The sequence below is a fragment of the Streptomyces sp. NPDC048197 genome, assembly GCF_043202395.1.
Classification (GTDB): Bacteria; Actinomycetota; Actinomycetes; order Streptomycetales; family Streptomycetaceae; genus Streptomyces; species Streptomyces siderophoricus.
Map to the genome: position 1 here is coordinate 1 of NZ_JBIDAJ010000002.1, position 57428 is coordinate 57428.

44 protein-coding genes, 1 tRNA gene, 1 rRNA gene and 1 pseudogene are annotated in these 57428 nt (G+C 72.2%); 32 read left to right on the forward strand and 15 right to left on the reverse strand.

Annotation, left to right across the window (positions count from 1 at the left end; all coding sequences use genetic code 11):
* The first annotated feature begins 151 nt into the window (after positions 1–151).
* From rrf to ACGF4C_RS03245, 3 genes are all read left to right on the forward strand, one after another.
* Positions 152–268 (forward strand): 5S ribosomal RNA (gene rrf / locus ACGF4C_RS03235).
* Positions 269–384: 116 nt separating this feature from the next.
* On the forward strand, positions 385–1062 hold the full coding sequence (locus tag ACGF4C_RS03240; protein WP_393562862.1) for a DegT/DnrJ/EryC1/StrS family aminotransferase: 678 nt from the start codon (positions 385–387) through the stop codon (positions 1060–1062).
* Between the two features lie 59 nt (positions 1063–1121).
* A tRNA-Thr gene (locus tag ACGF4C_RS03245) sits at positions 1122–1194 on the forward strand.
* A gap of 169 nt (positions 1195–1363) precedes the next feature.
* On the opposite strand, the gene ACGF4C_RS03250 is transcribed toward ACGF4C_RS03245, so the two are convergent.
* On the reverse strand, positions 1364–4021 hold the full coding sequence (locus ACGF4C_RS03250) for a SpoIIE family protein phosphatase (RefSeq protein ID WP_393562863.1): 2658 nt from the start codon (positions 4019–4021) through the stop codon (positions 1364–1366).
* 293 nt (positions 4022–4314) lie between these two features.
* Here ACGF4C_RS03250 and ACGF4C_RS03255 point away from each other — a divergent pair, with 293 nt between their 5' ends.
* The 10 genes from ACGF4C_RS03255 (at position 4315) to ACGF4C_RS03300 (ending at position 19163) form a co-directional block, all read left to right on the forward strand.
* Positions 4315–9819 (forward strand): HAMP domain-containing protein, encoded by a 5505-nt coding sequence (locus ACGF4C_RS03255; RefSeq protein WP_393562865.1) that lies wholly within the window; start codon positions 4315–4317, stop codon positions 9817–9819.
* A gap of 256 nt (positions 9820–10075) precedes the next feature.
* Entirely contained in the window at positions 10076–10735 is a 660-nt protein-coding gene (locus ACGF4C_RS03260) for a two-component system response regulator (protein ID WP_201809813.1), read from the forward strand.
* 114 nt (positions 10736–10849) lie between these two features.
* Complete coding sequence (locus tag ACGF4C_RS03265) at positions 10850–13648, forward strand: DNA translocase FtsK (protein WP_393562867.1); 2799 nt, start codon at positions 10850–10852, stop codon at positions 13646–13648.
* Positions 13649–13874: 226 nt separating this feature from the next.
* Positions 13875–14678 (forward strand): helix-turn-helix domain-containing protein, encoded by an 804-nt coding sequence (locus ACGF4C_RS03270; protein ID WP_393562868.1) that lies wholly within the window; start codon positions 13875–13877, stop codon positions 14676–14678.
* Positions 14679–14783: 105 nt separating this feature from the next.
* Positions 14784–16295 (forward strand): 30S ribosomal protein S12 methylthiotransferase RimO, encoded by a 1512-nt coding sequence (rimO, locus tag ACGF4C_RS03275; protein ID WP_393562870.1) that lies wholly within the window; start codon positions 14784–14786, stop codon positions 16293–16295.
* A complete protein-coding gene (pgsA, locus tag ACGF4C_RS03280) occupies positions 16292–16942 on the forward strand; it encodes a CDP-diacylglycerol--glycerol-3-phosphate 3-phosphatidyltransferase (RefSeq protein ID WP_393562871.1) in 651 nt (216 codons plus the stop codon). The genes rimO and pgsA overlap by 4 nt, the downstream gene beginning before the upstream one ends.
* A complete protein-coding gene (locus ACGF4C_RS03285) occupies positions 16939–17475 on the forward strand; it encodes a CinA family protein (protein ID WP_030415588.1) in 537 nt (178 codons plus the stop codon). Before pgsA ends, ACGF4C_RS03285 begins: the two co-directional genes overlap by 4 nt.
* Positions 17476–17569: 94 nt before the next feature.
* Entirely contained in the window at positions 17570–17953 is a 384-nt protein-coding gene (locus ACGF4C_RS03290; RefSeq protein ID WP_030415589.1) for a helix-turn-helix domain-containing protein, read from the forward strand.
* Between the two features lie 295 nt (positions 17954–18248).
* Positions 18249–18719, forward strand: coding sequence for a Dps family protein (locus tag ACGF4C_RS03295; protein WP_393562873.1), 471 nt, complete (start codon positions 18249–18251; stop codon positions 18717–18719).
* Between the two features lie 93 nt (positions 18720–18812).
* Entirely contained in the window at positions 18813–19163 is a 351-nt protein-coding gene (locus ACGF4C_RS03300) for a hypothetical protein (RefSeq protein WP_393562874.1), read from the forward strand.
* Here ACGF4C_RS03300 and ACGF4C_RS03305 read toward each other — a convergent pair.
* The 3 genes from ACGF4C_RS03305 to ACGF4C_RS03315 are packed head-to-tail and all read right to left on the reverse strand — an operon-like array spanning position 19111 to position 25515.
* The gene (locus ACGF4C_RS03305) at positions 19111–19887 is read right to left on the reverse strand and encodes an SDR family NAD(P)-dependent oxidoreductase (protein WP_393562876.1); all 777 of its coding nucleotides are present in this window, start codon (positions 19885–19887) and stop codon (positions 19111–19113) included. The two genes, ACGF4C_RS03300 and ACGF4C_RS03305, sit on opposite strands and share 53 nt — an antisense overlap.
* Positions 19888–19918: 31 nt before the next feature.
* The gene (locus tag ACGF4C_RS03310; protein ID WP_393562878.1) at positions 19919–20713 is read right to left on the reverse strand and encodes an Fpg/Nei family DNA glycosylase; all 795 of its coding nucleotides are present in this window, start codon (positions 20711–20713) and stop codon (positions 19919–19921) included.
* 29 nt (positions 20714–20742) lie between these two features.
* A complete protein-coding gene (locus ACGF4C_RS03315) occupies positions 20743–25515 on the reverse strand; it encodes a DEAD/DEAH box helicase (protein ID WP_393562880.1) in 4773 nt (1590 codons plus the stop codon).
* Between the two features lie 125 nt (positions 25516–25640).
* Here ACGF4C_RS03315 and ACGF4C_RS03320 point away from each other — a divergent pair, with 125 nt between their 5' ends.
* From ACGF4C_RS03320 to ACGF4C_RS03330, 3 genes are all read left to right on the forward strand, one after another.
* Positions 25641–26525 (forward strand): AraC family ligand binding domain-containing protein, encoded by an 885-nt coding sequence (locus ACGF4C_RS03320; protein ID WP_393562882.1) that lies wholly within the window; start codon positions 25641–25643, stop codon positions 26523–26525.
* A gap of 72 nt (positions 26526–26597) precedes the next feature.
* Complete coding sequence (locus ACGF4C_RS03325) at positions 26598–27404, forward strand: AzlC family ABC transporter permease (RefSeq protein WP_393562884.1); 807 nt, start codon at positions 26598–26600, stop codon at positions 27402–27404.
* Positions 27401–27709 carry an AzlD domain-containing protein gene (locus ACGF4C_RS03330; RefSeq protein WP_030809438.1) on the forward strand — a complete coding sequence of 103 codons (309 nt, stop codon included), beginning with the start codon at positions 27401–27403 and terminating at the stop codon, positions 27707–27709. The genes ACGF4C_RS03325 and ACGF4C_RS03330 overlap by 4 nt, the downstream gene beginning before the upstream one ends.
* A 135-nt stretch (positions 27710–27844) precedes the next feature.
* Here ACGF4C_RS03330 and ACGF4C_RS03335 read toward each other — a convergent pair whose 3' ends face one another.
* On the reverse strand, positions 27845–28768 hold the full coding sequence (locus tag ACGF4C_RS03335) for a hypothetical protein (RefSeq protein WP_393562885.1): 924 nt from the start codon (positions 28766–28768) through the stop codon (positions 27845–27847).
* A gap of 78 nt (positions 28769–28846) precedes the next feature.
* Between ACGF4C_RS03335 and ACGF4C_RS03340 the strand changes: the two genes are divergently transcribed.
* The 4 genes from ACGF4C_RS03340 (at position 28847) to recX (ending at position 32392) form a co-directional block, all read left to right on the forward strand.
* Positions 28847–29041: a DUF3046 domain-containing protein gene (locus ACGF4C_RS03340; RefSeq protein WP_362137134.1), complete on the forward strand. Its 195-nt coding sequence runs from the start codon at positions 28847–28849 to the stop codon at positions 29039–29041.
* Between the two features lie 135 nt (positions 29042–29176).
* Complete coding sequence (locus ACGF4C_RS03345) at positions 29177–30382, forward strand: AI-2E family transporter (protein ID WP_393563429.1); 1206 nt, start codon at positions 29177–29179, stop codon at positions 30380–30382.
* A gap of 201 nt (positions 30383–30583) precedes the next feature.
* Positions 30584–31705 carry a recombinase RecA gene (gene recA / locus ACGF4C_RS03350; protein ID WP_030809425.1) on the forward strand — a complete coding sequence of 374 codons (1122 nt, stop codon included), beginning with the start codon at positions 30584–30586 and terminating at the stop codon, positions 31703–31705.
* A 6-nt stretch (positions 31706–31711) separates the two neighbouring features.
* The gene (gene recX, locus ACGF4C_RS03355) at positions 31712–32392 is read left to right on the forward strand and encodes a recombination regulator RecX (RefSeq protein WP_393562887.1); all 681 of its coding nucleotides are present in this window, start codon (positions 31712–31714) and stop codon (positions 32390–32392) included.
* Positions 32393–32919: 527 nt separating this feature from the next.
* On the opposite strand, the gene ACGF4C_RS03360 is transcribed toward recX, so the two are convergent.
* From ACGF4C_RS03360 to ACGF4C_RS03395, 8 genes and pseudogenes are all read right to left on the reverse strand, one after another.
* Positions 32920–33348 (reverse strand): rhodanese-like domain-containing protein, encoded by a 429-nt coding sequence (locus tag ACGF4C_RS03360; protein ID WP_393562889.1) that lies wholly within the window; start codon positions 33346–33348, stop codon positions 32920–32922.
* On the reverse strand, positions 33345–33917 hold the full coding sequence (locus ACGF4C_RS03365) for a cysteine dioxygenase (RefSeq protein ID WP_393562891.1): 573 nt from the start codon (positions 33915–33917) through the stop codon (positions 33345–33347). The genes ACGF4C_RS03360 and ACGF4C_RS03365 overlap by 4 nt, the downstream gene beginning before the upstream one ends.
* A gap of 78 nt (positions 33918–33995) precedes the next feature.
* Entirely contained in the window at positions 33996–34262 is a 267-nt protein-coding gene (locus ACGF4C_RS03370) for a putative leader peptide (RefSeq protein WP_393562893.1), read from the reverse strand.
* Positions 34263–35015: 753 nt separating this feature from the next.
* A pseudogene (locus ACGF4C_RS03375) lies at positions 35016–36689 on the reverse strand (FAD-dependent monooxygenase); the annotation flags it as partial.
* A gap of 182 nt (positions 36690–36871) precedes the next feature.
* Entirely contained in the window at positions 36872–37804 is a 933-nt protein-coding gene (locus ACGF4C_RS03380) for an amino acid ABC transporter permease (RefSeq protein ID WP_393562895.1), read from the reverse strand.
* Positions 37805–37931: 127 nt separating this feature from the next.
* Positions 37932–38579 (reverse strand): amino acid ABC transporter permease, encoded by a 648-nt coding sequence (locus ACGF4C_RS03385; RefSeq protein WP_030416928.1) that lies wholly within the window; start codon positions 38577–38579, stop codon positions 37932–37934.
* 130 nt (positions 38580–38709) lie between these two features.
* On the reverse strand, positions 38710–39621 hold the full coding sequence (locus ACGF4C_RS03390; RefSeq protein ID WP_393562897.1) for a glutamate ABC transporter substrate-binding protein: 912 nt from the start codon (positions 39619–39621) through the stop codon (positions 38710–38712).
* Between the two features lie 56 nt (positions 39622–39677).
* A complete protein-coding gene (locus ACGF4C_RS03395) occupies positions 39678–40463 on the reverse strand; it encodes an amino acid ABC transporter ATP-binding protein (RefSeq protein ID WP_030416926.1) in 786 nt (261 codons plus the stop codon).
* Between the two features lie 288 nt (positions 40464–40751).
* Between ACGF4C_RS03395 and ACGF4C_RS03400 the strand changes: the two genes are divergently transcribed.
* The 3 genes from ACGF4C_RS03400 (at position 40752) to ACGF4C_RS03410 (ending at position 43325) form a co-directional block, all read left to right on the forward strand.
* Positions 40752–41483 carry a response regulator transcription factor gene (locus ACGF4C_RS03400; protein ID WP_393562899.1) on the forward strand — a complete coding sequence of 244 codons (732 nt, stop codon included), beginning with the start codon at positions 40752–40754 and terminating at the stop codon, positions 41481–41483.
* A gap of 16 nt (positions 41484–41499) precedes the next feature.
* Positions 41500–42915 carry an ATP-binding protein gene (locus ACGF4C_RS03405; protein ID WP_393562901.1) on the forward strand — a complete coding sequence of 472 codons (1416 nt, stop codon included), beginning with the start codon at positions 41500–41502 and terminating at the stop codon, positions 42913–42915.
* 206 nt (positions 42916–43121) lie between these two features.
* On the forward strand, positions 43122–43325 hold the full coding sequence (locus tag ACGF4C_RS03410) for a cold-shock protein (protein ID WP_030288153.1): 204 nt from the start codon (positions 43122–43124) through the stop codon (positions 43323–43325).
* Positions 43326–43428: 103 nt separating this feature from the next.
* Here the strand turns inward: ACGF4C_RS03410 and ACGF4C_RS03415 are convergent, their stop codons facing one another.
* A complete protein-coding gene (locus ACGF4C_RS03415) occupies positions 43429–44424 on the reverse strand; it encodes a TAXI family TRAP transporter solute-binding subunit (RefSeq protein ID WP_393562903.1) in 996 nt (331 codons plus the stop codon).
* Between the two features lie 136 nt (positions 44425–44560).
* On the opposite strand from ACGF4C_RS03415, the gene ACGF4C_RS03420 reads away from it, so the two are divergent.
* The 3 genes from ACGF4C_RS03420 (at position 44561) to ACGF4C_RS03430 (ending at position 47709) form a co-directional block, all read left to right on the forward strand.
* Positions 44561–45328 carry an ankyrin repeat domain-containing protein gene (locus tag ACGF4C_RS03420; RefSeq protein WP_393562905.1) on the forward strand — a complete coding sequence of 256 codons (768 nt, stop codon included), beginning with the start codon at positions 44561–44563 and terminating at the stop codon, positions 45326–45328.
* 113 nt (positions 45329–45441) lie between these two features.
* Positions 45442–46959, forward strand: a complete 1518-nt coding sequence (miaB, locus tag ACGF4C_RS03425; protein WP_201809774.1) for a tRNA (N6-isopentenyl adenosine(37)-C2)-methylthiotransferase MiaB — start codon at positions 45442–45444, stop codon at positions 46957–46959.
* Positions 46960–46998: 39 nt separating this feature from the next.
* On the forward strand, positions 46999–47709 hold the full coding sequence (locus ACGF4C_RS03430; protein ID WP_393562907.1) for a class III extradiol dioxygenase subunit B-like domain-containing protein: 711 nt from the start codon (positions 46999–47001) through the stop codon (positions 47707–47709).
* Positions 47710–47888: 179 nt separating this feature from the next.
* Here ACGF4C_RS03430 and ACGF4C_RS03435 read toward each other — a convergent pair whose 3' ends face one another.
* Positions 47889–48377 carry a hypothetical protein gene (locus ACGF4C_RS03435; protein WP_393562909.1) on the reverse strand — a complete coding sequence of 163 codons (489 nt, stop codon included), beginning with the start codon at positions 48375–48377 and terminating at the stop codon, positions 47889–47891.
* 182 nt (positions 48378–48559) lie between these two features.
* Here ACGF4C_RS03435 and miaA point away from each other — a divergent pair, with 182 nt between their 5' ends.
* The 6 genes from miaA to hflX all read left to right on the forward strand — a co-directional run bounded on the left by miaA (position 48560) and on the right by hflX (position 57428).
* A complete protein-coding gene (miaA, locus tag ACGF4C_RS03440; RefSeq protein ID WP_393562910.1) occupies positions 48560–49498 on the forward strand; it encodes a tRNA (adenosine(37)-N6)-dimethylallyltransferase MiaA in 939 nt (312 codons plus the stop codon).
* Positions 49499–50035: 537 nt separating this feature from the next.
* Complete coding sequence (locus ACGF4C_RS03445; protein ID WP_393563431.1) at positions 50036–50479, forward strand: hypothetical protein; 444 nt, start codon at positions 50036–50038, stop codon at positions 50477–50479.
* Positions 50480–50695: 216 nt separating this feature from the next.
* Complete coding sequence (gene dapF, locus ACGF4C_RS03450) at positions 50696–51571, forward strand: diaminopimelate epimerase (RefSeq protein ID WP_393562912.1); 876 nt, start codon at positions 50696–50698, stop codon at positions 51569–51571.
* Between the two features lie 209 nt (positions 51572–51780).
* Positions 51781–53985, forward strand: a complete 2205-nt coding sequence (locus ACGF4C_RS03455) for a RelA/SpoT family protein (RefSeq protein WP_393562914.1) — start codon at positions 51781–51783, stop codon at positions 53983–53985.
* Between the two features lie 152 nt (positions 53986–54137).
* Entirely contained in the window at positions 54138–55793 is a 1656-nt protein-coding gene (locus ACGF4C_RS03460; protein WP_393562915.1) for a M1 family aminopeptidase, read from the forward strand.
* Between the two features lie 147 nt (positions 55794–55940).
* A complete protein-coding gene (gene hflX, locus ACGF4C_RS03465) occupies positions 55941–57428 on the forward strand; it encodes a GTPase HflX (protein WP_393562917.1) in 1488 nt (495 codons plus the stop codon).

Genomic DNA, 57428 nt, shown 5'->3' on the forward strand with positions numbered 1-57428 from the left:
GGTTGATAGGCCAGATATGGAAGCGCCGTAAGGTGTGGAGTTGACTGGTACTAATAGGCCGAGGGCTTGTCCTCAGTTGCTCGCGTCCACTGTGTAGGTTCTGAAGTAACGACCGTTGAGTCATGATTCCGGTTGGTTAACTTCATAGTGTTTCGGTGGTCATAGCGTTAGGGAAACGCCCGGTTACATTCCGAACCCGGAAGCTAAGCCTTTCAGCGCCGATGGTACTGCAGGGGGGACCCTGTGGGAGAGTAGGACGCCGCCGAACAATTCTTCAGATCCGGTCCCTGAATCCTCGTGATTCAGGGACCGGAGCTTTTTTGTTCCGATTTTCGGGTGGTGGGCGTAACTCGACGTTCACCTCATCCGACAAGGATCCGCCTCATGCGGACTGTGGGAACGCTCAAGTCGGCCGGTGTGCGGACCGGGGATGAGGTCGTGGTGCCGGCGTACGGCAACGCCGAAGTGGCCCGGGCCGTCGTGGAGTTGGGCGCGGTGCCGGTATTTGCCGACGTGGACGGGGACAGCTACTGCCTGGACCCGGCGTCGGTGGCCGACGTGGTGTCCAGTCGGACGGTGGCGGTCGTGGCGGTCCACAAGTTCGGGCGGCCGGCGGAGGTCGGACGGCTGCGTGAAGTGGGGCAGCGGCACGGGCTGTTGGTGCTGGTGGAAGACGAGGCCGGGGCGGATCCGGCGGGTACGGAGCTGCGTCGGGCGCATGCGGCGTATCTGGACGAGCGGCTCAGCGGGGTCCGGACGCCGGCGTCGGCGTCGGGGCACCTGTACGCGCAGTACGTGGTGCGGGTGCCGGGGAACGGCCGGCCGGACCGGGATGCGTTCGCACGGACCTTGCGGGCCAAGGGCGTTGGGTGCCGGGTGCCGGTGCAGGCGCCGGTGTACCGGCTTCCGGGGTTGCGGCGGGACGTGTTCCTGCCGGAGACCGAGCGGGCGGTGGACGAGACGTTGACGCTGCCGGTGCACGCCGGGATGTCGCGGCGCGAGCTGCAGAAGATGGTCGGTGCGTGCAATGCGCTGGGGGGATTGCTGCAGCCGGCTTTTTAGGAGCGGGCGGGGTGGTTCGTGAACGCCGCGGAGTTGGGGTAATATTCTTTCTGTTGCCGGCCCCAATAGCTCAGTCGGCAGAGCGTCTCCATGGTAAGGAGAAGGTCTACGGTTCGATTCCGTATTGGGGCTCAAGAGGTAAAGGCCCTCGCCGAATGGCGGGGGCCTTTGTCGTATGCGGCCGCGGGTGAGGGGGCCTCAGTTCGCCTCGGTTCTGTGCGCGATATGGGCCGGGCCCTGTGCGCCCGGGCGGCCGTGCGGGTGTGGGGCGGGACACCACGGTGGGTGGCCCGCCCCGGGGTCAGCCGGACTGGGGCTGGGGCTCGGGGACGCGCATGGCGAGGATGGCCATGTCGTCGGAGGCCGGTTCGGCGGCGAAGCGTTCCACGGCGCGCAGTACGCGGGCGGCGACGGCGCCGGCGGTCAGGCCGGTGCAGGTCGTCAGGACGTCGGTGAGGCCGTCGTCGCCGAGCATGCGGGCGCCCTCGCGGCGTTCCGTGACGCCGTCGGTGACGCACAGCAGGACGTCGCCCGGGTCGAGGGTGACGGTCTGTTCGTACAGTTCGAGGTCGTCCATGACGCCCAGCAGGGGCTGGGGTTCGGCGGCTGGTTCGACCGTGCCGTCCTGGCGCAGCCGGAGCGGCAGCGGGTGGCCGGCGCAGACGACCTTGAGGAGGGCGCTGCCGTCGTCCTGGGGCCAGAGCTCGCCGTAAAGGAGGGTCAGGAAGCGGCTGCGGGCTCCTTCGTCGAGGATGGCGGCGTTGAGCCGCTCCAGGACGGCGGGGCCGCCGAAGCCCTCGCGGGCGAGCAGGCGCAGGGCGTGCCGGGCGAGGCCGGTGACGGCGGCGGCTTCCGGGCCGGTGCCGCAGACGTCGCCGATGGCGAAGCCGTAGGCGCCGTCGCGGATCGGGAAGAGGTCGTAGAAGTCGCCGCCGACCTCGTTGCCCTCGCCGGCCGCGCGGTAGATGACCTCGACCTCGACGCCGGCGATGTCGGGCAGCTCCGGGGGCAGCAGGCTGCGCTGGAGGGACTGGCTGATGGCCGTGCGCTCGGAGTAGAGGCGGGCGTTGTCCAGGGCGAGGGCGGCCCGGCGGGAGAGGTCCTCGGCGAGTTCGAGGATCTCCTGGCGGAAGTGCTCCTCGGTGGGCTTGCCGAGGGTGAGCATGCCGATCACGCGGTTACGGGCGACGAGGGGGAGCACGACGGTCTCGCCGCCGACCGCGGAGGCGGTGGCGAGGGTGGCGCCGGGGCCGCTGGAGGGGCGTGCGGCGTTGCCCAGGCCGAGGCTGCGCATGGAGGTGCGCAGGGCGGCGTCGTGGGCGGCGTCGCTGGGGGCGGTCCAGACGCGGGCGCCGGGGGTGGGGACCGGCTCGGGCGGGTCGACCTTCATCAGGAGGGTCTTCAGCCCGTCGATGCGGTCCTCGTCCTCGTGCAGGACGTACGACAGCTCGGGTTCGGAGGCCTGGTCGGCGACGGTGTAGACCGCGCACCAGGTGGCGAGGGTGGGGACCGTCATCTGGGCCATCAGGGCCAGGGTCTGGTCGCGGTCGAGGGTGCCGGCCAGCAGGTCGGACGCCTCGACGAGGAACGACAGCGAGCCGCGGCGGAGCTTTTCGAGTTCGGTCAGCCGGGCGCGTTCCACGGCGAGGGCGATGCGGTCGGCGGCGAACTGGAGGCGGAGGGCCTCTTCGTTGGTGTAGCGGCCGGGGTTTTCGGCGGCCACGCCGAGGGAGCCGGTCAGCCGCCCTTCGACCTTGAGGGGGACGGTGACGACGGAGCGCATGCCCGTGCCGCTGAGCAGGGGGACGGCGCCGGGGACGGCGGTGAGGTCCTCGTGGACGGCGGGCATCCGGGCGGAGCCGTAGCGTCCGGAGCCGGCTTCGACGGGGACGCGGGCGAAGCGCTGGCGGGCGGAGGGCAGGCCCGTGGAGGCGCGGACCTCCAGTTCGGTCTCGTCGTCGGTGGCGAGCAGGAGGTAGGCGGCGTCGCCGTCGAGCATGTCGCGGGCGCGTTCGACGGTGCGCTGGAGCAGGCCGTCGAGGTCGTCGGGGGCCGGCGAGCCGATGAAGACCTCGAACGGGTCGGAGGGGTGGGCCGCCGACTGGGCGGCCTGGCCGGTGTGCGAGGCGGTGTCGCCGGCGGGGGTGCGCTGGGGGCTCTGGAGGATCGCGCGTTCGTGGTCGCGGACCAGCAGGCAGACCGTCGAGGCCTCGCCGTCGGCGTCGCGGACGCGCAGGTGGGAGGCGTAGACGGGGACGACCCGGCCGTCGGAGCCGCGCATGCCGTAGGAGCCCTCCCAGCGGGAGAGCTGGAGCGCCTCGGCGATGCCGGTGCCGGTGCCGGGCGTGTGCGGCCAGGCGGCGAGGTCGGTGAGGGGCTTGCCGATGACCTGTTCGGGGTCGTAGGCGAAGAGGTCCTGGGCGTCCTCGTTCCAGAAGCTGATGCAGCCGCCGCGGTCGATCTGGATCACCGCGACGCGGACCCGGCTGTCGGTGACCGGGAGGGCGTCGACGGGGAGGGCGGGGCCGGCGGAGCGGGTGCCGGCGGGGCGCTCGGGGAGGTCGAGCTGGAACCAGACGTATTTCTGGGCGGCGCTGTATTCGACGCCCCAGCGGGCGGCGAGGGCGCCGCACAGGAGCAGTCCGCGGCCGCCCTCGCGGTCCGGGTGGACGATGACCTGGCCGGCGTTCTGGAGCGGAATCTCCCGTTCGGGGTAGCGGTCGGCGACGGAGATCTTGACGCCGTCGTCGTCGCGCTGGCACAGGACGTCCGCGGCGGTGCCGGCGTGCACGACGGCGTTGGTGACCAGCTCGCTGGTGAGGACGACGGCGTCGTCGATGATGTCGGCGCAGCCCCAGCCCTGGAGGGTGTCGCGGACGAACGCACGGGCGGTGGCGACCGAGCGCCCGACCGGCTCGAAGGTTGCGGCGGCCCGCGCGGTGATCACTGGTCTCCTCATGCGTGTGTCGGTGATCTGCTCCCCCATGGTCGCGGCGCCCCTCCGGAAATACCTGGTGTGCTCGTGCCCCCGCCCGTACGCGAGGTCACGGGGGCGGGTGGACAGCCGTATGCCAGGTTACTTACCTTCGCCGCGGCCGAGGATGCCGGTCACGTGTGTTTCCGCCCCAATCGTGCCGTGGGACGGTGTGCGATGCTGCCGAACTGTTATGGCCTGGTTGGGCCATGGTGAAACACTGGGCAAGTATCAAGAGAAAGCCCGGGTAGAACGGTCGACCCTGCGGGAGGGACACGGTGGAGTCTGGCGCAGCGGCGCGGGGCGCAAGCACGCGCGCGAAAGGCGGACGTTCCCGGAGCAACGGGACGACCGAGGTGGATACGGCTGCGCTGAATCGGCTGTTGGTCGCTCTGGTCGCCATGCGGGACGGGAACTTCCGCAAGCGGCTCACGGTTTCCGGCGACGGTGTCATGTCGGAGATCGCGGCGGTCTTCAACGAGGTCGCGGACCGCAATCTGCATCTGACGGGCGAGCTGGCGCGGGTGCGCCGGGTCGTCGGACGTGAGGGAAAACTCACGGAACGGCTGGAGGTCGGCGCCGCCGAAGGCTCCTGGGCCGCGGCCATCGACGCGTCGAACGCGCTGGTCGACGACCTGGTACGGCCGGTTTCCGAGGTCGGCCGGGTGCTCTCGGCGGTGTCCGAGGGCGATCTGGAACAGCGGATGGATCTTCGGTCGCGCAGTTCGGACAGTTCTTCGGAGCATCCCCTGCGCGGTGAATTCTTGAAGGTCGGCCGGACGGTCAACGGCCTGGTGGACCAGCTCTCCGCGTTCACCGACGAGGTCACGCGGGTGGCCAGCGAGGTCGGCACGGAGGGCAAGCTCGGCGGCCAGGCGCGGGTGCGCGGAATGTCGGGTTCGTGGAAGGATCTCACGGAATCCGTCAACACCATGGCGTCCCGGCTGACCGCACAGGTCCGGGACATCGCGCTGGTCACCACGGCGGTCGCCAAGGGTGATCTGTCGCGCAAGGTGACGGTCCATGTCGCCGGCGAGATGCTGGAGCTGAAGAACACCGTCAACACGATGGTGGACCAGCTGTCGTCGTTCGCCTCCGAGGTGACCCGGGTCGCCCGCGAGGTCGGTACGGAGGGCGAGCTCGGCGGTCAGGCCCAGGTCCCCGGTGTGGCCGGGGTGTGGAAGGACCTGACGGATTCGGTCAATCTCATGGCCGGCAACCTCACCGCTCAGGTGCGCGGGATCGCCCAGGTCACCACGGCCGTGGCCAATGGTGACCTGTCGCAGAAGGTGACGGTCAGCGCACGCGGCGAGGTCGCCCAGCTCGCCGACACGATCAACACCATGACCGAAACGCTGCGGACCTTCGCGGACGAAGTGACGCGGGTGGCGAACGAGGTCGGGGCCGAGGGGCAGCTCGGCGGTCAGGCGCAGGTGCCGGGTGCCGCGGGCACGTGGAAGGACCTCACCGATTCGGTGAACAACGCCTTCCGGAACCTGACGGCCCAGGTGCGGGACATTGCGCAGGTGACGACGGCGGTCGCCAACGGTGATCTCTCGCAGAAGGTCACCGTCGATGTGGCCGGGGAAATGCTGGAGTTGAAGAACACCGTCAACACGATGGTGGACCAGCTCTCCGCGTTCGGTGCCGAAGTGACGCGGGTGGCGCGGGAGATCGGCGTCGAGGGTGAGCTGGGCGGCCAGGCGGCGGTGCCCGGGGCGGCGGGGACCTGGAAGGACCTCACGGACTCCGTCAACACCGCGTTCCGCAACCTCACCGGTCAGGTGCGCAACATCGCGCAGGTGACGACCGCGGTCGCCAACGGCGATCTGTCGCAGAAGGTCACCGTCGACGTCTCCGGCGAGATGCTCCAGCTGAAGAACACCGTGAACACCATGGTGGACCAGCTGTCGTCGTTCGCCGACCAGGTCACGCGGATGGCCAGGGACGTCGGTACGGAGGGCCGGCTGGGCGGTCAGGCCCGGGTGGACGGCGTCAGCGGCACCTGGAAGGAGCTGACCGACTCCGTCAACTTCATGGCGGGGAACCTCACCTCGCAGGTGCGGCAGATCGCCCAGGTGACGACGGCGGTGGCGCGCGGTGACCTGTCGCAGAAGATCGACGTGGACGCGCGCGGCGAGATCCTGGAGCTGAAGAGCACCATCAACACGATGGTCGACCAGCTCTCCGCGTTCGCCGAGCAGGTCACCCGGGTCGCCCGTGAGGTCGGTACGGACGGCCGGCTGGGCGGTCAGGCACAGGTGCCCGGTGTGGCCGGCGTCTGGCGCGATCTGACCGACTCCGTGAACGGCATGGCCGGCAACCTCACGGCCCAGGTCCGCAACATCGCGCAGGTCGCCACGGCCGTCGCGCGCGGTGACCTGTCGCAGAAGATCGACGTGGACGCCCGGGGCGAGATCCTGGAGCTGAAGAACACCCTGAACACCATGGTCGACCAGCTCTCGTCCTTCGCGGAGCAGGTCACCCGGGTCGCCCGCGAGGTGGGCACCGAGGGCATCCTGGGCGGTCAGGCAGAGGTGCAGGGCGTCAGCGGCACCTGGAAGGACCTCACCCAGTCCGTCAACTTCATGGCGAACAACCTGACGTCGCAGGTGCGCAACATCGGCGAGGTGACGACCGCGGTGGCCCGCGGTGACCTGTCGAAGAAGATCACCGTCGACGCCAAGGGCGAGATCCTCGAACTGGTCACGACCGTCAACACGATGGTCGACCAGCTGTCGCTGTTCGCCGAGCAGGTGACCCGGGTCGCCCGTGAGGTCGGTACCGAAGGCCAACTGGGCGGCCAGGCACGTGTTCCGGGCGTCACCGGCATCTGGAAGGACCTCAGCGACAACGTCAACCTGATGGCCAACAACCTGACCATCCAGGTGCGGAACATCTCGCAGGTCTCCGCGGCGGTCGCCAACGGCGATCTGACGAAGAAGGTCACGGTCGAGGCGCGCGGTGAGGTCGCGCAGCTCGCCGACACGGTCAACACGATGGTCACGACGCTGTCGTCGTTCGCCGACGAGGTCACGCGGGTGGCCCGCGAGGTGGGCACCGACGGCATCCTGGGCGGTCAGGCCCGCGTCCCCGGCGTAGCCGGGACGTGGAAGGACCTCACCGAGTCCGTGAACTCGATGGCCAACAACCTGACCGGACAGGTCCGCAACATCGCGATGGTCACCACCGCCATCGCCAAGGGTGATCTGACCAAGAAGATCGACATCGACGCGCGCGGCGAGATCCTCGCGCTGAAGACCACCATCAACACCATGGTCGACCAGCTGTCGTCCTTCGCCGAGCAGGTCACCAGGGTGGCCCGCGAGGTGGGTACGGAAGGCCAGCTGGGCGGTCAGGCGCAGGTGCGGGGCGTGGCCGGCACCTGGCGGGACCTGACCGAATCCGTGAACGAGATGGCCGGAAACCTGACCCGGCAGGTGCGCGCCATCGCCGCGGTCGCCGCGGCGGTGACCCTCGGCGACCACAACGTCCGGATCGACGTGGACGCGGCCGGCGAGATCCTGGAGCTCCAGGACAACGTCAACACCATGATCGCCACGCTCCGCGAGACCACTCTCGCCAACGAGGAGCAGGACTGGCTCAAGGGCAACCTCGCCCGGATCTCCGGTCTGATGCAGGGCCGGCGCGACCTCAAGGACGTCGCCACGCTCATCATGAGCGAGCTGTCGCCCGCGGTCTCCGCGCAGCACGGCGCGTTCTTCCTGGCGGCGCAGCCGGACAGCCAGGAGATCGGCGCGGACGGCGGCGAGTCGGGCGAGTACGAGCTGCGGCTGATGGGCTCGTACGGCTACTCCGGGGGCAATATGCCCACCACCTTCAAGCCCGGTGAGACGCTGATCGGCACGGCCGCCGAGGAGAAGCGCACGATCCTGGTGGAGAACGTGCCCTCCGGCTACCTCAAGATCGCCTCGGGGCTGGGCGAGGCGCCGCCGGCGAACGTGATCGTGCTGCCGGTGCTGTTCGAGGACAAGGTGCTCGGCGTGATCGAGCTGGCGTCGTTCCAGCCGTTCACCCAGATCCAGAAGGACTTCCTCAGCCAGATCGCCGAGATGATCGCGACCAGCGTCAACACCATCTCGGTCAACACTAAGACCGAGGTGCTGCTCAAGCAGTCGCAGGAGCTGACCGAGCAACTCCGCGAGCGCTCCGCCGAGTTGGAGAGCCGGCAGAAGGCGCTGGAGCTGTCCAACTCCGAACTGGAGGAGAAGGCCGAGCAGCTGCGGGCGCAGAACCGCGACATCGAGGTCAAGAACACCGAGATCGAGGAGGCCCGGCAGGTCCTGGAGGAGCGCGCCGAGCAGCTCGCGGTCTCGATGCGCTACAAGTCGGAATTCCTGGCCAACATGTCGCACGAGCTGCGCACCCCGCTCAACTCGCTGCTGATCCTGGCCAAGTTGCTGGCCGACAACGCCGAGGGGAACCTCTCCCCGAAGCAGGTCGAGTTCTCGGAGACGATCCACGGCGCGGGCAGCGACCTGCTCCAGCTGATCAACGACATCCTGGACCTGTCGAAGGTCGAGGCCGGCAAGATGGACGTCAGCCCGACGCGGATCGCGCTGGTCCAGCTCGTCGACTACGTCGAGGCCACCTTCCGGCCGCTGACCGCGGAGAAGGGACTCGACTTCTCCGTACGGGTCTCGCCGGAGCTGCCGGCCACGCTGCACACCGACGAGCAGCGGCTGCTGCAGGTGCTGCGCAACCTGCTGTCCAACGCGGTGAAGTTCACCGACACCGGCGCGGTCGAGCTGGTCATCCGGCCGGCCGGCGCGGACGTCCCGGTGGCCATCCGCGAACAGCTGCTGGAACACGGTTCGCTGCGCGACCCGGACGCCGAGATGATCGCGTTCTCCGTGACCGACACCGGCATCGGCATCGCCTCCAGCAAGATGCGGGTCATCTTCGAGGCCTTCAAGCAGGCGGACGGCACGACCAGCCGCAAGTACGGCGGTACCGGTCTGGGCCTGTCCATCAGCCGGGAGATCGCCCGCCTGCTGGGCGGCGAGATCCACGCCCAGAGCGAGCCCAACCGAGGCTCCACCTTCACGCTCTACCTGCCGCACAACCCGGGCGGGCTGCCGCCGCAGGGCTACCCGCAGCTGGTCGCCGGCGGGCTGGCGATGGACGCGGAGGCGCGCGAGACGGAGGCGGGGATCCAGGAGGCGGAGGAGCCGCCGCGCCGGGAGGTGGGCGGCGGCAGCCTCAACCGGCGCCGCCGGCGGGCGATTTCCGGGTCCCAGCGGCGGTTCGCGCTGCCCGGCCAGCAGCCGTCCGGCCCGCCGCAGCCCGCCCCGCAGTCGCCCGCTCAGCCGGAGCGGCAGCCCGCCGAGGAGCCCTGGCTGGGCAACGGCCAGGACCTCGTCGAGCCGGGCTTCGAGGGCGGCTTCCAGGGCGAGAAGGTGCTGATCGTCGACGACGACATCCGCAACGTCTTCGCGCTCACCAGCGTCCTGGAACAGCACGGGCTGTCGGTGCTGTACGCGGAGAACGGCCGGGAGGGCATCGAGGTCCTGGAGCAGCACGACGACATCGTGCTGGTACTGATGGACATCATGATGCCGGAGATGGACGGCTACGCGACCACCGCGGCGATCCGCCGGATGCCGCAGTTCGCCGGGCTGCCCATCATCGCGCTGACCGCGAAGGCCATGAAGGGCGACCGGGAGAAGAGCATCGATTCCGGGGCCTCCGACTACGTGACCAAGCCGGTCGACACCGACCATCTGCTGTCGGTCATGGAGCAATGGATGCGCGCGGAGTGAGAGGGCGTCCAATATGGAGCCGGAATGAGGATCATCGCGTGCTGACGGAGTGTGGCGGCGGACGTGTGGAGGCCCCGGATCCGGGGAACCTTCTCGTCTCTGTCTGCGTTTCTGCTACGTGCACAGTGACATCGCGGTGACAGGGTGTGGCGACAGGCGGGGTGCAGCTACCATGACCGGCACAAGGACGGGCGGCATGACGGAGTCGTCCCCTGGGGCGGCGTCCGGTTCACTGCCGGGGCGAGGAGGACGGGCCATGGTGCAGAAGGCCAAGATCCTCCTGGTCGATGACCGGCCGGAGAATCTGCTGGCGCTGGAGGCGATCCTCTCCGCGCTCGATCAGACACTGGTGCGGGCATCGTCCGGGGAGGAAGCGCTCAAAGCACTGCTCACGGACGATTTCGCGGTGATTCTGCTCGATGTGCAGATGCCGGGCATGGACGGTTTCGAGACCGCCGCGCACATCAAGCGGCGTGAGCGCACCCGTGACATCCCGATCATCTTCCTCACGGCCATCAACCACGGTCCGCACCACACCTTCCGCGGCTACGCGGCCGGCGCGGTGGACTACATCTCCAAGCCGTTCGACCCGTGGGTGCTGCGCGCGAAGGTCTCGGTCTTCGTCGAGCTGTACATGAAGAACTGCCAACTGCGGGAGCAGGCCTCCCTGCTGAGGCTGCAGCTGGAGGGCGGCCGGCCCAGCGCCGACGAGGCGAGGGAGTCGGCGGGGCTGCTCGCCGAGCTGTCCGCGCGGCTGGCGGCGGTCGAGGAGCAGGCGGAGGCGCTGTCCAAGCAGCTGGACGAGACCGCGGACGCCGCGGCGGTGGCCACCGCGGCCCATCTGGAGCGCAAACTCACCGGGCTGCGCCGGGCGCTGGACGCCCTGGAGCCCGGCGCCGGGGCCGCCACGGGCTGAGCGCGGGGCGGCCGCCGGGCCGCTGACGCCCCCTCATGAGACGGGCGCGCGACACGGATGGGTGAAGGGCCGTGCGCTCGTGTCATGCCCGCGGTCGCCTGTAATCTCGTCGCCATGGCCTCACGTACGTCCGGCAAGGGAACCCAGAGCACGGCGGGCCCCTCGAAGCAGCGCGCCGGACGGTCCGGGGGCGCGGCCAAGAAGACCGCAGCGAAGAAGGCGCCCGCGAAGCCGCCCGCCAAGAAGGCCGCGGCGAAAAAGGTCCCGGCCAAGAGGGCCCCGGCCAAGAAGGCGCCCGCCAAGAAGGCCCCGCCCAGACCGGCACCGTCCCCGACCGGGGGGGTGTACCGCCTGGTCCGCGCCTGCTGGCTGGGGATCGCCCACACCATCGGAGCGGTGTTCCGCGGGATGGGCCGCGGCGCGAAGAACCTCGACCCGGCGCACCGCAAGGACGGTCTGGCCCTCGGGCTGCTCGGTCTGGCACTGGTGATCGCGGCCGGCACCTGGTCCAACCTCTCCGGTCCGGTCGGCGACCTCGTCGAGCTGCTGGTGACCGGCGCGTTCGGCCGTCTCGACCTGGTCGTCCCGATACTGCTCGGCGGCATCGCGGTGCGGCTCATCCGGCACCCGGAGCAGCCGGAGGCCAACGGACGGATCGTCATCGGGCTGTCGGCGCTGGTCGTCGGCGTCCTCGGGCAGGTCGCGATGGCCTGCGGCTCACCGGGACGCGGCGATGGTTTCGCGGCCATACAGGACGCCGGCGGCTACCTCGGGTGGGTCGCCTCCAAGCCGCTGATCTTCACCGTCGGCCAGACCCTGGCCGTGGCGCTGCTGGCGCTGCTGACCGTCTTCGGGCTGCTGGTGGTCACCGCGACCCCGGTCAACGCGATCCCGCAGCGGCTGCGGGCGCTCGGCGTGCGGCTGGGCGTGGTGCACCCCCTGGCGGAGGAGGTGGACTTCGACGAGGCCGAGGAGTACGCCGAGGACTGGCGCGAGCAGCCCGCGCGCGGCCCCCGTCGCCGTCCCTCCGCGGCGTCCGCCCCGGCCGACCCGGACTCCCTGGAGGAGGAGGCGCTGGCCAAGCGGCGCCGGCCGCGCCGGAGCTCGGTACAGCCCGCCGCGGACCGGCCGATGGACGCGGTGGACGTGGCCGCCGCGGCCGCCGCCGCGCTGGACGGCGCGGTGCTGCACGGCGTCCAGCCCTCCCCGCTCGTGGCCGGGCTCAGCAGCGGCATCTCGACCGAGCACCGCGAGCACGACGGCGCGGACACCTCGGGGGAGAGCGGTACGGTCCCGCCGGCCCGCGGCGCCGGGCCGAAGCCGGAGCCGACGCCTGCCGAGGAGCCGTCGACCGCGTCCGTACCGGACTTCACCAAGGCCGCGCCCGAGCCGTCCGGTGAGCTGCCGCCGCGCGCCGAGCAGCTCCAGCTGTCCGGGGACATCACCTATGCGCTGCCGTCGCTGGACCTGCTCTCCCGGGGCGGGCCGGGCAAGACCCGCAGCGCCGCGAACGACGCCATAGTGACCGCGCTGACCACGGTCTTCCAGGAGTTCAAGGTGGACGCCGCGGTCACCGGTTTCACCCGCGGCCCGACGGTCACCCGCTACGAGGTCGAGCTGGGCCCGGCCGTCAAGGTCGAGAAGATCACCGCGCTGGCCAAGAACATCGCGTACGCGGTGGCCAGTCCCGACGTCCGGATCATCAGCCCGATCCCGGGCAAGTCCGCGGTCGGCATCGAGATCCCCAACACCGACCGCGAGATGGTCAACCTCGGCGACGTGCTGCGGCTCGCGGACTCCGCCGAGGACGACGACCCGATGCTGGTGGCCTTCGGCAAGGACGTCGAGGGCGGGTACGTCATGCACTCGCTGGCGAAGATGCCGCACATGCTGGTGGCCGGCGCCACCGGCTCCGGCAAGTCGTCCTGCATCAACTGCCTGATCACCTCGGTGATGATGCGTGCCACCCCGGAGGACGTCCGGATGGTGCTGGTCGACCCCAAGCGCGTCGAGCTGACCGCCTACGAGGGCATCCCGCACCTGATCACGCCGATCATCACCAACCCCAAGCGGGCCGCCGAGGCGCTGCAGTGGGTGGTGCGCGAGATGGACCTGCGCTATGACGACCTGGCGGCCTACGGCTTCCGGCACATCGACGACTTCAACGAGGCGGTGCGCGAGGGCAGGATCAGCGCGCCCGAGGGCAGCGAGCGGGAGCTGGCGCCTTACCCGTACCTGCTGGTGATCGTCGACGAGCTGGCGGACCTGATGATGGTCGCGCCGCGCGACGTGGAGGACTCCATCGTCCGCATCACCCAGCTCGCCCGGGCCGCCGGCATCCATCTGGTGCTCGCCACCCAGCGGCCGTCCGTCGACGTGGTGACCGGCCTGATCAAGGCCAATGTGCCCTCGCGGCTCGCGTTCGCCACGTCCTCGCTGGCCGACAGCCGGGTCATCCTCGACCAGCCGGGTGCCGAGAAGCTGATCGGCAAGGGTGACGGGCTGTTCCTGCCGATGGGGGCGAACAAGCCGACCCGTATGCAGGGCGCGTTCGTCACCGAGGCCGAGGTCCACGCCGTGGTCCAGCACTGCAAGGACCAGATGGCCCCGGTCTTCCGGGACGACGTCACGGTGGGCAGCAAGCAGAAGAAGGAGATCGACGAGGACATCGGCGATGACCTCGACCTGCTGTGTCAGGCCGCTGAGCTGGTGGTTTCCACCCAGTTCGGGTCGACGTCGATGCTCCAGCGCAAGCTGCGGGTGGGCTTCGCGAAGGCCGGCCGGCTGATGGACCTGATGGAGTCGCGCAACATCGTCGGGCCCAGCGAGGGGTCGAAGGCTCGTGACGTTCTTGTGAAACCTGACGAACTGGACGGAGTGCTGGCGGTGATCCGGGGGGAGGCTACGGAGTAGCACAGACATCCGGGTCACCCGTACGGGAGACGCAAGCAACCGTTTCTCCTGCCGACACGTCAAGTTGAGGGAGGCGAGGGAACGATGCTTCATCATCAACCCGCACGGCACCCCCGCGGGGCGTTCTGATGGCGTACAAACCGAGCTCTCCCGCTTGCCCGACCCTTTCGCTCCACCCCTAGACTGAGCTTCCAGCAGGTGGCTACACGCTCGAAAGGCGCCGCCCGTGTCCATCGGCAACTCCCCCGAAGCTGACCGGCCTTCCGTCGGTCGCGCCCTCCAGCAGGCCCGTGTCGCCGCGGGACTGACCGTCGAAGAGGTCAGTACGACGACACGGGTGCGCATCCCCATCGTGCACGCGATCGAGCAGGACGACTTCTCGCGCTGCGGCGGTGACGTCTACGCCCGGGGGCACATCAGAGCGCTCGCCCGCGCCGTCTCGCTCGACCCCGGCCCGCTGATCGCGCACTTCGACGCCGAGCACGGCGGCCGGCCGACGCCGACCGATCTGGCCGCCCCGATCTACGAGGCGGACCGGATCCGCTCCGAGCCGCGCCGGCCGAACTGGACGGCGGCGATGGTCGCGGCGATCGTCGCGGTGGTCGGTTTCGCCGGCTTCACGCTCTTCACCGGCGGCGACAAGAGCGACAACAGCCCGATCGCGTCCGATTCGCACGCCAAGCCCGCGCCGGCACCCACCCGCCACCCCTCGACGATCAAGCCGCCGCTGCCGGAGCCGTCCGACAGTGCGGTCGCCGGGCTGCCGAAGGACAAGGTGACGATCAAGGTCACTGCCAAGGACGGCCAGAGCTGGGTCTCCGCCAAGGACGCCAACGGCAAGCTGCTGGAGGACAGCCTGCTCAAGCAGGGCGAGTCCAAGACGATCACCGACAAGAAGCGGATCGACCTGGTCCTCGGCAATGCGCCGGTCGTACAGCTGTACGTCAACGGCAAAGAGGTCAAGGAGATCGGTGAGAAGGGGCCCGTCGAGCGGCTCAGCTACACGCCGGGGGACCCCCAGGCGGGCTGAGCGCCGCGCTCCGGACCGCGTCCGCCGCCCGGCCCGGGGCCCCTGGGGCCCCGGCGGCGGAGACCTGCGCGAAGGGGGTGTCCGGGACGAAGTAGGCTGAGCCCTATGCCCGAACGCCGTACCGTCGCCCTTGTCACCCTTGGCTGCGCCCGTAACGAGGTGGACTCGGAGGAGCTCGCAGGCCGCCTGGCGGCGGACGGCTGGGAGCTGGTCGAGGAAGCCGCCGATGCCGATGTCGCCGTCGTCAACACCTGCGGGTTCGTCGAGGCCGCCAAGAAGGACTCCGTCGACGCCCTGCTGGAAGCCAACGATCTGAAGACCGCGGCCCGTGAGGGCGGCGGCAGAACCCAGGCCGTGGTCGCCGTCGGCTGCATGGCCGAGCGCTACGGCAAGGAGCTCGCCGAGGCGCTGCCCGAGGCCGACGGCGTGCTCGGTTTCGACGACTACGCCGACATCTCCGACCGGCTGCAGACCATCCTCAGCGGCGGTGTCCACGCCTCGCACACCCCGCGCGACCGCCGCAAGCTGCTGCCGATCAGCCCGGCCGAGCGGCAGGGCTCCGCCGGGGTCGCCCTGCCCGGCCACGCCCAGGCCGAGGCGCCGGCCGCCCCGCCCGAGGACCTGCCGGACGGCATCGCGCCCGCCTCCGGGCCGCGCGCCCCGCTGCGCCGCCGGCTCGGCAGCAGCCCGGTGGCGTCGGTGAAGCTGGCCTCCGGCTGCGACCGGCGCTGCACGTTCTGCGCCATCCCGTCCTTCCGCGGCTCGTTCATCTCCCGACGGCCCTCCGATGTGCTCGGGGAGACCCGCTGGCTGGCCGAGCAGGGCGTCAAGGAGATCATGCTGGTCTCCGAGAACAACACCTCCTACGGCAAGGACCTCGGCGACATCCGCCTGCTGGAGACGCTGCTGCCCGAGCTGGCGGCCGTCGACGGCATCGAGCGGATCCGGGTCAGCTATCTGCAGCCGGCCGAAATGCGACCGGGTCTGATCGACGTCCTGACCGGGACCGACAAGGTTGCGCCCTACTTCGACCTTTCCTTCCAGCACTCGGCGCCCGGTGTGCTGCGGGCGATGCGGCGCTTCGGCGACACCGACCGCTTCCTGGAGCTGCTCGCGCAGATCCGTACGAAGGCGCCGCAGGCCGGTGTCCGGTCCAACTTCATCGTGGGCTTCCCCGGGGAGAGCGAGGGTGACCTGGCGGAGCTGGAGCGCTTCCTGACCGAGGCCCGGCTCGACGCCATCGGCGTCTTCGGCTACTCCGACGAGGACGGCACCGAGGCCGCGTCGTACGAGAACAAGCTCGACCCGGACGAGGTCGCCGAGCGGCTGGCACGGGTGTCGCGGCTGGCCGAGGAGCTCAGCGCGCAGCGCGCCGAGGAGCGGATCGGCGAGACGGTGCGGGTGCTGGTCGACCGTGACGACGAGGAGGACGGTCTCGTCGGGCGGGCCGCGCACCAGGCGCCGGAGACCGACGGTGTCACCCTGCTCTCGACCGGCCAGGAACTGTCGCCCGGTCGTATGGTCGAAGCAAAGGTGGTGGCGAGCGAGGGCGTGGACCTGGTGGCGGAGGTGCTGTCGGTGGACGGCACGTCGTGTACCGAGGAGGCGGCCAGATGACCGGAGTCCCGGCTTCCGCAGCGGGTGGCCCGCGCACGGCGCCGGCCGTCCGGCCGGCCGGGCTGTGGAACATCGCCAACGTCCTGACGATGCTGCGGCTGGTGCTGGTCCCCGCCTTCGTGGTGCTGCTGATGCACGACAACGGGACCGACCGGGCCTGGCGCGCCTTCGCCTGGGCCGCCTTCGCGATCGCCATGATCACCGATGTCTTCGACGGACATCTGGCGCGCACGTACAACCTCGTCACCGACTTCGGCAAGATCGCCGACCCGATCGCGGACAAGGCGATCATGGGCGCGGCGCTGATCTGCCTGTCGGTGCTCGGTGATCTGCCCTGGTGGGTGACGGGCCTGATCCTCTTCCGTGAGCTCGGCATCACGCTGATGCGCTTCTGGGTGATCAAGCACGGTGTGATTCCGGCCAGCCGGGGCGGCAAGATCAAGACATTGGCGCAGGGCACCGCGGTTGGGATGTACGTCCTGGTGCTGACCGGGCCGCTGGCGACGTTCCGCTGGTGGGTGATGGCGGCGGCCGTGGTGCTGACGGTCGCGACCGGACTCGACTACGTCCGGCAGGCCGTGGTGCTGCGCCGGGCCGGGCTGGCGCGGGAGCGGGCCGCCCGGGCCGAACAGGACACCGTCCGGTGACCGGGCCGGGTTCTGCCGCGGCCGGGGCGCTGGAGCTGCTCGCCGGACGGGGGCAGAGCCTGGCCGTGGCGGAGTCGCTGACCGGCGGCCTGGTGGCCGGCACGCTGACCGCGGTCCCCGGGGCCTCGCGGGTGCTGCGCGGCTCGATCACCGCGTACGCAACCGACCTCAAACGGGACGTACTGGGCGTCGACGGCGCCCTGCTGGCCGCACGCGGAGCCGTGGACGGCGAGGTCGCCCGGCAGATGGCGGCCGGTGTGCGGCGGGTGCTGGGCGCCGACTGGGGCATCGCCACCACGGGCGTCGCCGGACCCGATCCGCAGGACGGGCAGCCGGTGGGCACGGTTTTCGTCGCGGTGCAGGGACCGGACGGTGCCGGCGAGGTGCGCCGGCTGGCCTTCACGGGGGATCGTGACCGGATCCGCCGGGACACCATTGACGCGGTGCTCGCACTGTTGTTGAGCGAACTGACAGAAAATGCGCGGGCACAGGATACGGAACAACACGGGGGGAATGGATGTTTGCAGCCCTGAGTGAACACGTACTTGCGCCCGGCACGGCCGCGGCCCGAGGCGGTACGGTGGGGCGAGAAGGATCCGGATCCGAGGTCCGAGGAGGGAGCCAGCGATGATTCTGCTTCGTCGCCTGCTGGGTGACGTTCTGCGCCGACAGCGTCAGCGCCAGGGCCGAACCCTGCGCGAGGTCTCGTCCTCCGCCCGGGTGTCGCTCGGCTATTTGTCCGAGGTCGAGAGGGGGCAGAAGGAGGCTTCCTCCGAGCTGCTCTCGGCGATCTGTGACGCGCTGGACGTGCGCATGTCCGAGCTGATGCGGGAGGTCAGCGACGAGCTGGCGCTCGCCGAGCTGGCCGCGTCCGCGGCCGCGAGCGACGCGGTGCCGGCGCCGGTGCGGCCGAAGCTCAATTCGGTGTCCGTCGCGTCCCTGGCCGGCGTACCGGAGGAGCGCGTGACGATCAAGTCCCCGGCCGACGTCGTGGATGTCGTCGCGGCCTGACACACCTGATCACAGGCGTCCGGAGCCCCGGCGGGCAGCAGCCCGCCGGGGCTCCGTGCTGTCCGGGGAGGTCCGGCGGATCACCGTGGCCGCTCAGATCGTGCGATTCATTTGTACGATGGCTAAATCGGACAAATAGTCCGAATTGCTGTCGGGATCGCCCACGGGACGCGCTCACCTGGATCGATCGCCCGGACCGGTCGGCCACCTCGGTCACCCGGACCGGCTGTCCGGATCGTGCGCGGCTCGATCGGGTCCGGTCAGGTCCGATCCCCGTTCGAACAGGAGTATCTGGATGTCTGTCGTCAAGAGCACGCTGTCCGACGAAGCCCGCGGCATCGTGGGGACCGCCCTGCAGGGCGCCCTCGTCGACCTGGTGGACCTCTCCCTCGTCGCCAAGCAGGTCCACTGGAACGTCGTCGGCCCGCGGTTCCGCTCCGTGCACCTCCAGCTCGACGAGGTGGTCGCCAGCGCACGGACGCACATGGACACGGTGGCCGAGCGGGCGGCCGCGATCGGGGTGTCCCCGGACGGCCGAGCCGCAACCGTCGCCAAGACCAGCGGCATCAACGAGGTGCAGGACGGCTGGGTCAAGGACGGCGACGTGGTGCGGGCCATGGTGAACGCCCTGGGCGCAGTCATCGGGCGGATGCGCGAGCGGATCATCGCCACCGATGAGCCGGACCCGGTCACCCAGGACATCCTGATCGGCCTCACCGCCGATCTGGAGAAGCACCACTGGATGTTCCAGGCCGAGGCCCACTGACGGTGCCCGTGGTGGTTCCGCGCGCCGCAAACGCGCCGGTGCGCTCTCCCCGCCGACCGCGGGCCCGTCTAGCGTCGGCCGGAGGAGGCAGCCATGGCGTGGCGTGGAACCGCGGCCCGCGGACCGGCCGGCCGGCTCCCGGAGCGTGAGCCGGCCGGCCCTCGTCCGTGGGCCGTCCCGGGGCGCCGGATATCCGCGGCCCTCGTCGGGGGGCTGTGGTGGTGCGCCGTGCTCCGGCTGGCGTTCTGGCCGCAGACGGCGGGCCTGGTCGAGGGCGCCGTGGCGCTCGGCGGCTGGGGCCTGAGCCTGCTGCCGGTGCACTGCGTGCCGTGGACGGGCCGGAACGAGTCCCGGCGCCGTCGGGCCGTGCTCCGGCGGGCCCGGATGGCGTTCACCACGGCATGGCGACGCCGCCGTTGGGGCGGAGGATCTGGCCGGTCGTGAAGGACGAGGCGTCCGACGCGAGGTACAGCACGGCGTGCGCGACTTCCACCGGCTCTCCCACCCGCCCCAGCGGTGACATCCGGATCATCGGCGCCTCCGCCCGCCGCTGCGCCTCCTCGGTGGGACGGTCGGTCATCGGGGTGCGGATCCAGCCCGGCGCGACGGCGTTGACGCGGATACCGTGCCGGCCGACCTCGGTGGCCAGCGTCCTGGTCAGCTGCACGACGGCGGCCTTGGCGGCCCCGTAGCAGAGCAGGCCCGGTGCGCCGGTGTCGATCGCACCGGAGGCCATGGTCACGAGGGAGCCGCGGGTGCCGGTGGCGATCATCGCCCGGGCAGCCTCCTGGCAGCCGTACAGCACCCCCTTGAAGTTGGTGTTCCACACCCGGTCCAGATCCTCGTCCGCGGTTTCCAGGACGGGGGCGGAGTGCATGATGCCGGCGATGTTCGCCAGCACGTCGAGCCGGCCGGAGGCGGAGCGGGCCGCATCGACGACGGCGGCGACCTCGGCCCGGCGGGTGACGTCGACGCGGTGGGCGTGCGCGCTGCCGCCGGCCGCGGTGAGTGCCGCGGCGGTCGCCTGCGCGCCCCGTTCGTCGAGGTCCGCGCAGTGCACCGTGGCACCGGCCGCGGCGAGGAGCGCCGCAGTGGCACGGCCGATTCCGTTCGCCGCGCCGGTCACGATCGCAGTGCGGCCCGTGAGGTCGTACGCGGGCAGGGGCATGCCGGGAGGGTAGGGCCGAGCTGACGGGCCGTCAATTGTCTGTGCGGGGCTGGCAGCCAGGGCACCAGTAGGTGACGCGTTCCTCGGCCGCGGGGTCCTGGTCGGCGGAGCGGACCGGCGTACCGCAGCGCAGGCAGGGGCGGCCGGCCCGGCCGTAGACCCACAGCCGGCGGTCCGGGCGGGCGCTGGGCGTGGTGGTACGCGCCGGGCGCCGCTTGTTCGCCTCCAGCAGCTTCTTGGCGAGCGCCGGCGCCCGCTCCGGCGCCGGCAGCTCGCCCACGGGCAGCCAGGGCGAGGCGCGCAGCAGGAAGCACAGCTCCGACTTGAAGACGTTGCCGATGCCGGCCAGATTGCGCTGGTCGAGCAGGGCCTCGCCGAGCGGCCGCCGCGGGGCGTCGAGCAGCCGGCGCAGCGCCTCCGCGGCATCCCAGTCGGGGCCCAGCAGATCGGGCCCCAGATGGCCGACGACCCGCCCTTCCTCGGCCGTCGGCAGCAGATCGAGGACCGGGAGACGGTAGCCGACCGCGGTGTGCTCCGCCGTGCCGAGGACCGCCCGGATCTGATGGGCCGGCCCGCCGCGCCAGCGCTCGGCGGGACCGTAGATCTGCCAGGCGCCGTCCATCCGCAGATGGGAGTGGAGGGTGAGACCGCCCTCGAAACGGGTCAGCAGATGCTTGCCGCGGGGGAGCACCGCCTGCACCTCGCGGCCGGTCAGGTCCACCGTCGCGAGCTTGGGCACCCGCAGGTCGCAGCGGGTCAGCGGCCGGCCGGCGAGCGCTTCGTGCAGCCGCTGCGCCAGCCGCCAGACGGTGTCACCTTCGGGCATGCCCCCATCATGCCGGTCCGCCGGCCCGGTCAGCCGCGCAGCCGCAGCCCCCGCGGCGTCGGGTGGAAGCCCGCGGACTCCAGGACGGCGGCGAACGGAGAGGTGAGGGCCGCGGTGCCGTTGATGCGCTCGGTGGTGATCGTGCCCAGCGCGCCGGCCCGGGCGGCGTCGGTGAGCGCCTCCACCGCGGGCCGCAGCCGGGGGTCCCTCGCGGCGCCGGCCGGGTCCTGGCCCAGCGGCCACATCAGCAGGGTCTTGCCGCCGCGCTCCATGTAGAGCGTCAGCTCACCGTCGACCAGGACCACCATGGAGCCCGCCTTCCGGCCGGGCTTGTGGGTCGAGCCCTCGGGCGGATCGGGCCAGGGCAGGGCGGCGCCGTAGGCATTGGCCGGATCGGCGGCGGCCAGCACCACGGCCCGCTGCGGACCGCCGCGCCGCTGCGGACCGCCGTCCGGCAGCGCCTCGTCGGCGGTGCGCTCCCGCTGGGTGTTCACCGCGCGCAGCCGGTCCACCGCACCGTCCATCGCGAACTGGGCGGCGCCCAGCCCCTCGACGACATAGCCGCGGCGGGCCTGGCCGGACTCCTCGAACGCGGCCAGGACGCGGTACGCGGCGGAGAAACCACCCTCGACCCCTTCGGCCGCGACCGCCCCGCGGGTGACGATGCCGTGCCGGTCCAGGAGCGTACGGGCCAGGGCGTGCGCGCGGTGGGTGGGGTCCGGCTCGGGAGCGGGCAGCAGCGACCAGCGGCCGCCGACGGTCGGCGGGCCCGACCGGGACGCCGTGGGCCGGCCGCCGTGGCCCGCCGCCATGGCCAGCGAGCCGTACCGCCCGCGGGGGACGGCGCGCCGGGCGCGGTGCGCCGTCGAACCGGCCGTACGCCCCGAGCCGAGCAGCGCCCGCAGCGGGGCGAGGGTGTCGTTGGTCAGCCGGCCCGACCAGGCCAGGTCCCAGAGCGCGTCGGCCAGTTGGGGATCGGTCACCTCGGGGTGGGTGGTCGCCCGGACCTGGTCGGCGAGCTGGCGGAAGAACAGGCCGTACCCGGGGGCGAGCGCGGCCAGCAGCGACTCATGGAGGGCGGTCAGCTCCAGCGGGAGCGGCGGCGGCAGCAGCAGCGGAGCCGTGTCGGCGAGATGCAGCGAGAGCCAGCCGTCCTTGCCGGGCAGCGCACCGGCACCGGCCCACAACACCTCACCGGTCGCGGTGAGTTCGTCCAGCATGGCCGGGGTGTACCCGCCGACGCGGGACGGCAGCACCAGCTTCTCCAGGGCCGAGGCCGGCACCGGCGCGCCCTGCAACTGCTCGACGGCGCGCACCAGCCCGTCGATGCCTCGCAGACTGTGCGACGCGCCGCCGGACGGCACCGGCGGGCCGCTCACCGGGGCCGGGCGCGGCGCGGCGACATGCTGCCACTGGGGCAGGAACGCGGCGAGCGCCGCCGGCGGCACCGGCTCCAGCTCCTCGCGCAGCGCGGCCAGCGAACGGCGGCGCAGCCTGCGCAGCACCTGGGCGTCGCACCACTCCTGGCCGATGCCCGCCGGGTGGAACTCGCCCTGGACGACGCGACCGGCGGCGGCGAGGCGGTGCAACGCGCCGTCCGTGACCGCAGCGCCCAGACCGAAGCGGGCGGCGGCCTGCTCGGACGTGAACGGCCCGTGCGTACGGGCGAAGCGGGACAGCAGATCGCCCAGCGGATCCTTGACCGGTTCCGTGAACGACTCCGGGACGCCGACCGGCAGCGCCGTGCCCAGGGCGTCCCGCAGCCGGCCGGCGTCCTCGACCGCGGCCCAGTGGTCGGCGCCGGCGATCCGCACCGAGATGGCCCGCCGGGCGGCGCCCAGCTCCCGCGGCCAGGCCGGATCCGCGCCGCGCTCGACCAGCTCGGCGTCGGTCAGCGGCCCCAGCAGCCGCAGGACGTCGGCCACCCCCTCCGCGTCCTTGACCCGGCGGTCCTCCGAAAGCCACTGCAGCTCGCGCTCCAGCTCGGCCAGCACCTCGGCGTCCAGCAGCTCACGCAGCTCCGCCTGGCCCAGCAGCTCGGCGAGCAGCCGCGAGTCCAGCGACAGCGCGGCGGCCCGCCGCTCGGCGAGCGGGGAGTCGCCCTCGTAGAGGAACTGGGCGACGTAGCCGAACAGCAGCGAGCGGGCGAACGGGGACGGCTCGGGGGTCGTGACCTCCACCAGGCGGACCCGGCGGGCCTCGAGGTCACCCATCAGCTCCGTCAGACCGGGCACGTCGAAGACGTCCTGGAGGCATTCGCGGACGGCCTCCAGCACGATCGGGAAGGACCCGAACTCGCTGGCCACCTGGAGCAGTTGGGCCGCGCGCTGCCGCTGCTGCCACAGCGGGGTGCGCTTGCCGGGATTGCGGCGGGGCAGCAGCAGGGCGCGGGCGGCGCACTCGCGGAACCGGGACGCGAACAGCGCCGAGCCGCCCACCTGGTCCGTGACGAGCTGATCGACATCGCCCGGATCGAAGGCGACATCGGCGGCCCCCACCGGGGACTGCTCCGGGTCGTACTCCGCGCCGCGCGCACCCAGCCCCGGGTCGCCGGCCGTGCCGAACCCGCCGTCCCCGTCGAGGAGGTCGAGGCCCATCAGGTCGGCGTCCGGCAGACGCAGCACGATGCCGTCGTCGGCATGCATCACCTGGGCGTCCAGGCCGTAGCGCTCGGCCAGCCGGGAGCCGAGGGCCAGCGCCCACGGGGCGTGCACCTGCGCGCCGAACGGGGAGTGGATGACCACCCGCCAGTCGCCGAGCTCGTCGCGGAACCGCTCGACGACGATCGTGCGGTCATCGGGGACATGGCCGCAGGCCTGCCGCTGCTCGGCGAGATAGCCCAGCACATTGGAGACCGCCCAGTCGTCCAGCCCGGCCGCGGCCAGCCGGCTCCGCGCCTCCTCCGGGTCGGCGGCCCCGATCTCCCTGAGGAACGCGCCCAGCGCCCGCCCCAGCTCCAGGGGACGGCCCAGCTGGTCGCCCTTCCAGAACGGCAGCCGGCCGGGCACCCCGGGGGCGGGCGTGACCAGCACCCGGTCCCGGGTGATGTCCTCGATCCGCCAGGACGTCGTACCGAGCGTGAAGACGTCGCCGACCCGGGATTCGTAGACCATCTCCTCGTCGAGCTCGCCCACCCGGCGCCCGCCGCCGCCCTTGCCGGAGTCGCCGCCGGCCAGGAACACCCCGAACAGGCCGCGGTCCGGGATCGTGCCGCCCGACGTCACGGCCAGCCGCTGGGCCCCGGGCCGCCCGGTGACCGTCTGGGCGACCCGGTCCCACACCAGGCGCGGCCGCAGCTCGGCGAACGCGTCCGAGGGATAGCGGCCGGCGAGCATGTCCAGCACGGACCGGAACGCCGACTCCGGCAGCGCGGCGAACGGCGCCGCCCGCCGGACGACGGCCAGCAGCTCCGCCACGTCCCAGGTGTCCATCGCCGCCATCGCCACGACCTGCTGGGCGAGCACGTCCAGCGGATTGGCGGGCACCCGCAGCGCCTCGATGGCGCCGGTCCGCATCCGCTCCGTCACCACGGCCGCCTGCACCAGATCGCCGCGGTACTTCGGGAACACGATGCCCGTCGAGACCGCCCCGACCTGATGGCCGGCCCGGCCCACCCGCTGCAGACCGGACGCGACCGACGGCGGCGACTCCACCTGCACCACCAGGTCGACCGCGCCCATGTCGATGCCCAGCTCCAGACTGGACGTGGCGACCACGGCCGGCAGCCGGCCCGCCTTCAGGTCCTCCTCCACCTGGGCGCGCTGCTCCTTGGACACCGAGCCGTGGTGCGCCCGCGCCAGCAGCGGCGGCGCGCCCTTCGCGGCACCGGCCTCCGCCATCAGCTCCGCGGGGGAGTGGTGCTCGGGCAGCGCCGTCCCGGTCGTCCGCTCGTAGGCGATCTCGTTGAGGCGGTTGCACAGCCGCTCCGCCAGGCGGCGCGAGTTGGCGAAGACGATCGTGGAGCGGTGCGCCTGCACCAGATCGGCGATCCGCTCCTCGACCTGGGGCCAGATGGACGGCTTCTCACCGGTCTCGCCCTCCCGGACCGGGGCGCTGCCCAGCTCGCCCATGTCCTCCACCGGGACGACCACCGACAACTCGAAGCGCTTCCCCGACGGCGGCTGGACGATCTCCACCCGGCGCCGCGGCGACAGATAGCGGGCCACCTCCTCCACCGGGCGCACCGTCGCCGACAGCCCGATCCGGCGCGCCGGGCGGTCCAGCAACTCGTCCAGCCGCTCCAGGGACAGCGCCAGATGCGCCCCGCGCTTCGTGCCGGCGACCGCGTGCACCTCGTCCACGATCACCGTCTCGACGCCCGCCAGCGCCTCCCGCGCCGAGGACGTCAGCATCAGGAACAGCGACTCGGGCGTCGTGATGAGGATGTCCGGCGGGCGGTTGGCGATCGCCCGGCGCTCCGCCGGGGGCGTGTCGCCGGAACGGATCCCGACCCGGATGTCCGGCTCCGGCAGGCCCAGCCGGACGGACTCCTGCCGGATGCCCGTCAGCGGGCTGCGCAGATTGCGCTCCACGTCGACGGCCAGCGCCTTCAGCGGTGACACGTACAGCACCCGGCAGCGCTTCCTGGGCTCCGCGGGCGGCGGTGTGGACGCCAGCGCGTCCAGCGACGCCAGGAACGCGGCGAGCGTCTTGCCGGAACCCGTCGGCGCGACCACCAGGACGTCCGAGCCCGCGCCGATCGCCTGCCAGGCGCCCTCCTGCGCGGCGGTGGGCGCGCGGAACGCCCCGGCGAACCATTCGCGGGTCGCCGGCGAGAACGAGTCGAGCGCTGCCTTGGTCATGTTCCCCATCGTGCACCGGACCACTGACAACGCGGCCCCACCGGCCGCCGGCGGACCGCCCCGCCCGTCGTCCGCGCCTCGGACCCCCAGGTCACGGCCGTGCGGTCCGGACGCAGAATAGAGACATGATCACGGTCAGCGGCGACGGCGCGGCCGCGGACGGCGCACCCGGCGCCGACGCCACGCCGCGGGCGCGCGGGGAGTGGGCCCGGCACTGGCGCTACCCCGGCCTGCCCGGTCTCGACCTGCTGCGCGCCCGCTACGTACGGCACTCCTTCCCCCGCCACGCCCACGACGGCTACGTCGTCTGCGCGGTCACCTCCGGCATCGAGGAGGTCGGCCTCCAGAAGGGCACCGTCCGGGCCGGCCACGGCGGCATCATCATGATCAACCCCGAGGTCGCCCACACCGCGCGGGCCGGCGCCCCCGAGGGCTGGACCTACGCCACCCTCTACCCGTCGTCCGGCATCGTCGCCGAGATAGCCGACGAGACCACCGCCCTGCGCGGCACCGCCGGCTTCACCGAAACCGTCGCCGAGGACCCCCGGCTCGCCCGCATGATCACCGACGTCCACCGGGCCGCCGAGGCGGGCAACGCGCTCGCCGCCGACAGCCTGCTGCGCCTCACCGTCGCCCGGCTGCTGCGCAGCTACGGAGGCCCCCTGCCGGCACGCACCCCGCGCAGCGCGGGCGCGCGCAACGCGGTCCGCGCCCGTGCCGTACTGGAGGACCGGATGGCCGACCCGCCCTCCCTGGAACAGCTGGCACACGACCTCGGCACCAGCCCGTTCGCCCTGCTGCGGGCCTTCAAGGCCGCCTACGGGATGCCCCCGCACGCCTGGCTCACCGACGCCCGGGTTCGCCGGGCCCGCGCCCTCCTGGAGGCCGGGCACCCGCCCGCCGACACCGCCGTCGCGGTCGGCTTCACCGACCAGCCGCACCTGAACCGCCACTTCACCCGGATCGTCGGGGTACCGCCCGGCGCGTACCGCAAAGAACGCGCCCTCTGAGCGGCCCGCACCCGGCAGGAGGCGCAAGAACGTACAAGACCACCAGGAGCGCCCCCGCCTAAGGTCCCGGACGTGGCAGAACAGACAGACATACGCACCACCGGAGAGGCCGCGCCGCCGGAACCGGCACGGCCCGCCAAACCCGACTCCGCCGTCATCCGGGACGCCCTCGGCGTCGGCATCGCTGTCGGCCTCTCCGGGTTCGCCTTCGGCGTGACCTCGGCCGGCGCCGGCCTCACCCTGTTCCAGACCTGCGCACTGAGCCTGCTCGTGTTCACCGGCGCCTCACAGTTCGCCCTGGTCGGCGCGCTCGCCGCGGGCGGCAACCCGCTCACCGCCGCGGCCGGGGCCTTCTTCCTCGGCGTGCGCAACGCCTTCTACGGACTGCGGCTCTCCGCCGTCCTCGGCCACCGGGCGGCGGTCCGCCCCTTCGCCGCCCACTGGGTCATCGACGAAACCACCGCCGTCACCCTGGCCCAGCCGGACCGCCGCAGCGCCCGGCTCGGCTTCACCGTCACCGGCCTGAGCCTCTACGCCCTGTGGAACCTCACCACCTTCATCGGCGCCCTCGGGGCCGAGGCACTCGGCGACACCGACGCCTGGGGCCTGGACGCGGCCAGCCCCGCGGTCTTCCTGGCACTGCTCGCACCGATGCTGCGGAGCACCGTCGAGCGGGTGGCGGCCGGCCTCGCCGTCGTCCTGGTCATGACCACGCTGCCGCTGCTGCCCACCGGGGTACCGGTCCTGCTCTCGGCGCTCGCCACCCCCGCCGTCCTCGTCGTACAGGGCCGCCGCGCACGGACGAAGGGCGCCGGCGACGACACGACACACCCGGGCGGCGCGCAGGGCCGCCCCGCCACCGAGGAGAAGCGGGCATGAACGTCTGGATCGCCATCGCCGCCACCGCCGTCGGCTGCTACCTGGTCAAGTACCTCGGCCTGTCGGCGCCCGCCGGCGTCCTGGAACGCCCGCTCGTCAAGCGGCTGGCCGCGCTGCTCCCGGTGGCCCTGCTGGCCGCGCTCACCGCACAGCAGACCTTCAGCGACGGCCACCACCTGATGCTCGACGCCAAGGCCGCAGGCGTGGCCGCCGCGGCCGTCGCGCTCGCCCTGCGCGCGCCGTTCCTGCTGGTCGTCGGCGTCGCCGTGGCCGTCACGGCAGGCGTACGGGCGCTGGGCGGCTGACGCCCCGGGCCGGCGGACGCGTCCTCCCCCGGGCAGCGGGCGCACGCAGCAGCGGGCGGCCCCCGGGGGAGGGGCCACCCGCATGCTCACCCAAGAGGTCCGGGCCCGGCGGGACGACCGGCCCGGACCGGTCGCTCAGTCCAGCTGCCGGCCGTACGCCCGCAAGGTCCGCAGCGCCTTCAGCGTCACCATCGGGCGGCTCTCCAGCGCCGTCCCCGGCGCCCAGATCCGCCAGTTCACCGGCCAGCCGCCGTCCTCCTCCTGGAGCGCCAGGAGGTGGTCCAGGGCCCGGTCCATCTCCTCGTCGGAGAACCAGCCGCGGGCCAGGGAACCGGGTGACGGCGCATAGTCGTACGCGAAGTGGTGCTCCCCGGGGGCGTACCCCGGTGCCACGGGGACATCGGCCGCCCGCCCCGGATCCAGCAGCACCAGACCCTCCTCCCTGACCAGCCGCCCCAGCCGCTCGGCCGCCGCGGCGGCCCGCGGCCGGTCCGGCGCACCGTCCAGGAACGCCAGCGCCGCCTCCACCTCGTACGGATGGGTGCCCTTCAGCGACTCCACCGTCGCCCAGCAGTAGTCCGTGGCCCGGAAGAGCCAGGCGTGCCACACCTCGTTGCGGTGCAGCGTGCCCACCACCGGGCCGGTCGCCAGGAGCGCGCTCGGCGGATCGTCGACCACCGGGATCCACGGGGCGGCCGGGTAACCACGCTGAGAGGGGTGCAGCGCGGGCAGCGCTCCCTCGGAAGTCGAGATCTTCGTCAGATAGCGGCAGATCCGCTCCACCTGACGGCCGTCACAGCGTCCGATCAGATCCAGGACCTTCAAGGCGTGCGCGGTGTGCAGCGGCTGGCTCACGGGTCCGCGCAGATCGGGCTCCAGGGCGTGGCCGAAGCCGTCGTCGTCGTTGCGGTACGCGGCGAGCGCGGTCTCCACCGGGTCCGCACCGCCGCCGAGGAAGTCGTACTCGAAGAGCCGCTGTTCGAGCACCCGGGCGGTCAGCCAGATGAATCGCTCCGCACGCGCCAGGGGAGTCGAAGGAGGTCTTACGTTTTCGGCCATGGCCCGACCGTAGGGGCGAAATCCTCCGGCGGCACCGGCTCGGGCATCCCTGCCAGCCCAGGGCGGGATACTGGAGGCATGCGGTTGACGGTCTTCTGGCAGCGGATGGCGGATCATTTCGGCGCGACGTACGCCGACTCCTTCGCGCGCGACTACGTGATGTCCGATCTCGGCGGCCGGACCGTCCACGAGGCGCTGAACGCCGGGTGGAGCGCCAAAGAGGTGTGGCGGGTGGTCTGCGCCGTCATGGACGTGCCGCCCGAGAAGCGCTGAAGCGGCTGCACCCGAACACGGCCGGAGCAGTCGGCGCGGTGCGCGACACTTGGCTTCGTGCCTGTGTCTGAAGAGATCACCAGCAACGACGTCCCCCGCCCCGAGGACCGGCCGGACGCCCGGTCCGACGCCCGGATGCCGCGCTGGCTGCCGCGCGCCATGGTGCTCGCGCTCGCCCTCGTGGCCTGCTTCCAGCTCGCCACCTGGGGATTCCACCAGCTCATCTCGCTGCTGCTGAACGTGCTGATCGCGTTCTTCCTGGCGCTCGCCGTCGAACCGGCCGTCTCCTGGATGGCGGCCCGCGGTATGCGGCGCGGCCTGGCCACCGGCCTGGTCTTCCTCAGCATCCTCGTCGCCGCGGCCGGCTTCTTCGCACTGCTGGGCTCGATGCTCGCCGGCCAGATAGCCACCATGGTCGAGGAATTCCCGCAGTACCTCGACTCCGTCATCAGCTGGATCAACAGCACCCTGCACACCCACCTCTCCCGGGTCGAGGTGCAGAACAACCTGCTCCGGTCCGACTGGCTGCAGAAGTACGTCCAGGACAGCGCCAACAACGTCCTCGCCGTCTCCGCGACCGTGCTGGGCAGCCTGTTCAACCTCCTGACCGTCGCCCTGTTCTCGTTCTACTTCGCCGCCGACGGCCCCCGGCTGCGCCGCGCGCTGTGCTCCGTCCTCCCGCCCCGCCGCCAGGAGGAGGTGCTGCGCGCCTGGGAGATCGCCGTCGCCAAGACCGGCGGGTACCTCTACTCGCGCGGCCTGATGGCCCTCATCTCCGGCCTTGCGCACTACGTCCTGCTGGAGCTGATGGGCGTGCCGTACGCCCCGGCGCTGGGCATGTGGGTGGGCCTGGTCTCCCAGTTCATCCCGACCATCGGCACGTACCTCGCGGGCGCGCTGCCGATCCTGATCGCCTTCACCGTCGACCCCTGGCACGCCCTGTGGGTCTTCGGCTTCGTCGTGATCTACCAGCAGTTCGAGAACTACCTCCTCCAGCCGCGGATCACCGCCAAGACGGTGGACATCCATCCCGCCGTCGCCTTCGGATCGGTCGTCGCCGGTACGGCCCTCATGGGCGCGGTGGGCGCACTGATCTCCATCCCGGCCACGGCCACCCTGCAGGCGTTCCTCGGCGCGTACGTCAAGCGCTACGCCGTGCCCGACGACCTTCGGGTCCACGGCAAGGCCCGCCGCCGACGCGCCGCCGACCTCCTCGCCCGCGTGCGGCACGCCGCCGAGCGCAACGAGGAACGGCCCGACGGGAAGGAGCCGGCGGGCCAGGACAGGGACTCGGCCGGACGGGACGCCGCCGCACAGCAGGGCACGCCCGACGCGGGCTGAGCCCGCGGACCGCGGGCACAGGGCGTGGTGCGGCGCTTGACACAAAAATCGAACAGCTATTCTCATGGGAGATCCGGCCCGTGATTCCGGGGTTTCCGCGAAGTTATCCACAGGCCGGAGCCGGGTCCGGGCGCATTGTCAGTGGCAGGCGTTAGCGTCATGGACGTGAAGCGATCGACTCAAGCAAATCGGGTGGAACCCATGGCAGGCACTGACCGCGAGAAGGCGCTGGACGCCGCGCTCGCACAGATTGAACGGCAATTCGGCAAGGGCGCAGTGATGCGCATGGGGGAGCGGTCGAAGGAGCCCATCGAGGTCATCCCCACCGGATCCACCGCCCTCGACGTCGCCCTGGGCGTCGGCGGCCTCCCCCGAGGCCGCGTCATCGAGGTCTACGGCCCGGAATCCTCCGGTAAGACGACCCTGACCCTCCACGCGGTCGCGAACGCCCAGCGGGCCGGCGGCTCCGTCGCGTTCATCGACGCCGAGCACGCCCTCGACCCGGAGTACGCCAAGAAGCTCGGCGTGGACACCGACGCCCTGATCCTCTCCCAGCCGGACAACGGCGAGCAGGCCCTGGAAATCGTGGACATGCTGGTCCGCTCCGGTGCGCTCGACCTCATCGTGATCGACTCCGTCGCCGCCCTGGTGCCGCGGGCCGAGATCGAGGGCGAGATGGGCGACTCCCATGTCGGCCTTCAGGCCCGGCTGATGAGCCAGGCACTGCGCAAGATCACCAGCGCGCTCAACCAGTCCAAGACCACGGCGATCTTCATCAACCAGCTCCGCGAGAAGATCGGCGTGATGTTCGGCTCGCCGGAGACCACGACCGGTGGCCGGGCCCTGAAGTTCTACGCCTCGGTCCGACTGGACATCCGCCGCATCGAAACCCTCAAGGACGGCACCGAAGCCGTGGGCAACCGCACCCGCGTCAAGGTCGTCAAGAACAAGGTCTCGCCCCCCTTCAAGCAGGCCGAGTTCGACATCCTCTACGGCCAGGGCATCAGCCGCGAGGGCGGCCTGATCGACATGGGCGTGGAGCACGGCTTCATCCGCAAGTCCGGCGCCTGGTACACGTACGAGGGCGACCAGCTCGGACAGGGCAAGGAGAACGCCCGCAACTTCCTCAAGGACAACCCTGATCTCGCCAACGAGATCGAGAAGAAGATCAAGGAGAAGCTCGGTATCGGCGTCAAGCCGCAGGACCCGGCGGCGGAGCCCGGCGCGGACGCCGCGGGCGCGGCGACCGACGCGGCCCCGGCGGCTCCGGCCGCGGCGACGAAGAGCGCCAAGGGTTCCAAGGCCGCCGCGGCCAAGAGCTAGCCCGCCATGACACGGCGAACGGAATGGCCGGACAGCGCGGACGGGATCCACAGCGCTGCCGGTGACGCCGAGACCCGTAGCGGCCGCAGGGGCGGCCGCGGCCGTGAGAACGGCGGTGGTTCCGCTCTCGCCTCCGGCGAGGGCGAACCCGCCTCGTCGAGGGCCGAGGCGGGACCACCGCGTACGCCCGAGGAGCAGGCGCGGGCCATCTGCCTGCGCCTGCTCACCGGGAGTCCGCGTACCCGTAAACAGCTCGAGGATGCCTTGCGCCGGCGCGGCATCCCCGATGAGGCCGCGCAGGACGTGCTGTCCCGCTTCGAGGACGTCGGACTGATCAACGACGCGGCCTTCGCCGACGCCTGGGTGGAGTCCCGCCACCACGGGCGCGGCCTGGCCCGGCGGGCCCTGGCCCGGGAGCTGCGTACGAAGGGCGTGGACTCCGCACTGATCGATGAGGCGGTCGGCCGCCTCGATTCCGAGCAGGAGGAGTCCACCGCCCGCGAACTGGTCGACCGCAAGTTGCGCACGACCAGGGGCCTGGACCGCGAGAAGCGCCTGCGTCGCCTGGCGGGCATGCTGGCCCGCAAGGGCTACCCGGAGGGCCTGGCCCTCCGCGTGGTCAGACAGGCACTGGAGGAAGAGGGTGAGGACCCTGACCTCCTGGAAGAGCATCTGCGGGACGACTGATCCGGGCCGGAGCGGAGCGGACCGAGCCGGTCGAGCCGGGCCGAGCCGGGCTGGAGCGGAGCGGGCCGAGCCGGGCGAGCGGGGCCGGGGCGGAGCGGATTGAGCCGGGCTGGGCCGGACCGGTGTGTAGCGGTGTGGAGCGGATCTGAGCGAGGCCTACTCCTGGCCTGACCTTGAATGTCATGACCTTGAGAGGCATGGCCTGGAGCGTCGTGGCTTTTAGTGTCGTGGCCTTGAGTGTCGTGACCCTGCCTGAGGTGAGGTGGGGATTGGGGGACGGGCGGGCCTCGGATGTGACCAGCGCTGAGGGATGGCCGTGGGATCCGGCACCGCCGGCGACCCGCGTCGGTCACGGCTGCGCGGACGCGGGGAGGGGGAGCGGGGTGGGTGGGGGCGGGGCGGGGCCCCCGGGGAGAGGAAGGCCCGCATCCCGCACCCCCCATGGAGCGCCCCCTACCGAAGTCCCGCCCTCACCTGCCCCGCATCACGGCTCGTGCAGCCCTCACCCTCCACCTCATCTCGGGTTTTCACCCTCCACCTGATCTCGGGTTTTCACCCTTCACCTCATCTCGGGTTCTCACCTCGACCGGCAGGCCGGCTGCGCGCCAGGCTTGGAAGCCGCCGATGAGGTCGGTGGCTCGGTGGAGGCCGAGGTGGCGGAGGGAGAGGGCGGCGAGGCTGGAGGCGTAGCCCTCGTTGCAGATCACCACGACGGGCAGATCGTGGTGGGTTGCTTCTGGCGCCCGGTGCGCGCCGGTGGGGTCCAGGCGCCACTCCAGTTCGTTGCGCTCCACGATCAGGGCACCGGGGATGGTGCCGTCGCGGTCGCGTAGTTCCGCGTAACGGATGTCGACGAGCAGGCCGCCCGCCCGCTGGACGGCGGCCGCCTCCTCCGGGTCGAACCGTCGGCCCAATTGCCGGCGGGCGTCGGCGAGAAGGGCGTCGACGGCGCTCACGTCCACTCCTCCGGGCGCTCGACCTCTTCCAGGCGGAGTACCTGGCCGGTGCGGCTGTAGCGGCGCATCAGCGGCAGCGGTGGGTAGTAGGCGTGCACGGAGACCGCGTGGGTGTCCGGTGAGGTGTTGAGGACCTGGTGGACGTGGTGCGGGCCGAAGGCCCGGCCGCGGCCGTCGCCGAGTGTGCGTTCCCGGTCGACGCCGTCGGCGAGTTCCAGGGTTTTCCAGCCCTCGGTGGGCAGTTGGGCGGCGAGCGACTGCTCCGTCAGTTCGCCCGTCGCCGTGGCGAACGCACCGTGTGAGCCGCCGTGGTCGTGCCAGCCGGTGCCGGTGCCGGGCGGCCAGCCGATCAGCCAGGCCTCGCTGCCGCCCGGCCCGTCCAGCCGGATCCACGTCCGGCCTTCCGGGTCGAGCGGCAGTGAGGCGATGAGTGCCGGGTCCGCGGCGGTACGGCGGACGAAGTCGAGGAGTGCGGAGGCGCTGGGTCCGCTGTCCTTGCCGGCGGTGTAGTTGGCGGGTGAGTCATCGCCGGGGGTGTGCGGGCGCGCGGGGGTACGTACGTCGGGCACGGAAACCGTCCTGAGTGATCGCGAAGAGGCGCGGCTGCCGGACAGGGGCAGGCGGCCGCGCGGGGAAGAAAATGCGGATCAACAGGACGGACGACACATGCAGCCCGCATAGCGGACCAGGTCCAGATGGACCCTCCGCCAGAATCGCGAGCTGTGGTCAGTCATTCTCGGAGTGAAACACGCTGGTTCGGAATGGGTCAACCGCATGAAGCAACTGCACGAGCCGACTGGACGAGTTGACTGCGCGAGTCGACTGCGCAAGCCACATGACCGAGTCGGCTGGACGGACCAACTGGATGGACCAGCGGGACAGGCCAATTGGACGGGTCGACTGATCGGGTCCATTGGTGATGTCCACTGGTTGGGCCGACTGGTTCGGTTGGCTGGCGGGGGAACCGGGAAGTCGGGGTGGGACCCTGCGTCGGTACTCAGTCCGCGGCTCCCTCGGGCGCCCGCTCAGGTGTCCACCCCGGTGTTCGTTCCCGGGCCCTTTCCGGCGCTCGTTCCCGGGTCGGTTCCAGGGGCGGTTCCCGAGTCGGTTCCGGGGGCGCATCCGGAGTCGGTTCCCGGGGTGGTCCGTGAGTCGGTTCCGGGGTCGGTTCCGGCACTGGCGCCGGAACCCGGCTCGCCCCAGTTCCCGTCTGCGCCTGCCCCTCCGTCCGTTCCCCAGTACTCCTCCGCGACCCGAGCACGCTCGCCAGCGCCGGCCCCGTCCCAGGCGCCATCTCCAACGCCGGCCCCGCCCCAGGCGCCATCTCCAATGCCGACGCCCTCGCCAGCCCCGACACCGTCCCAGGCGCCATCCCCAACGCTGGCATCCTCCCCAGCCCCGGCACCCTCCCGGCCCCCGCCCCCAGCGCCGCCACCCTCCCGAGCCCCAGTACCGCCCCGGATACCGCCCCCAGGACCACCCCCGGTACCGCCCCCCGCATCGGCACCCCCAAGCACCCCCTCACCATCCCCCACCCTCTGCACACCCACAGACCCCACAGACCCCACCGACCCTGCAGACCCCACCGACCCTGTAGACCCCACCGACCCCGCATCCCCCACCCGCCGTCCATAAGCCCCCGCGACGCCCGAGTCGCCGTCAGGTGTGCCGCCGCGGATCGCTTCCGCGCAGGCGTGGAGTTCGGGCGGGCGGATGCCGGGGGCGAGAGCGGTGGCCAGGTGGCCGTCGGGGCGTACGAGGAGGACGGTGTGGGCGGCGGCGCCCGGGTAGGACTCGGTGACCAGGACCTCGGCGGGCATCGGGAGCGCCGCGGCGGCGCTGCTCAGCCGGGGCATGAGGCCCGCCGACTGCCAGTGCCGGCGGTCCCAGACGGTGGTGCCGGGCGCCACCAGTACGACCAGCAGCCCGCGCCCGAGGCGGGTGCGCAGCCGGACCACCGAACCGTCCGGTGCGGTCACCGGGACGTCCGTCACCGGTGCTCCCGGCGGCGTCTCGACGAGCGGTCCGGCGGTGTGCGCGGCGGGCGGTGCCAGCGGCGTGCGGGCGTACACCGGTGGGGCGCCCAGCGGGCCGCGGCCCAGGTGGCCGTCGGTCAGCAGGGTGCTGCGGCCGCGCGCGGCGCCGGGCAGGACGGTGCGCCAGCGGGCCGGGCGGCCGTCCCGCAGCAGCGGCAGCGCCTGGTCGGCGGCGCGCAGCCGGGCCGCGACCGCGCCCCGCCGCTCGGCCTGGTAGCTGTCGAGCAGGGTCTCGGTGGCGCCGTGGTGCCAGGCCAGCCCCAGCTTCCAGGCGAGGTTCTCGGCGTCCCGCAGCCCCTCGTCCAGCCCCTGGGTGCCGAGCGCGCCCATCAGGTGCGCGGCGTCCCCGGCGAGGAAGGCTCGGCCCTGCCGCCAGCAGCGGGCCAGCCGGTGGTGGACGGTGTGGACGCCGGTGTCGAGGAGTTCGTAGGGAGGGACGAGGCGGCCGTGGCCGGAACCACGGGCGCCGCCCCCGTCCACGCCGGATCCCGGGAGGACGTCGCCGGCCTCGACCGGGTATTCGGTGGTCCAGCCGGCCAGCGAGTCGCGGATCCGGGCGACCAGGGCGTCCGGGGTGACCAGTTCGCGGCCCGGGGGCAGCAGCCAGTCCAGCCGCCAGACGCCGTCGGCCAGCGGGCGGGCGGAGACCTCACTGCCCGGTGTGCCGCCCTGCCGGGGCGGTGAGCGGTGCAGCAGGGCCTCGCCGGGCCAGGGGAGTTCGCAGCGCAGTGCGGCCACCGCATGCCGCTCGACGGCCGTCCGGCCGGGGAAGCGGATGTCCAGCAGCTTGCGCACGGTCGACCGGGGACCGTCGCAGCCGATGAGGTAACTCCCGCGCCACCACGTCCCGTTGGGGCCGCGGGTGTGGGCGCTGATGCCGTGCTCGTCCTGTTCGAGGTCGGTCAGCCGGCTGCCGGTGACGACCTCGGCGAGCTTCTCGCGTTCCAGCGCGGCGCGCAGTGCGCGGGTGAGGGCGTGCTGGGGGAGGTGCACCGGGGAGGTGGCGGCGGGGCCGGCCGCGTCGTCGGTGGTGTGCGGGGCGAAGGCGACGCGTTCCACCAGGCGCCGGCGGCGCATGATCCGCCAGGCCGTCCAGCGGGTGCCGGCGGACTCCAGGGTGGCGGCGCAGCCGAGCCGGCCGACGAACGCCGCGGTGTCCTCGCGGAGGACGGCGGTGCGGGCGGGCCGGGTGTCCTCCTGGCCGGAGGTCTCGTCGAGGACGATGGAGGGGACGCCGAGCCGGGCGAGGGCGAGCGCGAGGGAGAGGCCGACCGGGCCGCCCCCGGCGACGATCACCGGGTCCACGGCGCTGCTCCCCGGGACCGCTGGTACGTACGGGACATGCGGGGACTGGCAGTTGGAGCCCGGTGCGTGATCACACAGCGTATGCAACCCACTGCGGCCGCTCGCGTCAAGTGACGGAGGCGGTGGCGTCGTTGCCACCGCCTCCGGACGGTTCCGTACCGGCCGCGCGGGCCGTCGTACCGTCAGTCCTTCGCGTCCGCGGGGACGTCGGCCGGAGCCGCGGTCTCCAGGGCGTCGGTGGCGGCCACCGGCTCGCCGGCCGCCGCCACGCCGATCCCGGTCTTCGCCCGCCGGCCGCGCCGCTCGATCCAGTTGGCGAGGGCGGACAGCGCCAGGCACATCGCGACGTAGAGGGAGCCGGTGACGATGATGAACGGGACGTAGGTGTCCTCGCCGTTGACGAGGATGTTGGTGCTCATCAGGCGGGCGGTGTAGAGCAGTTCCTCGAACGTGATGATGTAGCCGAGGGAGGTGTCCTTCAGCGTCACCACGAGCTGGCTGATGATCGTCGGCAGCATCGCGCGGACGGCCTGCGGGATCAGTACGGTCGTCATGACCTGGGTCTTGCTCATGCCCAGGGCGTAGGCGGCCTCACTCTGGCCCTTGGGCACGGAGTTGATGCCGGCCCGCAGCACCTCGGCCTGGACCGAGCCGTTGTAGACCGTCAGTCCGATGACCAGGGCCCAGAACTGCGGCTGGTCGCCGGAGAGGCCGAGCGCGTCGCGGTTGGTGAGCAGCAGGACCCAGATCACGTAGATGGTGATCAGCAGCGGGACGGCGCGGAAGAGTTCGATGAACCCGGTCGCCAGCCAGCGCACGGGCTTGTGGTCCGACAGCCGCCCGACCGCCAGCAGGATGCCGAGGAGCAGGGAGAGCACCGCGGCGACCGCGAAGACCTCGAGGGTCGTCAGCAGGCCGTTGCGGATGTTGGTGCGCACCCCCGCGTTGTTGAAGATGTCCCACCGCTCGGGCTCGAACTGGCCCGTCGCGTTGAGCCGCATCACGACGAACCCGATCAGGGCGAGTACCACGAGCCCACCGAGGACGGTGTAGACGCGGTTGCGCACCTTCGCCTTCGGCCCGGGGACGTCGTAGAGAACGCTGGCCCCACTCATGCCGTTACCTCACTTCGTTCCGCCCCGCCTGCGCGTGGCACCCACATCGTGCTCTTCCTCCCCATGGGGGCACCTCCCAGCGGTGGCTGGGGGACCTCGGCCGGGGGGACCCCCATGTCGCGTCCGTTCACCGGGCGACCCCCATCCGGCGCTCCAGCAGCCGGAAGGCACCGCTGATGGCGAAGGTGATGACGAGGTAGGCGAGCGCGACCCACAGGAAGATCCAGGCGATCGCGTAGCCCTGGTCGCTGAGCAGCTTGGCGAAGCCGAACAGCTCGGTGACGCTGAACGCACCCGCGATGGCGGAGTTCTTCGTGAGTGCGATGAAGATGCTGCTCAGCGGCGGCAGCACGGTGCGGGTGGCCTGCGGCAGGACGATCAGGCGCAGGGTCTGCGAGAACGTCATCCCGAGGCTGCGCGCGGCCTCCGCCTGCCCCAGCGGCACGGTGTTGATGCCGGAGCGCACCGCTTCGCACACGAACGAGGAGGTGTAGAAGCCCAGGGCCAGCATGGCCAGCACGAAGGGGCTCAGTCCCTTGAAGAGCACCTGGGGCACGACGAACATCGCGACCAGGAAGAGCAGCGTCAGCGGGGTGTTGCGCAGCAGCGTGACCCAGGCCGTTCCGAACGCGCGCAGCGGCGGGATCGGAGAGACCCGGAATCCGGCTATGAGGACGCCGAGCACCAGGGCGATCACCGCGCTCGCCGCGGTGATCGCCAGGGTTCCGAGGAACCCGTCCCGGAACTCGGGCAGATGATCGAGGAGTACGTTCATGGGGTCTCCGCGGTAGCGGTCATCGGGTCGACGGCGGGGAAGGGAAGGACGGGGTGAAGACAGCGCGCCCCGCACACCCGGCCACGGCGGGCGTACGGGGCGGCGCGGTCAGGAGGAGCGGTCCGGCGCCTCAGTACCGCGGCAGCGGCGTCTGCGGGGCGACGTAGGCCGACCCGGACTTGCCGAGGGTGCCCTGGTAGGCCTTCTTGTAGTCGCCGTTGCTGATGTGGTTCTCCAGCGCCTTGGTGATGGCGTCGCGCAGGGCCTTGTCGTTCTTGTCCATGCCGACGCCGTAGGGCTCCTTGGTGAACGGCTTGTTCACCACGCGGAGCTTCGTCGGGCGCTGGGCCGCGTAGCCCTTGAGGATCGCGTCGTCGGTGGTGACCGCGTCGACGTCGCCGTCGATCAGCTTCTTGACGCAGTCCGAGTACTTGCCCAGCTCGATGGTCTTGGCGCCGTACTTCGGCTTCTTGATCTCCTGGAGCGGGGTGGACCCGGTGATCGAGCAGACCGTCTTGCCGCGGAGCGTGTCCGGGCCGGTGATGGCCTTGTCGTCCTTGCGCACCAGGAGGTCCGCGCCCGCGGTGTAGTACGGGCCCGCGAAGCCGACCTGCTTCTTGCGCTCGTCGTTGATCGTGTAGGTGCCGACGTAGTAGTCGACGTCGTGCCCGGAGATCTTGGTCTCACGGACGTTGGAGTCGACCGTGCTGAACTTGATCTGCTTCTCCGAGAAGCCCAGGTCGGCCGCGACCATCTTGGCGATCTCGATGTCGAAGCCGGAGTACTTGCCCGACGAGGGGTCCTGGTAGCCCAGGAACGGCTGGTCGGCCTTGACGCCGATGACGATCTGGCCCTTCTGCTGGGCCTTCTTCAGCACCGCCGAGTTGACCTTGACGTCCTTGGCGACCTTGTACGTGCCGCTGTAGACCTCACCGCCGGCCGGCTTGTCGCCGGCCGTTCCCGACTCACCGCCGCAGGCGGTCGCCGTGGCCGCCAGCGCGAGCACCACTGCACCGGCCGCGGCCGTCTTGAGCATCCTCATGGTGAACATCCTTTGGTTCAGCAGGTGTTGGCAATAATGGTGGCCCAACTGCGGCCTCAGTGGTGGAGGATCTTCGACAGGAAGTCCTTGGCGCGGTCGCTGCGCGGGTTGTTGAAGAACTGGTTCGGCTCGGCCTCTTCGATGATGCGGCCGTCCGCCATGAAGACCACACGGTTCGCCGCGGAGCGCGCGAAGCCCATCTCATGGGTGACCACGACCATCGTCATGCCGTCCCGGGCGAGCTGCTGCATCACGTCCAGCACCTCGTTGATCATCTCCGGGTCCAGCGCGGAGGTCGGCTCGTCGAACAGCATCACCTTCGGGTCCATGGCCAGCGCACGGGCGATCGCCACCCGCTGCTGCTGCCCGCCGGAGAGCTGTGCGGGGTACTTGTCCGCCTGGGTGCCGACACCGACCCGGTCGAGCAGGGCGCGGGCCTTCTGCTCGGCCGCCGCCTTGTCCGTTTTGCGGACCTTGGTCTGGCCCAGCATCACGTTCTCCAGCACCGTCTTGTGTGCGAAGAGGTTGAACGACTGGAAGACCATGCCCACGTCCGCGCGGAGCCGGGCCAGTTCGCGGCCCTCCTGCGGCAGCGGCTTGCCGTCAATGGTGATGCTGCCGGAGTCGATGGTCTCCAGGCGGTTGATGGTGCGGCAGAGCGTCGACTTGCCGGAGCCCGAGGGCCCGATCACGACGACGACCTCGCCACGGTTGATCGTCAGGTCGATGTCCTGGAGCACGTGCAGCGCGCCGAAGTGCTTGTTCACGTTGTCCAGCACGACCAGCTGGTCACCCGCCGGCGGGGAACCCTCGGCGTTCTTGGTCACCGATACTTCACTCATCGGCGTACAGCTCCGTCCTCCTCGGTTGGGAGGACCCTAGTGACGCCCCGCGACCAGCGTCATTACATCTGAGGGGAACTTGAGCATAACGATCCGGTCGCAGCGGGACACTCACGGTGAAGTGGTGGGGGAGGGGGCGCGGCGCCGGGTTCCGTCGTGGCGCGGTGCCACCGGCGTACCGGCTGGGTAACGGATGGCGGCCGGGAGGTGACCTCCTCTTGACGCGCGCACCCGCCATCGCCGTAGATGCCCTGTGGCCTGTCCGTACGCACCCGGGAAGGAGGCCCGATGAGACTGCTGCTGGTCGAGGACGACGATCATGTCGCCGCGGCGCTGGCCGCCGTGCTCGCCAAGCACGGCCTGTCCGTCGTCCACGCGCGCAGCGGTGAGGAGGCGCTCAAGGCCCTGCTGCCCGATGCCGCCGAGCCGTTCGCGGTGGTGCTGCTCGACCTCGGGCTGCCCGACCAGGACGGCTTCGAGGTGTGCGGCCGGATCCGCAAGATCAGCGCCACCCCGGTCATCATGGTCACCGCGCGCTCCGACGTGCGCTCGCGGATACACGGCCTCAACCTGGGCGCGGACGACTACGTGGTCAAGCCGTACGACACCGGTGAGCTGCTGGCCCGGATCCACGCGGTCAGCCGGCGCAACGCGGTGCCGTCGGCCGGCGGCACGGAGCAGCCGGCCGAGGAGGGCGCGCCCGAGGCGCCGCTGCGGCTCGGCGCGGTCACCGTCGAACTCTCCACCCGCCAGGTGTCCGTGGACGGCGCCGCGGTGCCGCTGACCCGCAAGGAGTTCGATCTGCTGGCACTGCTCGCCCAGCGGCCCGGGGTGGTCTTCCGCCGGGAGCAGATCATCAGCGAGGTGTGGCGGACGAGTTGGGAGGGCACCGGCCGGACCCTGGAGGTGCACATCGCCTCACTCCGCGCCAAACTGCGCATGCCCGCCCTGATCGAGACCGTACGCGGCGTCGGCTACCGCCTGGTCGTGCCGGCCGCCCCGGCCGCCCAGGCTCCCTGAAGGCCGCCGCGGGCACGTGCGCACCCGACTCCTTCCGCTCCTCATCGTCCTGATGGCCGGTGTGCTGCTCGCGCTCGGCCTCCCGCTCGGCGTCATCACCGCCGGCGTGGAGCAGCAGAAGGTGGTCGTCGACCGGATCGACGACGCCGCCCGGTTCGCCTCGCTCGCCCAGTTCGTCACCGCCCGCCCCGCTGCCGACCCCAAGGACAAGACGCCCGAGGAGGACGAGCGGCGCGCCACCCTCCGCTCGGAGCTCGCGCGCTACTACGGCCTGTACGGGATCCGGGCCGGCGTCTTCTACCGCGACCGCTCCCCGATGGCCGCCGCCCCCGGGGACATGCCGGTGCCCCGCGACGGGGAGGGCGCCCGGGCCTTCAGCGAGGCACTGGCCGGCCGCCGCAGTCACGACCCGCACCAGATCTGGCCGTGGGACGAGGACGGCCGCATCCCGGTCGCCTCGCCGGTGGTCCGCGACGGCGACGTGGTCGCGGTGGTCATGACGGATTCACCCACCGGGCAGATGCGCGCCCGGATCCTGCACGGCTGGCTGCTGATCGCGGCCGGCGAGTGCGCGGCGATGCTCGTCGCGGTCGGCGCCGCCTTCCGGCTCACCGGCTGGGTGCTGCGGCCCGTACGGGTCCTGGACGCGGCCAGTCACGACATCGCCACCGGCCGGATGAAGTCCCGGGTCGCCGGCACCGCCGGACCACCCGAACTGCGCCGGCTGGCCCGCTCCTTCAACGAGATGGCCGACCACGTCGAGGAGGTGCTGGAACAGCAGCGCGCCTTCGTCGCCGACGCCTCCCACCAGCTGCGCAACCCGCTGGCCGCGCTGCTGCTGCGGATCGAGCTGCTGGCCCTCGAACTCCCCGAAGGCAACGAGGAGATCGCCTCGGTGCGCACCGAGGGCAAGCGGCTGGCCCGGGTCCTGGACGATCTGCTGGGCCTCGCGCTCGCCGAGCACACCGCCGCCGACCTCCAGCTCACCGACGTGGCCGCGCTGGCCGCCGAGCGCGTCGACTCCTGGCGCCCGATGGCCGACGACAAGGGCGTCCGGCTGACCTACGAGGGCCAGCCCGCGGTCACCGGCTGGGCCGATCCGGTCGCCCTCTCCAGCGCCCTGGACGCGGTCGTCGACAACGCCCTCAAGTTCACCCCGGCCGGCCAACCCGTGACCGTACGGGTGGCGCCGGACGGTGCGCAGGTGCGGATCACCGTGGCCGACCGCGGCCCCGGGCTGGCCGAGGACGAACTGGCACGGATCGGTGACCGCTTCTGGCGCAGCAGCCGCCACCAGAACGTCTCCGGCTCCGGGCTCGGCCTGTCGATCACCCGCGCCCTGCTCGCCGCGGGCGGCGCAACCATCGCCTATGCCCCGCACCCGCCGCACGGCCTGGAGGTCACCGTCACGCTGCCGCGCAGCGCGCCCTGAGCAGGCCGGCCCGTCGGCGCCGTGTGCTACCGTCGAAGGACGTTGCAGTTGTGGTACCCATGAACGTTGTGTGCGCCCGGAGGCTGGTAGCCCCGGGCGTTCCTGTTTTCCGGAGTTTTCCGGGCCGTTTCCGGTGTGGGGCGATGATCGCGGCGAAGGGAACCGCACGGTGTGGTTCCCGGTTTGCCCCATGAATGGAGAAAAACATGGCTTCCGGCACCGTCAAGTGGTTCAACTCGGAAAAGGGCTTCGGCTTCATCGAGCAGGACGGCGGCGGCCCCGACGTCTTCGCCCACTACTCGAACATCCAGGCTCAGGGCTTCCGTGAGCTGCTGGAGGGCCAGAAGGTCTCGTTCGACGTGACCCAGGGCCCGAAGGGCCCGCAGGCGGAGAACATCATCCCCGCCTGACGCCCCGCGCGTCTGCCCTGGCCTGCGACGGCATCGTCCGTCGCAGGCCAGGGCGCTTTCTTGGGGCGCCAGGGGCCCCGCTGGGCCGCGCGGTCCGGTGCCCTCAGGGCTTCACGGACACGTAATAGCGCCGGGCGCCCTCGTGCAGCTGCAGCGGATCGGTGAACACCGCCGTCCGCAGGTCCACCTTCTGCGCGGCATGCACCTGACGCCCGATCCAGTCCCGGCTGTCGATCACCGTCCGGGTGATGCCCTGGGTCAGCGCCGCGTCCTCCCGGTCCGTCGTGACCAGCAGGTTCGCCACGGCGATCGTCTTCACCGCCTGCCCGTCCTGGGCCCGCGGATAGGCGTCGGCGGGCATCACCGCCGCCCGGTAGTAGCGGGTGCGCTCGCCCTGCCGGTGCAGCCCCTCGGTGAGGTCCCCGAGCTGCACCAGCCGTACGGGGAACCGCTCCGCGAGCCGCTGGACCGCCGTCGTCGGCAGCCCGCCCGACCAGAAGAAGGCGTCCAGCTTCCCCTGCTCCAGCAGCTTCGGCATCCGGTCGATGCCCACCCGCACCGGCGTGATGTCCCGGTCGAAGTCCAGTCCGGCCGCCTCCAACAGCCGCCGGGTGATCAGCTGCACACCCGAGCCGTCGGCCCCGACGCCCACCCGGAGCCGCCGCAGATCCTTGGTCGAGCGCACCGCCGACCGCTTGGGCACCACCAGCTGCATGTAGTCGTCGTACAGCCGCGCACAGGCCCGCAGCCGGTCCGCGCCGGGCTCGCCCCGGAACTGGTAGGTGGCGACCGCATCAGCCGTCGCGATGCTGAACTCCGCACGCCCGGACACGAGTTGCCGCAGATTGTCGATCGACCCCTCGCTGCGGGTCAGCCGCAGCCGCACGTCCGGCATGTCGTGCGCCACGTCCTGCTGCAGCAGCTCCCCGTAGCGCGCGTACACCCCCGTCGGCACGCCCGTCGCCATCGTCACCCGCCCGCCCGGTGCGGGCGCGCTCCCCGTGGACAGCAGCCACCACAGCGCCAGCCCGAGTACGACCAGCGCCGCGACGCCTGCCTGATACACCCGGCGGCCCGGGCGGGGGAGTGCGGTGACCATGCGCGGGATCCTGCCAGGTGCGGGGCTCCGGCGGGAGGGGGAGGGGGCCCTGTGGTCCACTACGCTCCGCCGGGCCCATGATCCTTGACCGGCGGGCCGTCGGTGGGCGCGCGGGGCGGGGAGCGGGGGACGAAGCATGGGCGACGAGGCACTCGTAGCGGCCGTACGGAACGGGGACGCGACGGCGCTGGACGCGCTGCTCGCCGCCGGGGGCGACCCGGACACCGTCGACGGACACGGCACGCCCCTGCTGTGCCTGGCGGTGGATGCCTTCGACCTGCCGGTGGTGGAGTTGCTGAGCGGGGCGGCGCGGTTGGACCGGGTGGCCCCCGACGGCCGCACCGCCCTGTTGCGGGCGGTCGACCACGGGGCGTACGAGATCACGGAAACGCTCATCTGCCGCGGCGCGCAACTCTGGCACAAGGACGGCGCGGGGCGCGATGCCCTGGCGCTGGCCCGGTACTGGCACGGGACCGGCGCCGTGGCCGAATTGCGGCGCAGGAGCGGGAAGGCCGGGAGGGCCGGGAGGAGTGGGCCGGCGGAGCCGGTCCGGCGCAGGACCGTCCGGGGCGCGTTCGGGACGACCTGCGAGGAGCTGTCACTGGGCGGGCTGCGGGTCCGCACCGGGCACGCCGCGATCCTCACCGTGCTGGAGCCGCGGTTCGGGGTCCGGCCCGCCTTCGAGGAGTTGCTGTCCCGCGCCCTGGCCGAACCGGACGTCGACCACGAGGTGTGGTGGGCGACGACGTCCGCGGCCCAGCAGCGGCCGGACCGGGCCGTACGGGAAGCGGCCGCGGCCCTGCGGGACCGGCCGGACCCGTTGGAGCGGCACTTCGGCGCGGAGGTGCTGCGTCTGATCGACATCTTCGAGGAGGGTCACGAGGCGAGTGACGAGGCGAGTTGAGGAGAGTTTCGGGGAGATCGATGAGACCCCGCCCGCCGGCCGGGGAGCGGGTGCGGACGGCCCTTCCGGCCCGCGGGGAGAAGGCTTCTCCGGCGGGCCCTTACCCTTGAGGAATGACCAGCAGCACCGACCGCAGCCACGTCGTGGGCGTGCCGAAGACCTATGAGATCCGCACCTACGGGTGCCAGATGAACGTCCACGACTCCGAGCGGCTGTCCGGCCTGCTGGAGGAGGCCGGGTACGTCCGTGCGCCCAAGGGGGGCGAGGAGGCCGACGTCGTCGTCTTCAACACCTGCGCGGTGCGGGAGAACGCCGACAACCGCCTCTACGGCAACCTCGGGCAGCTCGCCCCCAAGAAGGCGGCGCACCCCGGAATGCAGATCGCCGTGGGAGGCTGCCTCGCGCAGAAGGACCGCGACACCATCGTCAAGAAGGCCCCCTGGGTCGACGTGGTCTTCGGTACGCACAACATCGGCAAGCTGCCGGTGCTGCTGGAGCGGGCCCGCGTCCAGGAAGAGGCGCAGGTCGAGATCGCCGAGGCGCTGGAGGCGTTCCCCTCCACGCTGCCGACCCGCCGCGAGAGCGCGTACGCGGCCTGGGTGTCGATCTCCGTCGGCTGCAACAACACCTGCACCTTCTGTATCGTCCCGGCGCTGCGCGGCAAGGAGAAGGACCGCCGGCCCGGCGACATCCTCGCCGAGGTCGAGGCGCTGGTCGCCGAGGGCGTCAGCGAGATCACCCTGCTCGGGCAGAACGTCAACGCCTACGGCTCCGACATCGGCGACCGCGAGGCCTTCAGCAAGCTGCTGCGCGCCTGCGGGAACATCGAGGGCCTGGAGCGGGTCCGCTTCACCTCCCCGCACCCGCGCGACTTCACCGACGACGTGATCGCCGCCATGGCCGAGACGCCCAACGTGATGCCGCAGCTGCACATGCCGCTGCAGTCCGGCTCCGACCGGGTCCTCAAGGCCATGCGCCGCTCGTACCGCCAGGAGCGGTTCCTCGGCATCATCGAGAAGGTGCGTGCCGCCATGCCGGACGCCGCGATCTCGACGGACATCATCGTCGGCTTCCCGGGGGAGACCGACGAGGACTTCGAGCAGACCCTGCACACGGTCCGCGAGTCCCGCTTCGCCCAGGCCTTCACGTTCCAGTACTCCAAGCGCCCCGGCACCCCCGCGGCCGAGATGGACGGCCAGATCCCCAAGGCCGTCGTCCAGGAGCGCTACGAGCGGCTGGTCGCCCTCCAGGAGGAGATCTCCTGGGAGGAGAACAAGAAGCAGGTCGGCCGCACCCTCGACGTCATGGTCGCCGAGGGCGAGGGCCGCAAGGACGACGCGACGCACCGCCTCTCCGGCCGGGCGCCGGACAACCGCCTGGTGCACTTCACCCGGCCCGAGGAGCCGGTCCGCCCCGGCGACGTGGTGACCGTCGAGGTGACCTACGCCGCTCCGCACCACCTCCTCGCGGAGGGCCCGGCCAAGGCGGTCCGCCGTACCCGCGCCGGTGACGCCTGGGAGAAGCGCACCGCCGCCCCGGCCGACAAGCCCAAGGGCGTCCTGCTGGGCCTGCCCACCATCGGTGCCCCGGCCCCGAGCCCGGCGCCCACCGCGGGCTGCGGCTGCGACTGACCGCAAGGACGGCGGGCAGGGGGCGTTACGCTGCGTGTCATGCTCGTAGCCGCCGCCATCTGCCCCTGCCCGCCGTTGCTCGTCCCGGAGGTCGCCGCCGGCGCGGCGCCCGAGCTGGAACCGCTGCGCACCGCCTGCCTCGACGCGATCGGCCTGCTCGCCGCCGCCCGCCCGGACCGGCTGGTCGTCGTGGGCCCCGCCGACGAGGCCGCCCGCGGCCCGCACCCCGAGGGTGCCGCCGGCTCGTTCCGCGGCTTCGGGGTGCCGCTCGATGTGACACTGGGTGCCGCCGAGGCCGCCACCGAGCGGCCGCTCCCGCCGTCCCTCTCCGTCGGCGCCTGGCTGCTGTCCCGCGCGGACTGGGCCGACGCCCCCCTGGAGGGCCTGGGCCTGGACCCGGCGCTGCCCGCCGAACGGGCCCTGGCGGCCGGCCGGGAGATCGCCACCCGTGCGCCCCGGGTGGCCCTGCTGGTGATGGGCGATGGCAGCGCCTGCCGGACGGTCAAGGCGCCCGGCTACCTCGACGACCGGGCCGAGCCCTTCGACGCCGCCGTGGCCCGCGCGCTGGGTGCCGCCGACATCGCCGCGCTGAGCGCCCTGGACGCCCAGCTCGCCGCGGCCCTGCAGGCGTCCGGACGGGCCGGCTGGCAGCTCCTGGCGGGCGCCGCCGAGGGCGCGGGCCTGGGCGGCCGGCTGCTGCGCGAGGAGGCCCCGTACGGGGTCGGGTACTTCGTCGCCACCTGGTCGTAGCCGCCGCTGTGCCGGGCCGGCCGGTCACCGGCGGCCCGGTGGCGCGCCGGCCCTCCTGAGGGGGCGGTCCGGCGGCGTCCGCTCCTTGGTGGATACGACACGACGGCCGCGAGGTGGTGAGCCACCCCGCGGCCGTCGTGTGCCGCCCGTCTTTCCGACGCGCGTGAATTACCCGCGCCTCACTTCCGCGCGGCCTCGCCGGACTCGCTGTCCGCCGTGGCCCGCACCGACTGCTGCCGGGGAATCCCGGCGCTCTCGGCGGGCTGCTCCGCAGCGCCGTGCGGCTCCCCTTCGGCGGCCTGCTCGGCGGCCGGTTCGGCAGACGTCTCCGCGGCCCGTTCGGCGGTCGCCTCGGCGGTCTCCGCACACTGTCCGTCACGCGTCTCGTCACCGGACACCTCCGGGGCCGCTGCTTCCGCCGCGTCGTCCGCCACTCTTTCCGCCACCGCGTCCGCCGCGGTCCCGTCGCCGGCCGCGGCCTCCTCGGCGCCCGCGGACTCCGCGGACTCTCCGGCTTCTCCGGCCCCCCGGGCTTCCTCGGCGCCCTCGGCCTCCGCCGAAGCGGCCGACTTCGCCGGCTCCTCCGCCTCGGCCGTCACCGACGTTGCGGCGCTCTCCTCCGTCAACGCTTCGGACTTACGGCGGCGAAACCGCGAAAACACGCCCATAACTGCTCCTACGCTCTTCATGTGGGCGAAATCCCCTGCCGCCCGGAGCGGACCGATGCGCCGCCCACGGGCGCCGGTGCTGCACCGGCTCTCTCGGGACCTCGCAACAGGCAACGACCTCATCGGTGGCCCGTCACGTCGCTCGTTCGAGATGGGCCACCGATGTTTGGGAGACTGACGGGGTGAACACCGCTGTCCCCGCTCCGCGGGTCATCGCCGTCGTCGGCCCCACCGCGGCCGGAAAGTCCGATCTGGGCGTTGCGCTCGCCCGACACCTGCGTGGCGAGGTCATCAACGCCGACTCCATGCAGCTCTACCGCGGCATGGACATCGGGACCGCCAAGCTCACGCCCGAGGAGCAGCAGGGCGTACCGCACCGCCTCCTGGACGTCTGGGACGTCACCCGCGCCGCCAGCGTCGCCGAGTACCAGCGGCTGGCCCGCGCCGAGATCGACCGGCTGCTCGCCGAGGGCCGCACCCCGGTCCTCGTCGGCGGCTCCGGCCTGTACGTACGCGGTGCGATCGACGCCCTGGAGTTCCCCGGCACCGACCCGGAGGTGCGCGCCCGCCTGGAGGCCGAACTGGCCGAGCTGGGCAGCGGGGCCCTGCACACCCGGCTGGCCACCGCCGACCCGGAGGCCGGCCGCGCCATCCTGCCCGGGAACGGCCGCCGCATCGTGCGTGCCCTGGAGGTCATCGAGATCACCGGCCGCCCCTTCACCGCGAACCTCCCCGGTCACGAGGCGGTCTACGACACCGTGCAGATCGGGGTCGACGTCGCGCGCCCCGAACTCGACGAACGGATCGCCCGGCGGGTCGACCGCATGTGGGAGGCGGGCCTCGTCGACGAGGTGCGCCGCCTGGAGGCCGAAGGGCTCCGGGAGGGCCTCACCGCCTCCCGGGCGCTCGGCTACCAGCAGGTGCTCGCGCAGCTGGCAGGCGAGTGCACGGAACAACAGGCGCGGGACGAGACGGTGCGCGCCACCAAGCGCTTCGCGCGCCGTCAGGACTCGTGGTTCCGCCGGGACCCGCGCGTCCACTGGCTCAGCGGTGCGGCCGAGCACCGGGCGGAACTCCCTGAGCAGGCGCTGGCCTTGCTCGAACGACCGGTCACAGCCTGATCACGTCATGGCATCGGGACGCTCCGGCCGTCATCAGGGCCCCTGAGGGCGTGTCATCATCGACCTTCGATCGAGGCATGCATGCGGCAGTGGGGAGGGCGCGTGGCAATGGAGGCCGGCCCTCGCAACCGAGCCCAGCAGCCGGACAACGGCGCTGACACGGACACCGACACGGATACCGCTGCGGACACCGCCGCGGCACCGCTGACCGCGGACGGCCCGGACGTCGCCACCGCCCCGCTCGGGAACGACTCGTCCCGGAACGACCCGGACCGGAACGACCCGGACCGGAACGACCCGGACCGGAACGACCCGGACCGGAACGACCCGGACCGGGATGACGCGGCCCACGGCGGCCGTTCGCACCACGGTCTCTCCCAGGACGGCCGGTCGCACGGCGACCTGGCCCACGACGGCCTCGCCGAGGACGGTCCGTCCGGCGCCGACGGCATCGGCAGCGGCCCGCTCGCTTCGTCCGATGCCCTCGCCCCGTCCGGTCCTCTGGGAACCTCCGATCCTCTGGGGACCTCCGACCCCATGGGCCACTCCGATGTCCTGGGCGCCACCGGTGCGCTGGACGACTCCGGTGCGCTGGACGACTCCGACGGACCGGACGCCGCCGGCGGGACCGGCGAGGGTGGCGAGTCCTTCCGCGAGCTGCGTCCGCCGCGCCGGCTGCGGCTGTGGCAGCTCGCACCGATCGTCGGGCTGGCGGCCCTCGGCTCGCTGATGTTCGCCTTCCCGCTGGCCTTCGAATTCGGCGGCGACGGTGGCGCGGTGATCGCGATGCTCGGCCTGCTGCTGTGCTGCTGCGCGGCCGGCTGGGGCATGATGGCCGCCCGCCGCGTCGGCCACACCTGGCCCGGCCTGCCCGCCCGCGGCTCCGGTCGCCGCGCCAGCTGGCGGGTGGTCCTCCTGTACGCCCTGGTGGTGGCCGTCCCCGCGGCCCTGGCCATCTGGCGCGTGGCCCGACTGCGCTGAAGCGTTCCTGCCCGTCTGGACTGCGCTGACGCGCTCCCGCCCGCCCGAGGCGCGCTGACGCGCTCCCGCCCAGGCCCGCTGACGCGTTCCCCTCCCGGGGCGCGGAACGACGCGCTCCTCTTTTTCCCCGCCGCCCACCCCCCTTCGGGGGGTGGGCGGGTCAGGAGAGCACCCGCCCCCACCACCCCTGTCACCCCCGCCCCGTACGATGCAAGGGTGACCAGTACGCAGCGGGTGCCCTTCCTCAAGGGGCACGGCACCGAGAACGACTTCGTGATCGTCCCCGACCCGGACGGTCTGCTCGACCTTCCCGCGGCCGCGGTCGCCCGGATCTGCGACCGGCGGGCCGGCCTCGGCGGTGACGGCGTGCTGCGCGTCGTACGTTCCGCAGCGCATCCGGAGGCGCGCGATCAGGCCGACGAGGCCGAGTGGTTCATGGACTACCGCAACGGCGACGGCTCGATCGCCGAGATGTGCGGCAACGGGACCCGGGTCTTCGCGCGCTACCTGCTGCACGCCGGCCTGGTCGAGGCCGGCGACCTCGCCATCGCCACCCGCGCCGGCGTGCGCCGCGTCCATCTGGCCAAGACCGGCGACGTCACGGTCTCCATGGGCCGCGCCGAGCTGCCCGAGGACGGCGTGGTGGTCACGCTCGGCGGCCGCAGCTGGCCGGCCCGCAACGTCAACATGGGCAATCCGCACGCGGTCGCGTTCGTCGAGGACCTGGCCCACGCCGGGGACCTGCTGGCCGTACCGCCGTTCAGCCCCGCGGCGGTTTATCCCGATGGCGTCAACATCGAGTTCGTCGTCGACCGCGGCCCCGGGCACGTGGCGATGCGCGTCCACGAGCGCGGCTCGGGCGAGACCCGGTCCTGCGGCACCGGCGCCTGCGCGGTGGCCGTCGCGGCCGCCCGGAGGGACGGTCTGGACCCGACGGCGACCGGAACCCCCGTCACGTACACGGTCGATGTGCTCGGCGGCAGCCTGAAGATCACCGAGCTGCCCGACGGCACGGTCGAGATGACCGGACCGGCCGAGATCGTCGCCGAGGGCACCTTCGACCCCGCCTGGCTGACCGCCGCGCTCGCCTGACCGGCCCACGACAGGGAGGCCGGGCGGGGACGCTCCCCGGCCGCCCTGCAAAAACGATTCAGGCCAAAAGATTCGCTCGAACGGGTGATCCGTATCACTCTGAGCGAGAGGTGGACAGCACTGCGTGATGGGCTCGATAGCATCAAGCACCGGCCCGGGACACCGGAACTGACGCGTCCCACCGCCGGTCGACGCTGCCGGAGGTGCCCATGAGCGCAGAGGCCACGAACCCTGGTAACCCTGGAGCAGCGGGCCGCGGGCGCGGCCGCCGCCGACTGGAGCTCAGAGGGCTGCGCCGCATCGGCCGCGCCGCACTGCTCGGCCCGGCCCCCCGCGACGGCCTCCCGCACGCCCTGGAGCACGTCGCCAAGGTGCACCGCCGCCACCACCCCGACGCCGCCCTGGACACCCTCGCCCGGGCCTATCTGCTCGCCGAGTCCTCGCACCGCGGCCAGCTGCGCAAAAGCGGTGAGCCGTACATCACCCACCCGTTGGCCGTGACCCTCATCCTCGCCGAACTCGGCGCCGAAACCACGACGTTGATCGCCTCACTGCTCCACGACACCGTCGAGGACACCGATCTGACGCTGGATCAGGTTCGCGAGCGCTTCGGCACCGAGGTCGGCTATCTCGTCGACGGCGTGACCAAGTTGGAGAAGGTCGACTACGGCGCCGCCGCCGAGCCGGAGACCTTCCGCAAGATGCTGGTGGCGACCGGCAACGACGTCCGGGTGATGTCCATCAAGCTCGCCGACCGGCTGCACAACATGCGCACCCTCGGCGTGATGCGGCCCGAGAAGCAGGCCCGGATCGCCAAGGTGACCCGCGACGTGCTGATCCCGCTGGCCGAACGCCTCGGCGTCCAGGCGCTGAAGGCCGAGCTGGAGGACCTGGTCTTCGCGATCCTGCACCCCGAGGAGTACGCCACCACACAGGCCCTCGTCCTGGAGTACGCCGGCCGGCCCGACCCGCTCGCCGACATCGCGGAGCGGATGCGCACGGTCCTGGCCGAGGCCGGCATCGACGCCGAAGTCCTCGTCCGGCCACGGCACTTGGTCTCCGTGCACCGCGTACGGCTGGCCCGCCGCGAACTGACCGGCGCCGACCTGGGGCGGCTGCTGGTGCTGGTGGCCGAGGACGCCGACTGCTACGCCGTCCTCGGCGAGCTGCACACCTGCTTCACACCGGTGGTCTCCGAGTTCAAGGACTTCATCGCGACACCGAAGTTCAACCTCTACCAGTCGCTGCACACCGCCGTCACCGGCCCCTCCGGGGAGATCGCCGAGACCCTGATCCGCACCCACCAGATGCACCGGGTCGCCGAGGCCGGGGTGATCGCGCTGGGCAATCCGTACGCACCCACGGACGGGCCGGACGCCCCCGAGGGCGAGCGGGCCGATCCGACCCGCCCCGGGTGGCTCTCCCGTCTGCTGGAGTGGCAGCGCACCACCCCCGACCCGGACACCTTCTGGACCTCGCTGCGCGACGATCTCGCCCAGGACCGCGAGATCACGGTCTTCTGCGCGGACGCCCCCTCGGACGGGTCGGACGCCACGGACGGGGCGGCCGGCGAGGCCATCGGCCTGCCCGCCGGTGCCAGTTGTGTGGACGCGGCGTACGAACGGCACGGCGAGCGGGCGCACTGTTGTATCGGCGCGCGCGTCAACGGCCGGCTCGCCACCCTCGCGACCGTCCTGCACGACGGTGACAGCCTGCAGCTCCTGATGGCCCCGGACTCCGCCGCCGGCCCCTCGCCGGAGTGGCTCGACCACGCCCGCACGCCCGCCGCGCGGCTCGCCATCGCCCGCTGGCTGTCCGGGTCCCAGGAGCCCGCCGTCGGCCCGCAGGGGCCCGCCGAGCCCCCTTCGGGGCCCTCGCCCGCCGGCCGGCCCGCCCCGGACGGCGAGACCCCCGCGGTGGCCCGCGCCACGCCCGGTTCGGTGCTCGCGGTCGCGGACCTCCCCGGCGCCGCGGTCCGGCTGGCCGGCTGCTGCACACCGGTACCGCCGGACACCGTCACCGGCTTCGCCGTACGGGGCGGCGCGGTCACCGTGCACCGCGCCCTGTGCCCCGTCGTGGCCCGTATGGCGGCCACCGGACGGCAGCCGGTCGGGGTGCGCTGGCGGGGCGCGGGCCAGGGCACCCACGGCTGCCGGGTCACCCTCATGGCCGAGGCCTTCAGCCGGCCGCACCTCCTGGCCGACCTCACCGAGGCGATCGCCGCCCAGGGCGCCGCCGTGGTGTCCGCCGCCGTCGAACCCCCGCACGAACAGCGCGTGCGTCACACGTACACGCTGCACCTGCCGAACGCCGCCGGGCTGCCCTCCCTGATGCGCGCCATGCGGCAAGTGCCCGGCGTCTTCGACGTGTTGCGGGCCGGACGGGTCCGGCAGGCCGCGGCGATGCGCCCCTGAGTCCGGCCCGGCCACGGATGGTGACGGCCCGTCGGACGGCTGCGGGCCGTCCGGAGGACGCCCTCCGGGACAGACGCACGGGGCACCGCCCGTTCGGGTGCCGTTTGACGGCTCGCCCACCGCGGAGGCGGCCGCGTTGGTAGCCGTAGTTCATGTCCCTTCGCTCACGCCGACCGTCCCGCGACCCCGACCGCACCGTCCCCGCGCCGCGCGGTGCCCGAACCGGCCGGCTCCGGCGCTCCGGCCGCCGGGCCGCCGCACTCGGGCTGGCCGCCGTCGCCACCCTCGGCGTGGCCGAGCCGCAGCCCCTGGAGGCGCAGGGCCTGGGCGACCGGCTCTTCCCCATGCTCGGCAACACCGGCTACGACGTCACGTCCTACGACGTCTCCCTGGACTACTCCGGCCACAACGACCGGCCGATGAACGCCACCACGGAGATCACCGCGCACGCCACCACCGAGCTCGACCGGCTCAACCTCGACTTCGCCCGCGGCACGGTGCGCTCCGTGAAGGTCGGCGGCCTGCCGGCCCGGTACGAGCAGCACGGCGAGGACCTGGTGGTCGTCCCCCCGGCCCACATCTCCCGGGGACAGCAGGTCAAGATCTCCGTCCAGCACACCAGCGACCCCCGCGGCAAGACCGACGGCGGCTGGATCCGCACCACCGACGGGCTGGCCATGGCCAACCAGGCGGACGCCGCCCACCGCGTCTTCCCCTGCAACGACCACCCCTCCGACAAGGCGTTCTTCACCTTCCGCATCACCGCCCCCCAGCAGCTGACCGCGGTCGCCAACGGCCTGCCCCTGGGGGCGGCCGGCACCCGCGCGGCACGCCGTACCTGGACCTACCGCACCGCCCATCCGATGGCCACCGAACTCGCTCAGGTCTCCATCGGGAAGTCCAGCGTGCTGTTCAAACACGGACCGCACGACCTGCCGATCCGCGACGTGGTCCCGACCGCGAACCGCGCGGCGCTCGCCAAATGGCTGGCCAAGACGCCGGAGCAGGTCGCCTGGATGGAGCGCAAGGTCGGCCCCTACCCCTTCGAGGCGTACGGGGTGCTGATCGCCAACGCCCGCACCGGCTTCGAGCTGGAGACCCAGACCCTCTCGCTCTTCGAGAAGGACCTGTTCACGACCGCGCACCTGCCTGCCTGGTACGTGGAGTCCGTGATGGTGCACGAGCTGTCGCACCAGTGGTTCGGCGACAGCGTCAGCCCGCGCCGCTGGTCCGACGTCTGGCTCAACGAGGCCCACGCCACGTGGTACGAGGCGCTCTACGCCCAGGAGAAGGACGACCGCCGGGCCAACCTGGAGACCCGGATGCACCGGGCGTACGAGCAGTCCGACGGGTGGCGGGCCGAGGGCGGGCCGCCGGCCGCGCCCAAGGTCCCCAGCCCCGGCCAGAAGATCAGCATCTTCCGCCCCATCGTCTACGACGGCGGCGCCCTGGTCCTCTACGCCCTGCGGCAGAAGATCGGCCCGGCGGCCTTCGACCGGCTCGAACGCGAATGGGTGGCCCACCACAAGGACGGCGTGGCCGACTCGGCCGACTTCACCGCGCTGGCCTCCAAGATCTCCGGGCAGGACCTCACCGGCTTCTTCCAGGAGTGGCTCTACGGCGCGCACACCCCGCCGATGCCCGGCCACCCGGCGTGGCGGCCCGGTGCGGCCGGCGAACTGGGCAAGCCGGCGCAGCCCGGCCGGCCCGCGAAGGGCGGACAGCCCGGCAAGACGGGACAGCCCGGCAAGACGGGACAGCCGGTGAAGCTCGCCGGAAAACCCACTCCCCCCGGAAAACCCGCGTGACCGCCCTCCCGGGCCGTGGGACCATCATCAGGTCGGCGCCGGCAGCCCGGGAATCTCCGGGGCGTGTCGTACGTTGACACCTACGACAGTCCCGGTGGGGCCATGCATCCGGTCCCATGAGGGCTTCCCAACGACGCAAAGGATCAAATGACCTCCTCTTCTTCCCTTCCGCAGGACCGGCAGCGCCTCCCGGAGAGCCTTCGGGCCGACGCCCTGATGGAAGAGGACGTCGCCTGGAGCCACGAGATCGACGGGGAGCGCGACGGCGACCAGTACGACCGGTCGGACCGCGCGGCGCTGCGCCGTGTGGCGGGCCTTTCCACCGAGCTCGAAGACATCACCGAGGTCGAGTACCGCCAGCTCCGACTGGAGCGCGTGGTGCTCGTCGGTGTCTGGACGTCCGGCACGGTGCAGGACGCGGAGAACTCCCTCGCGGAGCTCGCCGCGCTGGCCGAGACCGCCGGTGCGCTGGTGCTCGACGGCGTCATCCAGCGCCGCGACAAGCCCGACCCGGCCACCTACATCGGCTCGGGCAAGGCGCTGGAGCTGCGCGACATCGTGCTCGAATCCGGGGCCGACACCGTGGTGTGTGACGGTGAGCTCTCCCCGGGCCAGCTGATTCACCTCGAGGACGTCGTCAAGGTCAAGGTGGTCGACCGGACCGCCCTGATCCTCGACATCTTCGCCCAGCACGCCAAGTCCCGGGAGGGCAAGGCGCAGGTCTCGCTGGCCCAGATGCAGTACATGCTCCCCAGGCTGCGCGGCTGGGGCCAGTCGCTGTCCCGGCAGATGGGTGGCGGTGGCTCCGGTTCCACGGGCGGCGGTATGGCCACCCGTGGTCCCGGTGAGACCAAGATCGAAACGGACCGGCGGCGGATCCGCGAGCGGATGGCGAAGCTGCGCCGGGAGATCGCGGAGATGAAGACCGGCCGGGACACCAAGCGCCAGGAACGCCGGCGCCACCAGGTCCCCTCGGTCGCCATCGCCGGCTACACCAACGCCGGCAAGTCCTCGCTGCTCAACCGCCTCACCGGCGCCGGCGTGCTGGTGGAGAACGCCCTGTTCGCCACCCTGGACCCGACCGTCCGGCGGGCCGAGACGCCCAGCGGGCGGCTCTACACCCTCGCCGACACCGTCGGCTTCGTCCGGCACCTGCCGCACCACCTCGTCGAGGCGTTCCGCTCCACCATGGAGGAGGTCGGCGACTCCGACCTGATCCTCCATGTGGTCGACGGCTCGCACCCGGTGCCCGAGGAGCAGCTGGCCGCCGTCCGCGAGGTGATCCGGGACGTCGGCGCCACGGACGTCCCCGAGATCGTGGTCGTCAACAAGGCCGACGCGGCCGATCCGCTGGTCCTCCAGCGGCTGCTGCGCCAGGAGAAGCACGCGATCGCGGTCTCGGCCCGTACCGGCCAGGGCATCGCTGAGCTGCTGACCCTGCTCGACGAGGAACTGCCCCGGCCGCGGGTCGAGATCGAGGTCCTGGTGCCCTACACCCAGGGCGCGCTGGTCTCGCGGGCGCACGCCGAGGGCGAGGTGCTCTCCGAGGAGCACACCGCCGAGGGCACGGTCCTCAAGGCGCGGGTCCACGAAGCGCTGGCCGCCGAGTTCCGCCCGTTCGTGCCGGCGGCGTAA

Bases quoted from the DNA above. Each gene is read 5' to 3' on its own strand.
- ACGF4C_RS03395 (WP_030416926.1), bottom strand. From the start codon at position 40,463: ATGAGTGAAGTATCGGTGACCAAGAACGCCGAGGGTTCCCCGCCGGCG.
- ACGF4C_RS03430 (WP_393562907.1), top strand. From the start codon at position 46,999: ATGCTCGTAGCCGCCGCCATCTGCCCCTGCCCGCCGTTGCTCGTCCCG.
- ACGF4C_RS03420 (WP_393562905.1), top strand. From the start codon at position 44,561: ATGGGCGACGAGGCACTCGTAGCGGCCGTACGGAACGGGGACGCGACG.
- ACGF4C_RS03410 (WP_030288153.1), top strand. From the start codon at position 43,122: ATGGCTTCCGGCACCGTCAAGTGGTTCAACTCGGAAAAGGGCTTCGGC.
- ACGF4C_RS03305 (WP_393562876.1), bottom strand. From the start codon at position 19,887: ATGCCCCTGCCCGCGTACGACCTCACGGGCCGCACTGCGATCGTGACC.
- ACGF4C_RS03340 (WP_362137134.1), top strand. From the start codon at position 28,847: ATGCGGTTGACGGTCTTCTGGCAGCGGATGGCGGATCATTTCGGCGCG.
- ACGF4C_RS03310 (WP_393562878.1), bottom strand. From the start codon at position 20,713: ATGCCCGAAGGTGACACCGTCTGGCGGCTGGCGCAGCGGCTGCACGAA.
- ACGF4C_RS03370 (WP_393562893.1), bottom strand. From the start codon at position 34,262: ATGGACCCGATCAGTCGACCCGTCCAATTGGCCTGTCCCGCTGGTCCA.
- rimO (WP_393562870.1), top strand. From the start codon at position 14,784: ATGCCCGAACGCCGTACCGTCGCCCTTGTCACCCTTGGCTGCGCCCGT.
- ACGF4C_RS03300 (WP_393562874.1), top strand. From the start codon at position 18,813: ATGGCGTGGCGTGGAACCGCGGCCCGCGGACCGGCCGGCCGGCTCCCG.
- ACGF4C_RS03445 (WP_393563431.1), top strand. From the start codon at position 50,036: ATGGGCCACTCCGATGTCCTGGGCGCCACCGGTGCGCTGGACGACTCC.
- ACGF4C_RS03335 (WP_393562885.1), bottom strand. From the start codon at position 28,768: ATGGCCGAAAACGTAAGACCTCCTTCGACTCCCCTGGCGCGTGCGGAG.
- ACGF4C_RS03455 (WP_393562914.1), top strand. From the start codon at position 51,781: ATGAGCGCAGAGGCCACGAACCCTGGTAACCCTGGAGCAGCGGGCCGC.
- ACGF4C_RS03400 (WP_393562899.1), top strand. From the start codon at position 40,752: ATGAGACTGCTGCTGGTCGAGGACGACGATCATGTCGCCGCGGCGCTG.
- ACGF4C_RS03435 (WP_393562909.1), bottom strand. From the start codon at position 48,377: ATGGGCGTGTTTTCGCGGTTTCGCCGCCGTAAGTCCGAAGCGTTGACG.
- ACGF4C_RS03330 (WP_030809438.1), top strand. From the start codon at position 27,401: ATGAACGTCTGGATCGCCATCGCCGCCACCGCCGTCGGCTGCTACCTG.
- recA (WP_030809425.1), top strand. From the start codon at position 30,584: ATGGCAGGCACTGACCGCGAGAAGGCGCTGGACGCCGCGCTCGCACAG.
- ACGF4C_RS03290 (WP_030415589.1), top strand. From the start codon at position 17,570: ATGATTCTGCTTCGTCGCCTGCTGGGTGACGTTCTGCGCCGACAGCGT.
- ACGF4C_RS03265 (WP_393562867.1), top strand. From the start codon at position 10,850: ATGGCCTCACGTACGTCCGGCAAGGGAACCCAGAGCACGGCGGGCCCC.
- ACGF4C_RS03315 (WP_393562880.1), bottom strand. From the start codon at position 25,515: ATGACCAAGGCAGCGCTCGACTCGTTCTCGCCGGCGACCCGCGAATGG.
- ACGF4C_RS03240 (WP_393562862.1), top strand. From the start codon at position 385: ATGCGGACTGTGGGAACGCTCAAGTCGGCCGGTGTGCGGACCGGGGAT.
- ACGF4C_RS03460 (WP_393562915.1), top strand. From the start codon at position 54,138: ATGTCCCTTCGCTCACGCCGACCGTCCCGCGACCCCGACCGCACCGTC.
- recX (WP_393562887.1), top strand. From the start codon at position 31,712: ATGACACGGCGAACGGAATGGCCGGACAGCGCGGACGGGATCCACAGC.
- ACGF4C_RS03390 (WP_393562897.1), bottom strand. From the start codon at position 39,621: ATGAGGATGCTCAAGACGGCCGCGGCCGGTGCAGTGGTGCTCGCGCTG.
- ACGF4C_RS03320 (WP_393562882.1), top strand. From the start codon at position 25,641: ATGATCACGGTCAGCGGCGACGGCGCGGCCGCGGACGGCGCACCCGGC.
- hflX (WP_393562917.1), top strand. From the start codon at position 55,941: ATGACCTCCTCTTCTTCCCTTCCGCAGGACCGGCAGCGCCTCCCGGAG.
- ACGF4C_RS03385 (WP_030416928.1), bottom strand. From the start codon at position 38,579: ATGAACGTACTCCTCGATCATCTGCCCGAGTTCCGGGACGGGTTCCTC.
- ACGF4C_RS03415 (WP_393562903.1), bottom strand. From the start codon at position 44,424: ATGGTCACCGCACTCCCCCGCCCGGGCCGCCGGGTGTATCAGGCAGGC.
- ACGF4C_RS03260 (WP_201809813.1), top strand. From the start codon at position 10,076: ATGGTGCAGAAGGCCAAGATCCTCCTGGTCGATGACCGGCCGGAGAAT.
- ACGF4C_RS03345 (WP_393563429.1), top strand. From the start codon at position 29,177: ATGCCGCGCTGGCTGCCGCGCGCCATGGTGCTCGCGCTCGCCCTCGTG.
- pgsA (WP_393562871.1), top strand. From the start codon at position 16,292: ATGACCGGAGTCCCGGCTTCCGCAGCGGGTGGCCCGCGCACGGCGCCG.
- ACGF4C_RS03295 (WP_393562873.1), top strand. From the start codon at position 18,249: ATGTCTGTCGTCAAGAGCACGCTGTCCGACGAAGCCCGCGGCATCGTG.
- ACGF4C_RS03250 (WP_393562863.1), bottom strand. From the start codon at position 4,021: ATGAGGAGACCAGTGATCACCGCGCGGGCCGCCGCAACCTTCGAGCCG.
- miaB (WP_201809774.1), top strand. From the start codon at position 45,442: ATGACCAGCAGCACCGACCGCAGCCACGTCGTGGGCGTGCCGAAGACC.
- ACGF4C_RS03380 (WP_393562895.1), bottom strand. From the start codon at position 37,804: ATGAGTGGGGCCAGCGTTCTCTACGACGTCCCCGGGCCGAAGGCGAAG.